This window comes from Desulfosediminicola sp. (assembly GCF_048381775.1).
Taxonomy (GTDB): Bacteria; Desulfobacterota; Desulfobulbia; order Desulfobulbales; family Desulfocapsaceae; genus Desulfopila; species Desulfopila ganghwensis.
Map to the genome: position 1 here is coordinate 115,344 of NZ_JBLXGE010000013.1, position 51,731 is coordinate 167,074.

Here is a 51,731-nt window from a genome sequence, read left to right on the forward strand (position 1 = left end):
TATGGGGGGATCAGGCAGGTACCGGCAGGGACAGCAGGAACTTGGCGCCGCCGTACACATTATCGGCTACTCTGATAGACCCGTTGTGGTCCTGCATTACCTGCATGACGATGGCAAGGCCCAGGCCGGTGCCGTCAGCCCTGGAGGTGAAAAAAGGATCAAAGATCTTCTCAATGTTTTCCCTGGGAACACCGCTGCCGTTATCACTGATTTCCACCAGAATGATTTCTGCTCCCTGCTGATCCTGCGTTTCAAAGGCGCTGACTTCAATGAGTTCCCTGCCCGGCGGGCAGAACGACCTGGCGTTTTGAATCAGGTGATTGAGCACGGTAAACATCTGCTTCCGGTCAGCCCAGATATCCACGGTCTCGTCAAACAGCACTTCAATTCTGGCAGATAGCGGCCAGGTGGGGTCTGCATGGCACACCTGCATCACTTCATCAAGACAACCCTTGAGTGAAAACCATTCCCTGGTCAACTCCTCGGGGCGGGAGAACTTGAGGAAGTCGCCAATTGTATCGATCAGCCGGCTGGACTCGCGAAGAATTATATTAGCCAGCTCATAGTTGGACTGGTTTTCACTCCCCTCCCTGCAGAACTCGTCGGCAAGGATCTGGGCAGAGCCGGAAATGGCAGTAAGTGGATTGCGGAAATCATGGGCGATGCCGGCGCTCATCATACCGATGGCGGCGAGTTTTTCGGCTTGGCGCATCTGCCGTTCGAGTTGTTCGATTTCACTGATATCCCGAAGAGTAATAATCTTGTGATTGTCGGAGCGGGCCACGCCGTTTTCTTTGGTGGTGGTCAACTCGACATAGGAATAGCCAAGGCGTATCCGCTCGTTGTCATTGGTCGTAAAGTCGGTGGATTGTCTGAGGCGCGGAGAAGAGAGCGCAAGAGTGGGGAAGTATCGGGTCAATCTGTTTCCTACCAGTGCAGTAACAGGATAACCTGTGATGTCACTGGTTGCTTTATTGGCGGAAGTTATAAAGTTGGCACCGTCAATGGTTATGATGCCTGTGGCAATGTTATCGAAGATTTGTTTGTAAAGAACAGCAAGCTGTTCGTAGTTTCGCAGTGATGTAGAGAGCGCATCTTCTGTTTTACGGATACGCCTACTAAACAGAGCGCTCAGAATTGCGGCAAGAAAAAAGGTGAGCCCATGAATAGAAAAGTGGTTGAGGTTGACCATGGCATCTGTTTCACCGATAAAACCAAGACGCAACAGATAGCTCGGGTAATAGCCGTAGACTTCAAAGGTAAGAATAAGCCCGTAGAGCAACGTTGATGAAGCAGCGGCGATCATCCCGCCTTTACGCGGGAGAACAAGGCCGCCGGCAATAATCGGGAAGAAGTAGATGGAAGAGAATATGGAGTGTGAGATACCGGTATAGTATATCAGCAGGGTAGCAAACAGGGTATCCAGCAAGTTCTGGACAAAACCGAACCGGGCTAGATGGGTTTGAGCAGCTACCAGGTAATAGGCAGAAAAAATAGTAGTCAGGTAGACAGCTAAAAGTAACAGCAGCAGAAATTCAGACGGCATCAGGATAATGTCGAGATTTGTGCTGCCGAAGTAGATAGATAGACCACTCAACATTGTGTAGAGCACAACTCTGAGCAGTAGCATCCATAAGAGCTGGGAGCGGAGTATCTGGTCTACGGTGTCGCTTTGCCTGGAAAGCTGAAAAATGTCTTTAAACGTCATGCACTGTTATTGTATGTCGTACTTCTTTACTTTATAGCGAAACGAGCGAAAGCTGATTTTTAACAGATCGGCGGCTCGCATCTTGGAGTGATTGGTTTTGTCAAGTGCATGGGAAATAAAGAGTTTCTCCATATTTGCCAAAACCTTTTCAAGACCAAGATGGTAGAGTTCTTCCTCGCTGGTGATTGCGCGTAATGTCCCGTTACCGGTTTCCTCCCCGTTTCCAGAGGGTGGTGCCACCTTTGCTCCGGGCAGGGTGAGGTTCTCTGGCAGGATTATATTTGAGCTTTCGAGAGCTACACCACGTTCGATGATGTTTTCCAGCTCTCTGACATTGCCAGGGAAATCATAATTCATCAGTACCTGCATGGCATAACTGGAAATTTCATGAACTTCCTTGTCTAGGAGATTTGAGTATTTTTCCAGAAAGTGCTGAACAAGCAAAGGTACATCGCTTTTTCTTTCCCTGAGGGGAGGAACCCTGATCGGCACGACTGCCAGTCGATAGAAAAGATCTTCGCGGAATCTGCCTGCGCTGATTTCGTCTTCGAGCACCCTGTTGGTGGCGGCTATGATCCGTACATTGATTTTCTGGAAGATGTTACCGCCAACAGGTTTGATCTCCCTTTCCTGCAGAACGCGAAGTAATTTGGTCTGGATGATCGGGCTGAGTTCACCGATCTCGTCGAGAAAGGCAGTGCCATTATTCGCAACCTCGAAAAGACCGAGCTTATCATTGATGGCACCGGTAAAGGAACCTTTGACGTGGCCGAAAAGTTCGCTTTCCATCAACTCTTCGGGAATAGCGCTGCAGGTGATTGGTATAAAATGATTGTTTGCGACTTTGCTGAGCCGATGAATTGCCTGAGCGACAAGCTCTTTACCCGTTCCGGATTCACCGTAGATGAGCACATTGGCAGGAGTGGGAGCAACTCTCTTTATCATGTCGAAGATTTTCACCATTTCCCGACTTTGGCCAATTATGCCGGGAAAAGAGTCACTCGTGCTTTCGCTCGTTTCTCCACCACTCTGCTTGATAGCCGAGGCGATGACTGATTTTATCTCATCGACGTTGAACGGTTTGCTGATATAATCGAAGGCTCCGTACTTCATGGCCTGGACCGCATCATTGGGTGAGGCAAAGGCGGTGATCATGATTACGGGTAAATCAGGCGTCTCCTCTTTCACAGCCTCCAGGAGTTCCAGCCCGCTCATGCCTGGCATGCGAATGTCGGTAATCACCAGATCGCATCGATTGTCCTGTAAATATTCCAGTCCTTTTTCGCCATTGGCAGTGGTAACTACCTGGTGGCCTTCTTTTGTAAGCAGGATTTTAAGAAAATCCCGCATGCTCCGTTCGTCATCAATGACAAGAATTTGAAACATAGTCCGCGCGAGGTATTGAGAGCTTAGCCTTGAGGGTTCAGCATCCGTAGTAAAATAATTTATCCGAGTGTTTCGTAGAGCTTCGTAACGTATCGCTTAACTCTATAATACCTTTAAGGATTGCACAAGATGTTAAACCCGCTTGTGTGAATTCGGAAGCGGCGGTGGTTGATCAGGGGAGGGATGCAGTTGGGGGCTGGGCAATAAGTAATTGCTTTTGGGCGCGGGTAAGCTGTTTTATGCGGTATTCTCTGCTGCAGGCCATGCTGCGATTATTGCACCTTTCAGAGTATACCAGTTCAACAGGCCTGCGTGATCTGGTATACCGGGCACCGCCTGATGGTGAGTTGTGTTCCTTTGTTCTTCGCTCAAGATCGGTGGTGACTCCTGTGTAGAGACTATCGTCGGAGCATTTGAGGATGTATACAAACCATTCGCACATTGTCTTTATTAATTGCCTGTTCGCTTGATGGATGATTACTCTATGTTTCAACCGGGTGACGGGGATTGCAAATTCCTTCGGCAGATGGTAATCAGGGTGTGCAGTCAGAAATTGTATCAGGATATTGGTTTTTTGCTAAAATACAAGCGATAACCCGAACGTAATTCTATACCGAACCTAATGGATCAAAACAATACAAAAGAAAAATTTGAGGCCCAGGCCCTGACGGAACATCTGCGTGAGCTTCGATCATGCCTGATTTTCGCTTTCGCTGCCGTATTTGCCGGTTTTTGCGCATCGTACGCAGTAATAGAGCCTATTGGACACTGGTTTCTGAAACCCCTTACAGAAGTGCTGCCTGAAGGCTCTTCAGTCATTTTCACCTCATACCAGGAAGGGTTTTTTTTTATCTAAAACTTGCCCTTGTCTGTGGTATTCTCCTGGCCAGTCCGGTCATCTTCTCCCAAATCTGGCGTTTTATCGCGCCCGGTCTTTATAAACACGAAAAGAAAGTCTTAATTCCATTTACCTGCGTCTCCACTGTGTGCTTTCTTGCAGGTGCGGTATTCGGTTATCTGGTAGTATTCCCACCGGCTTTTCGCTTTCTGGTCGGTTACAGCAACGAGTTCCTGACCTCAATGCCGGCCGTGAGCGAGTATTTCTCACTGGCCATACGATTGCTACTTGCCTTTGGTGCAATCTTTGAGATGCCCATTCTCATGGTTTTTCTTGCCAAAGTTGGGGTTATTGATACAGCCTTTCTCAATAGAAATCGAAAATATGCGATTCTGGTTAACTTTATAATTGCCGCAATACTCACTCCGACCCCAGATGTAGTCAATCAGCTGATGATGGCAATTCCCTTGATTATCCTCTACGAGGTCAGTCTGGTGTGTGTCTGGTTCTTTGGCAAAAAGAAGTTCAGCGACTTTAAAGAGGGTTGACGGTATTGTTAGGCAATCTCGGTGAATAATCAATAAAACTGACAACTAATGTCTCTGGTAATCTTGCAGTAGGTGCAGTATAAATAAGATTAGATAAACATTTTATTGTTTTCCATGCGTTGCAGGGTTGGCGCATTCATCTGTGTGCATGGAGCATTTTTGTCGAAGATATATCTCGAGTATGGAGGAGAATATGAGTCTCTCGGAAGAATATAAGAAAGTGTTGAGTATAGGCAGGCCACCGAACATTACCAGGTTATTTCCGAATTCCCAGGCCTTGATCGTCAGTGGTAAAGTAATCGATCGGGCTATGCTCGCCAAGGGTAAGGCCATGACCATTGCGGCCAATGGCAGAAGCCATATTGTCATTCGCGGTGCACTTCAGGCCGCACAGCGTGCTGATGCGGCGATAATCATTGAAATCGCCAAATCCGAAAGTACCTACTGCCCGGTAAATTTTTACAATATCGCCAGACAGGTTGATGCACTCTGCAACGAGCTTGATGTGACGGTGCCGGTAGCGATTCACGCCGATCATTACGGGATCAAGAATGATGCGGATATGGCGTACGCCAAAATGGAGATTCCGTCAATGTTCGATGCCGGAATAACTTCCATTGCCGTAGACGCCTCTCATATGGCCGATGATCTGAATCTGTTGGCCAATATTGAATTGAACAGTCTGATCCCTTCCTGGGCCGGGCTCGAAACCGAGGTCGGAGAGATCAAGGGAGAGCAGGGCCTTTCCACTATTGCTGACGCATCGTTTCTCATCAAGGGTCTGAACGCCTATGGAATAGCAGCCGACTGGATTGCCTTGAACAACGGTACTACCCACGGCCTGGAAGCGAGCGGGCAGGGGATTCAGGTTGGCCTCACTGCGGAGATCCACAAGGCCCTGGAGCCATACGGTGTTTCCGGTGCTCAGCATGGTACCAGTGGTAACAGTTCAGAAAAATTACGGGCCATTGCCGGGCAGACCCACACCACCAAGGCCAATGTCGCGACAGCGCTGCAGATGGTCAGTTGGGGACTTGAAGTGAACGATGATGGTAATGCCATTCTCGACGGTAACGGTAACTTCAAGAAAATTTCAACTGAAGGTGTATCGGATGTGCTTTGGCAGGAAATGGTGGCATATGCCGATTCACAGGGTTGGAAGGGCGGGAATTACAAGAAGTTGAACCTGCCATTTGAAATACGCATTATGGCCCAGGAGAAACCTGTTCGCGATCGTATGGCCAAGCGGGTAGAGGAGTTCGTCTACCAGATGCTGACAGGGGTATTTAATGCTGAAGGTACCGCAACCATCGCAAAAGATCTGCTGCTTGAAGAAGGCAGCTATGATCTTGGCCCGAAAGCGGAAATTATAGAGGAACTTTCCGAGTGGAGCAGGGAAAAGATCATAGAGAGAGCCAGCACTCTCGATGTCGACAAAGGCCCGGAAGGAGATTTTGACGACTAGCCCCAATCCACTGATACATTTTAAGTACCGGTCGAATTGTACCGGCCGGTACAGTCTGCAATCCGACAGCCCAAGCCGGGCGAACAGGTAGAACAGCCCGGCGTATTCCCCCAAAGACACATTCATCATGTACCTTCATCATAGACGCGGGAGATTACCATGCAAAAGGTAATGGTTACCGGTGCAGCCGGTTTTATTGGCGCGCATCTTTGTAAAAAGCTGCAGGACAACGGGGTTGAGGTTTATGGCCTCGATAATGTGAATGATTACTACGATCAGCAGTTAAAGCGCGACCGTATGGCCGCACTGGCTGAGGGTGAGAGTTTCACCCATCTCGATATGGATATATCAGACCGGCCTGCCATGGAGAAACTGTTTCAGGAGCATTCATTTGATGCGGTGGTCAACCTGGCAGCCCAGGTCGGAGTTCGATATTCGCTCATCAATCCCCATTCGTATGTGGATTCAAACCTGGTCGGTTTCGTTAACCTGCTTGAAGGTTGCCGCCACTCGGGTGTAAAGCATTTTGTGTATGCCTCCTCCAGTTCGGTGTATGGAGCGAACACCAAAATGCCGTTTTCGGTCCATGATAATGTCGATCATCCTGTATCCCTCTATGCGGCTTCCAAGAAAGCCAACGAGCTGATGGCACATACCTATAGCCATCTCTTCGGGCTACCAACTACCGGCCTTCGTTTTTTCACAGTGTATGGACCATGGGGACGCCCCGATATGGCCCTCTTCCTTTTTACCAAGGCTATTCTTGCCGGCGAGCCGATCAACGTCTTCAATAACGGCAATATGGAAAGGGATTTTACTTATATAGACGATATCGTAGAAGGTGTCTTCCGGGTAATTTTCAAGACTGCTGAACCGAATTTTGATTGGCGTGGAGACGCACCTGATCCAGGAAGTTCATATTGCCCATGGCGAGTCTACAACATCGGAAACAACAGTAAGGAAAAGTTACTTCGTTATATCGAGGTACTGGAGAATTGTCTGGGCAGAAAAGCGGATAAGAACTTTCTTCCCATGCAGCCGGGGGATGTGCCGGCCACCTATGCCAATGTGGATGATCTGGTGCGGGACATGGACTACACTCCGGGTACCACGCTTGAGTACGGTGTGGCCAAGTTTGTTGACTGGTACAAGGGATATTTCAAGATAGGCTAAGCCCTACAGTGAGTTGTTTCCCCCCCGTGGTCCTTTGACGATCGCCATCCCGGGCAGTAATGTCTGGGTGGCGAGTACGCCTTTCCACTGCCTGATGGTCGAGAGCAGAAACTGGGTAAGCAGTTCCGCATCCGATGAGAGCAGGTCACGGGTCAGCACGACCTTGATGATGATATCGATTGACCCGTGTACAGAGTGGATCTCCCGCACTTCATCCAGCTCCGCCAGCTTGTCGAATATTCGCTGCTCGTATTGACCATCCACGTTCAGCAGGATAAAGGCGATGATTTCCCGTCGCATCTCCGGGTATTCCTGTTCGGTATGTTCTGCCATTTTTCTGCGAAATTCTTCCATGTCCTTGGGGATAAGTTTATCGATACCGATACCGTATTTCCTGTTACTGCCTTTCTCCCATTGATGCAAGGAGATATAGAGATAGAGGTCATCGACAGTTCGACCTGGAAAGGACTTCACCAGACCGCTTTTGGCAATAAGCGTGGCCAGTGGTTGATAAATGGTGCGGTACCAGTCAGCGGCCGCCTGCTTGTAGCTGACTTCCTGATGACTCTGGCTGGCGAGAAATTCTCTGTGTTGTTCTATCTGCCATTTCAGGCGGGAGAATTTGCCGAGTTCAGTAAGGTCAAGTGTATTGGCGAGCCCAGCTTCATCCCTGAATTCAGTACGCTCGATGTAGAGCCTGTTTTCAATAGTATTCGAGGATGGCAGTAGCTCAAGGATACAGGCCTTGATATGGGTATGGCCCAGATTTTTGGCGGCGGTTACCCGGTGGTGACCGTCAAGAATAAAGTAATCATCCTTGATCTGGTAAAGCGAAATTGGCGGCAGGGAACGACCGTTTCGCATTCTTTCGGAGATGGCATTGATGCGCTCCCGGGAGACCTCGGCTCTCTTCGGGTTAAACTGGCTGTCAAAATCACGGTATCGGCCGACGCTGCCGACGATCCTGTCGAGCGGGATCATGGATGTGCCACGGTCTACAGAGTCGTAAGCCTGCTCATTTTCCTGGCGCTCGCCAAAGTTTTGCAGTTGGTCTTTTGGGGCGGCTCCCTTACCTGTGATCAGTTGTTTCAGTCGTGCAAGAGGGCTCGATTTCGAGGATGTAGTAGTCATAGCAATTTATTATCTCAGTTTCCCCAAGAGTGGCAAAACGATCAGATTCGTTGTCGAAAAGCTTGTGGATATGTCCATGTAGATGGTATCGGGGCTGGTGACGGTTAATAAGCTGCCTGAAGCTATGGAATCCCCTGTGGCATCTGTCCTCCGCATCATTGATATAGCGCGGTGAGGCGTGGCTGACAAGGATATCGAAACCTTTTTTTCGCCAGAGTGTAAACCACATCTTACGAATAAAACCAGTCATCTGTCTCTCTGTATATTGATTCTGGTTGCCATTATACCAGCGGCTACCTGAAAAACCTAATATTCGCAGTCCGTTATATTCTATAAATCTCCGGTCAATTTTGCGGCAGCCTACTGGTGGCGAGGTCTGATATCTCAGATCATGATTGCCGAGCACATAAAAGAGCGGCACATCGTATCGGCTTCGCAGGGAGGTGAGGTATTCAGGCGGAAGATCACCACAACTGATTATCAGATCAATGCCGGCCAGAAAAGGCTGACCATCCTTGTATGCCAGTATTGTCTCGTTGACGATGTCAGATACGATAAGGATTTTCATTGACTGATTACGATAGATGACTGACGTCGCTGCTGTGCCGGATAACGGGCAGCAGGAGCCGCCCGGAACGTAATTTAGAGATACTTGAGTGGATCTTTATCCATAATCCTGAGAGCGGCATGAAGGATTGATACGGAATCCAGATGAGAATTTTTCCAGAGGGTGCTTTGGGGGCCGTGCTCTATGAAATTGTCCGGGTAGCCGAGTAATCTGCATTGAACATGGTGCATCCCTTTACTGCTGAGAAGTTCCAGGATACTCGAACCAAAGCCGCCGGCAATAACACTGTCTTCTATAGTAACGATTCTACCTGTTTTTTCAGCCAGGCTGCAGATCAGGTCGTTGTCGAGCGGTTTGATAAAGCGAGGGTTGATAACCGCTACTGAAAATCCGAGTTCTTCAAGTCGTGCCGCGGCAACCATTGCCGGAGCAACCCTGTTGCCCACCGGCAGCAGGAGCACATCATCGCCTTCCAGGAGCAGTTCGCCTCGGCCGATTTCCATCTCCTTGAGATCATCGCTCATCTCAACACCTTCACCGGCACCGCGAGGATATCGCACAGCAGCCGGACCATCGTAATTGACGGCGGTATAGAGCATGTGTTGCAACTCTTCCTCATCTTTCGGCGCCATAAAAACCAGATTAGGGATAAAGCGCAGAAAAGAGACATCGAATACACCGTGATGTGTCGGGCCGTCATCGCCAACTACGCCGGCTCTGTCTATGGCGAAGGTTACTGGCAGATTTGGGATACACACATCGTGGATGATCTGGTCCATGGCCCGTTGCAAAAAGCTTGAGTAGATCGCGACCACAGGGCGTTTACCTTCAGTGGCCATCCCGGCTGCAAATGTCACCGCGTGCTGTTCGGCAATGCCTACGTCGAAGAACCTATCGGGAAATTGTTCGGCAAATCCGGAAAGGCCTGTCCCGGCGACCATGGCAGCAGAGATGGCGGTGATTCGGTCATCCTGTTCGGCCATGTCACAAATGGTCTTGCCGAAGACCTTGGTGTAGTTGACACCACCCTTTGACGCATGGGGTTTACCTGTTTCAATGCTGAAGGGGCCGACACCGTGATAGGCTCCAGGGTTCTTCTCAGCAGGTTCGTACCCTTTGCCCTTGGTGGTAAGGACGTGAATCAGGGTTGGACCGTGATAATTGTCACGTGCGCTGCGCAGGGCCGGAATGAGCTCTTCATAATCGTGGCCGAGGATCGGGCCGATATAATCAAATTTGAAAGCCTCAAAGAGCATACCGGGAGTAAAGAACGACTTAAACGATTCTTCACTCTTTTTCAGAATGCTGAGGATGTTTTCACCTACATTGGGGATAGCGGTGAGGCGTTCTTCAATATGGTTTTTTACCCGGCGCATTGTGCGGCCGGTGAGTTTGCGGCTGAGAAAGCTGGAGAGGGCACCAACATTTGGAGAGATGGACATTTCGTTATCATTGAGGATAACGATCAGGTCCTTATTGAGATGACCGGCATGGTTCAATGCTTCAAATGCCATACCTGCGGTCATGGAGCCGTCACCGATAATAGCGATAGCTTTTTTATTGCTGCCATTGAGACTTTTGGCAACGTTCATGCCGAGTGCGGCTGAAATCGAGGTGGAACTGTGGCCGGTCTCGAAGGCATCGTACTCGCTTTCACTGAATTTAGGAAAGCCGCTCATACCTTTATACTGCCGTAGGGTGGCAAACTGTTGCCGACGTCCGGTGAGTAGCTTGTGCGCATAGGATTGATGGCCAACATCCCAGATGAGCTTGTCGTTTGGACTGTCAAATATGTAGTGCAGGGCAATTGTTAATTCAACAACACCGAGACTAGGTGCAAGATGCCCACCAGTTTTAGAGACTGTCTGGATGATGGTATCCCGAATCTCCTGTGCCAGAGCGGTTAGCTCGTCGAGGGAGAAATCGCGTATGTCTTTCGGGGAATCTACCTTCGGAAGCAGTAGTGTCTCCGGATCTTGTGTGAGTGTGGTAAGCATGTCGTTAAAAGAAGCAGAGCCGGCATCGTTATTGGGGCAATGTCGGCGTATAAAGCAGAAAATCGGTTTCCAATCAGGTCAGTGTACTACAACTTTAGGCATCTGCAAGTCAGAAGCCTTTGTCTACTCGGAAAAAACAGACTATCCGGTCGCCATATGTCAATTTCCACGCGTGTAAATATATCTGGCCAGGGCGCGTAACGGTTCGGCCTGGTTGTCAAACCCGGTCAGTGATTCGAGTGCACGATCAACGGCCTGCCTGGCAAGGGATCTGGTTTTTTCTATGCCAAAGTAGGCAGGGTATGTCGCTTTGCCGCGTTCTTCATCACTGCCGGCGGTTTTGCCGAGTTCTTCAGTGGTGGCAGTGGCATCGAGCAGATCGTCAATAATCTGGAAGGCGAGACCCACATTATCTCCATAAGCTGTGAGCTGCCGCAATTCATCTTCAGAGCAGTGGGAGGCGATCGCGCCAGCCTGGATAGATCCGGTGATAAGCGCGCCAGTCTTATTGCGATGGATGGTTTGCAGTACTTCGAAGGGGTAACTGGTGTTTTCGCTTGCGATATCGAGTGCCTGACCGCCAACCATTCCCTCAGGGCCGGCTGCCCTGGCAATGATATTGATAATTTTTAAGCGCCGTGCGGCATCTAAATTCCCAAGACGTTCATTACTCAATAGATCGAACGCATAGGTAAGCAGCCCGTCACCGGCAAGTATTGCTCCAGCTTCACCGTAAAGAACATGATTTGTCGCCTTGCCGCGTCTCAGGTCGTCATCATCCATGGCGGGCAGATCATCGTGGATCAGCGAGTAGGTATGTATACATTCAAGGGCGCAGGCAATGGGCAACAGGTTTTCGCTGTTGTCGGTTTCAGCGCTTACGGCTTGTCCTGCCGCCAGGCAAAGAATTGGTCGTAACCGTTTCCCTCCGGCAAAAAGGCTGTAGCGCATTGCCTCAAGGTGTGCGGCAAACGGGCCGTCAGCCACAAGCATATATTGCTCGAGGGCTCTCTCAACTACAGCTTTCTGGTTACTCAGGTAGGTCTTGATGTTCACTGTTGCTCTCTGTAAATGGTACAGCTTCTATTTCTCCGTCTTTCTCAAGCAACAGTTCTACCTTGGCCTTGGCCTGGTCGAGTTGTTCATTGCAGAACTTTGCCAGCTGAATACCTTCGTCAAATTTTTTGAGGCTCTTGTCGAGGCTCAATTCACCTTCTTCCAGCTCCTGAGTGATCTGCTCAAGACGCGAGAGTGCGGCTTCAAATGTTTTTTTTGCCATAACGTTAGTCCGAAGGTTCGGGAAAACGGTTGAACCTCGCCTCTATTCTGTATAGAAAGAGACCAGTTATACAGTTTTATCCGGGATTAGTTACTACAGAAATCCCCATACTGATTTCCGCTGTGAATATATCGACCCGTTCTTATCCATGCAAGGGTTGATTCTATGAATCTTACTGCGGCCTGTGTTGTTTTTACCATAAAGAGGAAAATCAGGGGCAGACTTTTACCCCTCAAACCCATTACTGTAGCTCATTAAGACACATTATGCATAAGGCTATCAGACAATTCGTTCGTTGGCTCGAAGTTGAAAAGGGATATTCTGAGCACACTATAAGCGGTTATAGCCGTGACCTCCATGAGTTTATGCGTTTTCTAGGAGAAGATCCTGAAGTCCGTCAGATAGATTCAAACCAGGTGCGTTCATTTGTGGTGAGCATGCATGGTGTCAACAGTGGTGCAACAGTTGGCAGAAAGTTATCAGCTCTCCGTTCTTTTTTCAGGTTCCTGATCCGTAATAAAGTGATCAAGGCGGATCCTCTGATTGGAGTCACCGGGCCGAAGGTCGGCCAGGCTATTCCGGTATTCCTGACAGTGGATGAAACGTTTGCCCTTCTCGAGGCACCGGGAGAGGAGGATACGTTTCGTCTGCGTGATACAGCGATGCTCGAGTTGCTCTACTCGACAGGCATGCGTGTTTCCGAGCTTGTTTCCCGAAATTTAACAGATCTTGATTTCAATGAGGAAGTGCTTAAGGTGAGGGGCAAAGGAAATAAGGAGCGAATTGTTCCTGTTGGAAGGCCTGCCCTGGAAGCTTTGAATGCATGGCTTCCATTGCGTCAGCACCTGCTCTTCGCTTGTGCTGCAAGGGGAAAACAAGCAGCTACTGAGGCCCTGTTTTTGAATAACAGGGGAGGTAGGCTCACTGCTCGCAGTGTAGAACGTTTCGTCCGGGCTTATGGAGAAAGGGCCGGGATAACCCAGATAGTCACCCCTCATGCATTGCGGCATTCATTTGCCACCCATATGCTTGAGATGGGGGCGGATTTGCGTTCAGTTCAGGAGCTTTTGGGCCACGCAAGTTTGTCCACGACCCAGCGTTATACCCACCTCACCCTCGATCATCTGACGGATGTCTACGACAAAGCGCACCCGCTCTCCACTGGAGAATGATCGAAAATATCTTATAAAAACATAATTGTAGTGAAAGGGATCAATTCTCAAACACTAAAGGTTCATAATGAAAATCAGATCAACAACAATTCTGGCGGTACGGCATAAAGGTGAAGTCGTAATCGCAGGTGACGGTCAGGTCTCTTTGGGCAACACCGTCATGAAACACGATGCCCGTAAAGTACGCCGTTTGTATAAAGACCAGGTAATAGTTGGTTTTGCCGGTGCTACTGCAGATGCTTTCACCCTTTTTGAGAAGCTCGAGCAGAAGCTGGAGCAGTATAACGGTAATCTCATGCGCGCATCTGTTGAACTTGCCAAAGACTGGCGAATGGACAAAATGCTCAGGAGGCTGGAGGCAATGATCATTGCCGTGGATAAGGACCATTCGTTGCTGCTCAGCGGCACCGGAGATGTCATCGAGCCGGATAATGGCGTTCTGGCAATTGGTTCAGGCGGTCCATACGCCCAGGCGGCAGCACTTGCCTTGGTGCAGAAAAGTGATCTGGGAGCAGAAGAGATCGCCAGGACCAGTCTTGAGATCGCCGGCTCAATCTGCGTTTACACTAATCAATCAATTGTTGTTGAGAAAATATGAAACCAAACGATTCACTTACCCCTAAAGAGATACTGGCAGAGCTGGATAAATACATAATCGGCCAGGCCGATGCCAAGCGATCTGTGGCAATTGCCCTCAGAAACAGATGGCGTAGACGGCAGGTGCCTTCACCGTTGCGTGAAGAGATTATGCCGAAAAATATCATTATGATAGGGCCCACCGGTGTCGGTAAGACAGAGATTGCCAGGCGCCTGGCGACTCTCGCGCAATCGCCGTTCATCAAGGTGGAGGCATCAAAATTCACCGAGGTTGGCTATGTCGGTCGCGATGTCGAGTCGATGATACGAGACCTGGTGGAGTTGGGCATCAGTATGGTCAAGGATGAAGAGAAAAAACGAATTCAGGGTATCGCTGAGGCAAGCGCCGAAGATAAGATCCTTGATCTGCTCCTGCCCCCGAGTCCGGCATCCGCCTCTTCAACCGGGCCGGATGGCGAGGGTTCCTTCACCATGCCTGATTATCAGCTCCCTGCCACCAGTGCGCCGGCCCAGGATAACTCCACCCGCGAAAAATTCCGTCAGATGTTGCGAGATGGTAAACTCGATGAGCGGGAGGTCGAGCTGGCTTTAGAGGAGTCCAAGTCAACCCCGACAATCGAGATAATGGGAACCACCTCAGGCCTCGAGGATATGCAAAATAACCTCCAGGACGCGTTTTCCAGAATGTTTCCGCGCAAGAAAAAGAATCATAAGATGAAGATTCCCGAGGCGATGGAAGCACTTACCAAGGAAGAAGTGGAGCGAATGGTTGACATGGATAAGGTTACCAAAGAGGCTCTGCGGCGAACCGAGCAGTCAGGTATTGTCTTCCTCGACGAGATCGATAAAATCGCTTCCCGCTCATCAGGGGGCCACGGTCCTGAGGTTTCCCGGGAAGGTGTGCAGCGCGATTTACTGCCGATTGTCGAGGGGGCAACTGTTTCCACCAAGTATGGCATGGTAAAGACCGACCACATTCTATTTATCGCCAGTGGTGCCTTCCATGTGGCCAAGCCTTCTGATCTTATTCCTGAGTTGCAGGGACGCTTCCCGATCAGGGTCGAGATGCAGTCTCTTGGCAGGGACGAATTCATCCGTATCCTTACCGAGCCTGAAAATGCTCTCACCAAACAGTATGTAGCTTTGATGGCGACTGAAGGGATCGAGTTGCTGTTCACTCCGGACGGTATCGAAGAGCTGGCCGATATCGCCGTTCAGGTCAATGAGAAAACCGAGGAGATCGGTGCGCGTCGACTGCATACAGTGCTTGAGCGCGTGCTCGATAAACTCTCTTTTGAGGCATCTGAATTGGGCAACGAAGTATTCACTGTCACCGGTGAGTATGTGCGCGAGCAGCTCGGAGATATTGTTCAGGATCAGGACCTGAGCCGATATATTCTGTAATATATTCATGGGAGAAGGATGTGCTTCTCCCATACGTCCTTAACCGCAACTGGTAAACATGTTTAGAAAACTGTTTGGATTGGAAAAAAAAGAGGCAAAACGGGGGAATCCTGATGCCGTCCGGCTCGGCGTTGATCTGGAAATGAGCTACTGCCCAAAGTGCAATGAGGAGTATCGCCTGGATGTAGAACGGTGTGTTCATTGCCAGGTAGAGCTGATATCAGGTGAAGAGCGGTTGGGTCAGCTCACGAGCAAAGAACAAGGGTTTACTGCCCGCTCGATGGAGATTGCGGATGGCGAGTCTATGGTAGCCATCCGTGAAGGCAAACTCAGGGATTTGAAACCGTATCAGATCCTGCTGGCCAAAGACCGTATCCCGGCACTTTTGAATGGTGACGCCGCTGGATGCGCCAAGGGCTGAGGCGGTCCGGACCTCCAGTTGGTGGTCAGAGCAACCGATGCCAGTGAAGCGGTGGCAATACTCGAAAAAGAGTATCTGCAAACCACTGGCTTAAAAGAGAGTGATCTGCAGGTGGCCGATGCTGTTTTCGATGAGAATGCGGCTTCTACCGTCTGCCCTGCCTGCAATACCAGTTTTGTTCCCAGCCAGAACAGTGAATGTCCTGAGTGTGGGTTACGGTTTGGCTGATCAGAGGCCTGAAATGATAGTGCCGTAAAGGAAAAAAGGGCTGCTCCTCAACGAGGGGCAGCCCTTTTCCTTATTCGGGCAAAATGCTGATGAGAACTTTGGGTTAATTGCCAGCCGGTTTACCGTTTCCCCACTGTTTCTTTTTGCGGGGTGTCAGCATAATTGGTTTACGGGTGAAACTGACCGCATTGAATTCGAGAATTTCTTTCATCCGGTCTGTCAGTTCCCGGCATGGCCTGATAGTGAGGTCCTGGGGGGGATCGATATCCACCTCGCCTCTGCCGGGGAAGTGCAAGGTGAGTCGCAACGGGCAGGAGCCGTGGAACTGGTAGAGGGTCTTTTTGACCTGCTCGATCTGCTTTCTGCTGATCTTGTCCGCATCAAGCTTTACCTTGACCATTTCGGTATATTTTTCCCGGGCATCAGTGAGGGTGTCGATGTTTTCCGCCAGAATCTTGGGCCCGCGCTCATCCTGCTGCACAGTTCCCTGGACCACTACCGGGTCGGACGACTGCAAGAGGTGCTCGCAATGCGGGTAGGCACTTGGGAATACCACTACCTCAACTGTTTCCAGAATATCTTCCATCGTGAGAAAGGCCATGGGGTCACCTTTCTTGGTTTTGTGATACTTGCAGGTCTTGATCAGGCCGCCAACACGAACCGGTTGTTCATCACCCCAGTTCTCAAGTCCCTGAATATCCGCATCGGTAACCGAACGAATTTCCGGCAGGGCATCGTCGAGCGGATGGCCCGTGATGTAAAAACCTACGGTTTCCTTTTCTCGGGCCAGTCTGGTGCGCTCATCCCACTCGGGGATATCCGGTGGCAGGATTTCATTTACTTCTGTCTTCTCGCCAACCTCCTGGGCTACCCCAAAAAGGGACATTTGACCACTTTGCAGATCGCGCTGTACAGCCTTTGCCTGCTCCATGGCCTTGTCGATAATGGCAAAATACTGGGATCTCTTCCACCCCAGGGAGTCCATAGCGCCTGATTTGATCAATGCTTCGATTACCCTTGAATTAACCCTTCGGGAATCAACCCTGTTGCAGAAATTTGAAAGAGAGGAAAACTTGCCGTTTGATTCGCGCTCTTCGATAATCGAGTCGAGGGCGGATTCACCAACATTTTTCACAGCGGCCAGGCCAAAACGAACCCGGTCATCGATAACCGTAAAGTCTTTGAAACTCTCGTTTACATCGGGAGGAAGTACTTCAATGTCATGTTCCTTGCACTCGCTGATATACATGACCACCTTATCGGTGTTGGTCATATCGCAACTGAGCAGAGCGGCCATGAACTGGGCAGGGTAGTGTGCCTTCAGGTAGGCAGTCTGGTAAGAGACCAGAGCATAGGCGGCTGAGTGGGACTTGTTAAAACCGTATCCAGCAAATTTGGCCATTAAATCGAAGATATATTCAGCTTTCTTCTCATCGATCTTATTGGCCAGGGCGCCCTTCATGAACTTTACTTTCTCTTCGTCCATGACTTCGGGGATCTTCTTACCCATGGCCCGCCGGAGAATATCCGCATCGCCCAGGGAGTAACTGGCCAGGATATTGGCAATCTTCATGACCTGTTCCTGGTAGACGATAACACCGTATGTCTCTTCAAGAACGGGTTTAATCTGGGGCAGCGGATAGTTGGCAGTGGCACGGCCATGCTTGGTTTCCACGAAATCGTCAACCATACCGGAGTCGAGCGGGCCGGGACGGTAGAGGGCGACCAGTGCGACCAGGTCGCTGAACTGTTCGGGCGCCATCTTCACCAGCAGTTCACGCATGCCGGAACTCTCCAGCTGGAACACGCCCTGGGCGTCGCCGTCGCAGAGAAGTTTAAAGGTTTTCGAATCGTCCAGCGGGATGGTGTCGATGTCAAGATCGATACCTATGTCCGATTTGATATGTTTGACAGCCTTATCGATTACCGTGAGGGTCTTGAGACCAAGAAAATCAAATTTAATCAGGCCGGTCATCTCGGTATGTTTCATGTCATACTGAGTGACTGTTTCTTCATTACTGCCACGGCAGGTGGGCAGGAACCTGGTCATGGGACCTGGCGAAACAACGACACCTGCGGCGTGGGTGCCTGTGTGACGTGCCAAACCTTCAAGTGTTCTGGAGACAGTGATCAGCTCGTTAACCCGTGGGTCCTGATTGGCTGCCTCCTGCAGTCGCGGCTCTTCAATAAGTGCCTTTTCGAGCGTCATCTTGAGTTGGTCCGGTACCAGTTTGGCAATCTTGTCAACGTCACTAAAGGGGATGTCCAATGCTCGGCCTACGTCGCGGATTACTCCGCGCGCCTTCATTGTTCCGTACGTGACGATTTGGGCCACATATTTGGCACCACCATATTTCTTTCGCACATAGTCAATGACCTCGCCGCGTCGATCCATGCAGAAGTCGATGTCGAAGTCAGGCATCGATTTGCGTTCGATGTTGAGGAAACGCTCAAAAATAAGTCCGTGGGGCATGGGGTCAAGATTGGTGATACCCATACAGTAAGCGGCAAGGCTTCCAGCGCCTGAGCCACGTCCGGGACCTACTGGGATATCATTATCGAGTGCCCAGTTGATGAAGTCGGCGACGATGAGGAAGTAGCCGGGAAAACCCATGGTATTGATAACGCCTATCTCTATATCGAGACGTTTTCGATATTCCTGTTCCTTCTCGGGCGTGAGGCCCTCTTCTGATTCACGCATCTTGGCGAATCGTTTTTTCAGCCCATCCTCACAGGCCTGAATGAACATGGAATCCAGGGTCTCTCCCTCAGGTACAGGGAAATCGGGGAAATAGTAATTGCCGAAATCTATCTCAAGGTTACAACGCTCAGCTACCTCCTGGGTGTTGGCTATTGCCTCCGGGCAGTAGGAGAAGGCCTTGCGCATAGTATCCGGCGATTTGAAGTAAAACTCGTCGGTGGAGAAACGAAAACGCTTCGGGTCGTTGATGGTCTTACCGGTCTGGATGCAGAGCAGCACCTCATGGGCATGTGCCTCTTCGCGGTTAAGGTAGTGGCAATCATTGGTAGCCACCAGCTTGACATTAAACTCTTTGCTGAGCTGCATGAGCCCCCTGTTGACAGGGTCCTGCTCGGGAATACCGTTCTCCTGCAGTTCAAAATAGAGCCGGTCACCGAAGATATCCAGTAGCTCACGGGTCTTGGCCCGCGCTCCTGCCATGTCCTTTTTGCCGATGAGATACGGAATCTGGCCATGAAGGCAGGCGGTGAGTGCGATAACCCCTTCGTTATGCTCTCGTAGGGTTTCCATATCGATTCTTGGCTTATAGTAAAAACCTTCATGCTGGGCCACACTGGCCATTTTCATGAGGTTCTGGTAACCGGTGATGTTCATGGCCAGCAGTACAATATGGTAGGCGATCTGGCCATCAACCGGTTTCTTGAAGGTCTTGTCTTCCGGGGCGATATATAACTCGCAACCAACTATCGGTTTGATGCCTGCCTTTTTGGCCTTAGTATAGAATTCAAGCGCGCCGAACATGGCACCGTGATCGGTGATAGCCACGCTTTCCATACCGTACTCTTTACATTTTTTCAAAAGATCAGGAAGGCGGATGGCACCGTCAAGAAGACTGTACTGGGTATGGACATGTAGATGGGTAAAACCTGCAGACATAGGTCAGTGTATTCCTGTAGTTCTGTCCAGGTGGGTGGCCTGGAGTATGGTTCCGGTTACGTCTGAACCGGTGAAATCGGCCATGGTAAGATTGGCTCCGCTGAGATCGGCATTACGAAGATTGCAGTTTCTGAGCGTCGCTTTACTTAGGTTGGCTGCTGTAAGATTTGCACCGGAGAGGTCAGCGCCTGAAAGGTCAGCCCGGCGAAGATCCGATGAATGGAGATTTGTACCTGATAGAATGGCTTTTGACAATATCGCGTCTGAAAGATCTGACTCGCTCAAGTCGAGTCCCGACAGATCACATCCCGGGCAATCCCGGGCAGTGGAAGCAACTAAAAATTTGAATTCCGACCTGTTTGGGTGAGAGGGCGACATGGACCGGTTGGTATCTGAATCGTATTGTATATTGGGGCTATTAAGAGGTGTGTTACGATTTGTAACATGTGTTTTCGTCATGTCTTTTGGCCCCAACCTTCCGACTTTGCTTGCGTTGAGGCGTTTTACAGTGTAATATCTGGCTCCGTTTTTGGTGAAGAGGATGTAACGCTGCTGGTCTTCTTCCAAGTAGAGAGTGTAACAGTTCGTATCGCCGAAGTACCATGTTTTGAATGTTAAACAGAGCATGTTTTCGGTGGTTATATCCCAGGTGCCGGTATCTGTAGCATTTGCATTGTTACGGGCGCTCAGCATGCCTCCATTATGAAAAGAAAGGTTTGCATTAAAATCACGAGCTTCGAAATGTAACGTCTGGTCAATGATCAATGTCTCTACAGAATTCGCATTAAGCGGGGATATGCCTGCCTTTTTCATCTGCGAGACAGTGTTAGGACCGCAGCCGGAGATAAGCATCATCGCTGCTAACAGATACAATATTGAGGCTTTGCAAACCATATTTTCATCCGTGGCATCTGTGGATAGCACTATATATGTTTCAGGAACTCTGTCGGTAATTATTATCATATGCCTTAGCATATTGCACTTGAAAGAGAAGAACGCGGGGAGGCGGATCTTCTTTTGTCAATGGAATGGCAGGTTATATGGTCACATGCAGGTTATCAGGTGTTTTTGAGGCAGATGGAGTGAGAATCCGGTTCAGGCCGTGATTGAAGATTGAGAGTACAGGCATTGATAGAGTAAGTTTTTGAAAAAATTCAGGGACAAATTCGCCGGCTGGCATGGATAGTCAGGCTTATCGATGCTAGTATATTGGGGAGTTGATTTGCAATTCACGTAAATTTAAAAACTTACCCACATAAGAGTTGATATTGGAATAAGGAATTAAGCTATTCTCAAAGTATCTTGATTTTTACCAGAGAATTAGGCTCATGAAAAAATGAATTGGAGAACCAAATGATAAACGAGAAGGATTCGTTCATATCGAAGTTTTTTAAGCTGGAGTCAGCGGGAGGTCTCACGCTGATGTTCGCAGCGGCATTGGCTGTAATTCTAGCGAACTCACCGTTGAAGATCTATTACGACATGTTGTTGGGCACCCCCGTGCAGGTGCGGATTGGTGCATTGGATATTGCCAAACCACTGCTGCTGTGGATTAACGATGGTCTGATGGCTGTCTTTTTCTTTCTGGTCGGGCTGGAGCTGAAGCGGGAGGTGCTTGAAGGCGAACTGGCCGATAAGCGTAATATCATTCTGCCGGGTATTGGCGCAATTGGCGGTATGGCCATCCCTGCCCTTGTTTACATCTTTTTTAACTCCGGCGACCCGGTGGCAATGAAAGGTTGGGCAATTCCGGCCGCTACCGATATTGCTTTTGCGCTCGGTGTGCTCTCTTTACTTGGTTCCAGAGTACCGATTGCGCTCAAGGTGTTCCTTACTTCACTGGCAATTTTTGATGACGTTGGGGCGATTCTCATTATTGCTTTGTTCTATACCTCAGAGCTCTCTATAGCGGCACTGGTTGCGGTTGCTCTTTGTCTGCCTATTCTCTACGTGCTCAATAAGCGTGGGGTGGCATCTAAGAGTCCGTATCTCATTATCGGCATCATACTCTGGACCTGTATGCTGAAATCCGGTGTTCATGCGACGCTGGCCGGTGTTTTGATGGCGATGTTCATTCCGCTTAGAGATAAGACAAACCCTGAGAGTTCTCCGCTGAAGGAACTCGAGCATGATCTGCACACAACTGTCGCATTCCTGGTTCTGCCGGTCTTTGCATTCGCTAACGCAGGTATCAGCGTCTCCGGCATGACCGCCGAGCACCTCCTGCATGGAGTTCCGGTGGGTGTTGCTCTGGGACTTTTCTTTGGTAAGCAGATTGGTGTTTTCGGATTCTGCTGGGCCGCTATTAAAATGGGCTGGGCCGATATGCCGAAAGGCATGAATTTCAAGTCACTCTACGCTACAGCGGCGCTTTGTGGTATCGGTTTTACCATGAGTCTCTTTATCGGTTCGCTGGCTTTTGAGGGGGCTGCGGATATGGCACTGGTATTTGATGAACGCCTTGGAATCATAATCGGTTCCCTTGCCTCGGGTATTTTCGGGTATTTACTCTTGAAATCCACCTTGAAAGATAACGAAGTACAGCAGTGACAGTAGTAACAAAAGCGAGCTTCAGGCCCGGAGCAAGTGGCTCGCTTTCAGATCATCTCTTCAGATGACTGCAGCTCCGTGATGAGTTGATGCTCTACGGAGCGTAGTAATATATCAGCTTTAAACGACAAAAGGCCGACACGTGATGAACGTGCCGGCCTTTTGTCGTTTGCGCGAGTTCCAGATGTGGCGGATAGCTTCGGAATTCTGGTAAGTGCAGACGGTGCCAGCCTCGCGGATCCTGGTATTACCTCATAGTGAAACTGCGTATTACTCCTACAGGCTATTGGAGAACCGCCTTTTTAAGCTCTTCAACACCAATTCGGGCGACGAAGGTGCTGGCACGTTCTTTCTTTTTTGCATTCGCCTTATAGAAGTCAATGCATTTACGTGACAGTTCGATAGCTTCGTCTTCAGACAGATCTTCAGCCAGCACGTCGGCTTCACGTACTTTTCGACCGGAGTTTCCGCCGAATACCAGAGTCCAGCCTTTTTTCTTGCCAATCAGGCCGAGGTCACGGACCAGGCTCTCTGCGCAAAGAAATGGGCAGCCTGATACACCCACTTTAAATTTGGCAGGCATCTCGATACCGGAGAATATTTCCTCAAGCTTCATACCAAAGCCAAGGGAATCCTGGATACCGAATTTACACACTTCGGTTCCCGGGCAGGCCTGTACATAGTGGAGACAAAGCTCCATTGCCTTGCCTTCAATCATACCGAGATCTTCATAAATCGGCATAATCTGTTCTTCAGGCATACCAACAAGAGCCAAACGATGTCCGGAGGTGATTTTTACAATTGGGATATCGTACTTATCAACCACATCTGTGATGGCTTTGAGGTTTTCCCGGGTGATCACACCTGCAGGTATACGTGGGACGATGGCGTAGGTTTTTTTATCTCGTTGTAAGATAGCGCCCTTGGGACCGTCTGCTTTGGACATGACTGTTCTCCTTAGCTAAGAGTTCTATTAGGTTAATTAGATAGCGATACGTGTGGGTATAATTTTATGCACTATAATACCCGGTGAGATTATCTCTGCAAGAGTTCCGGAACTGAAGGAAAGTTCAAAGGATGTATTAATCGGTCTCGAGGAGCATGACTTTGCGGTGGCTGAGTTGTCGGTAGAGAGTGGTTTCGAGCTGGGCGAAGTCTATGGGTTTACTCAGGTAATCATCCATGCCTGCCTGAAGACATTTTTGCCTGTCTTCTGCACGTGCATGCGCGGTGAGAGCAACTATGGGAGTAATAGCTGCAGGGCCGTCGAGTTCCCGTATAGCTCTGGTGGTATCAAAACCATTCAGCTTCGGCATCTGGAGATCCATAAGTACCAGATCATAGCTGTTTGCAGAAATCTCGCGTAACACTGCCAGGCCATCAGAGACTGCTGTTACAGAAGTGCCCATTTTGGTGAGCAGAGCGACAGCGAGGGTCTGATTGATAGGTTCATCTTCAGCGAGCAAGACTCGTATTCCGGGTGGCAGTCGTACTGCATTGTCGGGGGGGCTAATCAGTGAAGTGGCAGAGGCGATCTCGTTATTTTTTTCCGGTACCAATTCAACGATTGAGACAAACCAGAATATTGATCCTTCACCAGGGGTGGATTCCAGATAAATCCTGCTGCCCATCAACTCTGAAAGTTTAGAAGATATTGCCAGGCCGAGTCCTGTACCACCATATTTTCTGGTCATGGATGAGTCTGCCTGGCTAAATGATTCGAATATGAGATTCTGTTTGTGGGGCTCTATGCCTATACCTGTATCTATCACGCTGAATTTTATATAGGCTTCGTTGTCAGCTTTATGGTTCAGGCAGGAAACTTCAAGGGTTACAGTGCCTCTGTCGGTGAATTTAACCCCGTTCGAGATCAGGTTGATCAGAATCTGCATGAGTCGTATGGAGTCGGTGCGGATATATCTGGGCAGATCAGGGCTTTGTTTGCACTTGAGTGAGATACCTTTTTCTTTCGCCGAAAGGGCAAACATCGCCATACAGTTGTCCAGTAAATCCTTGAGGTCGAAATCCACCGGATCCAGACGCATTTTGCCGGATTCAATTTTGGAAAAGTCGAGGATGTCGTTGATTACCTGCAGGAGACGGTTGGCTGAACGTTTAACAAGGTTCAGGGACTGCCGCTGATTTTCATCGAGCAGGGTGCCAAGCACCAGGTCTGTCATGCCGATAATTCCATTCATCGGTGTCCTGATCTCGTGACTCATGTTGGCCAGAAAATCACTTTTGGCCACGTTGGCCGCTTCAGCCTCACGTCGTGCCAGGCTCATCTCCTCTCGTAGGTTTTTTTCATTTCGCGCACGGGTGTCGAGGTCTTTTACCACGACATCAAGATTGGCAAACTGTTCAGCGACGAGGTCAGCCGTTATGTCGGCGGCTTTCCTGGCAACAAGCAGTTCCTGCAAGAGTATCTGGTTTTCCACGAGAAGTTTTTGATACTTGTCTTTGAGTTCCTTGTCCATATTCTATTTATGTGTAAAGCGATGGGGCAGTTACTCATCTCAACATGAAATATCGAGGTGAGGTCTCGGTCACTACACCCTGCCTTGAGTTTATGCCTTTATTGCTGTGGATTTGAGGAGAGTCAGGGCAAGTATCCGGCATTTTCGGGCAGCTTCTTCGCAGAGCCTTGAACTTGGAAAACCCTCCACCCCTATCAGATAGATTCCCGGCATGGCAGATTCGACTACGAGTGGAGCAGTGCGTAACAAGTACGCCAGGCCTGAGTTGTGGTCGTGATTTTCCTGGTATTCCAGGTCAAATACCGGATCTTCAACAATGACCACTCCTTCATTCACTTCTTCCGGCAGAAAGCCTTTAACAGAATCTACAAAGATGACGTGGTCTACGTCCTCAAGCAATAGCAGTAGGTTGAGCCCATGTAACCCACCATCAATACATTCCACCGCAGCAGGGAACTCCATCCCAAGCAGTATATCGTGAACACGGGGACCACCGCTATCCGGTTGGAAGAATCTGTTTCCTATACAGATTATGCGGATACGCATAGGCGAATGTCCTACCTTTTGGCCTTTTGAGCGGTATGGACCGAGCAGGACTGGCAAGGGTCAAAAGAGCGGATAATATGTTCTACCTCGATAGGGTTGTCTCTATTTTCTATAGAGGTTCCGATAACCGCACTTTCCCAGGGGCCAGGAATGCTGTTTTGGTCCCGTGGTGAACCATTCCAGCTGGTCGGGGTGATTATCTGATATCGTTTTATGCGCGAGTTCTCTATTTCAACCCAGTGACCAAGTGCGCCCCGACTGGCACCGATGAGCCCGTGACCTTTACCATCTGGTATGGAACCGACGGTAGTGTAATAGGGGGCTTTGGCGTCAATCTGCTCAAGCCATGTGTGCATTTTGGGCAGCAGTATGGCGGGCCTGACAATGCGGGCCATCTCGCGCAGGTAGACATTTGGGCCCCGTGATCTGGCAATATCGGTAAAGAGCGGATTCCTGCTCACCAGCATCTGAGCCAGCGGCCCTGTTTCGACGGGCAACTCATCGTAGCGTGGCGCTTTGGCATACGAATATTTTACTTTTTCATAGCGCGCAGTGACAGGATCAGTAATCCCTTCGGAAGGATGTCTGCCACCGTTATAGTCCTTGAAATGGGAATAGGCCACGTGTTCGCTGATCTTGCTCTGGTCAAAAGGGTGAAAAATGTTGTCGATTATGACTCCAGCTCCAAAATGAGTGTCAATGCCGAGGGTATTGGAGGAGTCGGTGTGTATACCGGAGTCATGTTCATTGCCTGGTTGAACATGAGTTCCGGGGGCCTGGTTTGGTAAATGGGGATGACCGAAGCTCATGAAATTACCATCGCCAGCGCCGAGTTCGTGAAGCCTGATCATATGAGAGAAACGGATGAAAAAGCCAAGGTCGCTGTTGAAGTGAGCTTCCTGTTCGTTCATCCAGCGCTGCAGGTCGATTTCACTGCGTACTTCGGACCAGCGTTCGATGGTGCATCCGAGGATACGCTGCTCATACCAGCTGCGGAACAGGTTGACGATATATTGGCAGCTGACCAGATCGTTAAAAGAGGGAATACCGGCAATGCCTCCGGGTACCATGAACGATGAGTTAGGCCATTGACCACCGAAAATTGCGACAACCTCGAGGATCTTCTTGGTCATACGTATTGTTTCGATGACGGATTCACCACGAAGGGATGCGTATCTCCTGCACGCCTCCTCATAAAGTGGCAGCCCGGCATAGGCGGGATTCATGAAGTCTTTGAAAAAGGAGAGTACTCCATGCCGGATATCACTCTGCACATGCTCAGCCAACAGGCAAATATTACGAACCAGGATTGCGTTGTTGGGTGGAGTGACATCGCAGATCTGTTCAAGTGCGGTGACTGCTGCGAAAAGATGGGCGGTGGAGCAGAGAGCGCACACTCTTGGGGTGATGACCAGTCCATCACGAGCACCACGGCCTTTGAGCATATTTTCAAAGCCACGATAAAGCGTAGAGGAAGACCAGGCGTTGGTAACCTTGTTGGCTTGAACCTCAAGAGCAAGTTCGAGATCCCCCTGAACACGATTGATTGGCATATTGATAACGCTGGATGCGGTTCTGTTCATCTCAGACCCTCGACTTTCTTTGTTTCAATCTTTCGGGTGCAGCGGCGGCTGCCATACCTTTGTAGGCAAGGTAGTGTGGCCTGTCTACGCCATCTGGAAGATTTATAGGCAAGCCTGCAATGTTAGGTGTCTGGAAAAATGGCTCAGGTTTTGGAAAAGTAGGCTGAGTGCAGCCAAAACATGGTACACCGTTTCTGGTTTTGCAGTTACGGTTGTTCCAGAGCAGTTTATTGCAGGGGCCGTGGGCGAGTGGGCCATGACAGCCGAGATGATAAAACAGGCAGCCCGTTTGACCAAAGTCGGTCTCTTCAACTCGAAATTCATGGTACTCGTTTCTGGTGCATCCCTGATGGACCAGCATGGAATAGTACTCGAGAGGAGCCTGGAATTCGTTTAAAGGCAAGTCGTTGGCATGGAGATAACCGCTGACTGCTCCTATCAGTACTGTGGGGTGCACGGGGCAGCCAGGCAGGTTGATAACAGGGAATCCGTCTAAGCTCCTGAAATCTCTGCCGAGAAATCCTCCTGCCTGGTCACCTGTAAACTGCAGGCCGATGGCGTCGGGATCACAGGCGTGGCTGATTCCTCCATAAGATGCACAGGTGCCGATGGCAAAGACAAGTCGTGCATTGGAGGCGAGGATGCGAATGATCTCGTGCTTCGGCCGACCCTGGACCGTCTGAAACATGCCGGTTCCTTCAGGCCCGAGTGTGATTGCACCTTCCAGGCAAAAAACGTCTAACTTGATTTGCCCTGACGATATTTTGTCAATAATTACAGATGAATCTGCATTTCTGTCGGAGAAGAAAGGATGGTGGAGTATTTCGAAGCGCAGGGCATCCTGAGTTTCGATAATGTCAGGCGATTCGGCGTTGAGCAGGGCCACAGTGTCCCCGCCACAGCCTGCACCTTGTAACCAGAATAGAGTGGGCTTCACACAAGTCTCCTCATCCATGCAATATGCACATGGCTCAGCAAGGTAGTGGGTACAGCTTTGCTTCCTGGTTCAGGAGATGCAAACGGCGAATGGACCTGAAGCTGAAACAAATGCCCAGGCGAGCTTGGCCTCTCCCTTTTCCCTGGCCGTGATGCTACACGGGTACTATCGGAACGAACGTGTCAAATTGATAATAAAGAGATATTCAGTACAAAACAACATGAAACAAGCGCGATAGAACAAAATGCAGAGCGTTTATTCTCTTCTACTCTGCATTTTGCATTCTATTTTCTACAATAATCAAGCTAAAAAACTGGTTTGTAGTCGAAGAAGTGCCGTGATTCAAGCTTACGGTTGGTATGGGTCTCGCCTCGGGCAATGAAGGAATAGGTTACTGCGCCATTGGACGTGAATTGTACGCCTTCAAGGAATTCTCCGTCAGTAACGCCAGTTGCGGCAATAGCGACCTCTTTACTGCCTATCAGATCCTGGGCCCTGAAGGTCTTGTCGAAGTCCTTGATACCGTGTTCTGCGGCCAGGGCTCTGTCGCGGTCATTTTCATAAAAAATCTTACCTTCAAAGTATCCCCCGAGGCAACTGATGGCTGCGGCGACCATGGCACCCTCGGGTGCATAGCCATATCCCATGTAAATATCAGCTTTCTGGCCGGTGATGGCAGCAAGACAGCCTGAGATTTCTCCCTCGTCAATCAGCTTGATGCGTGCACCGCAGCTGCGAACTTCCCGGATGAGTTGGTGGTGCCGTGCCTGGTTCAGAATGCAGACCGTTACATTTTCTGTATATTTACGTAATGCCCGGGCTGTGCGTTTGACGTTGACTATCGGCGGCTGGTTGATGTCAATAACGTTGCCGACTCCTGGCCCGACCACAATCTTGTACATCGCCAGATTGGGGACCGATTGGATCGATCCTGCTGTGGTAATGGCGGCAAAAGATGTGACGTTGTTTCTACCGTCTGAGGCGTTGTGATAACCCTCCAGAGCGATCGCCATTACATCAGATTTTTCGCCTCCCCGGCCGATTTTTCTGGGCAGGGGGATGATATCTTCACGATCGTTAAAACGGTCGTTGATGATAGTGCCGTCCACATTTATGCGATTCAAGGTCTTGATGATTGCGGCACGGGTGGTGTTGAGAATATCATCGTGGTCGCCCAGGCCCTGCATTCGGGCGGCGGTAAGAGCTGCGATTTCCGTTGCCCGAACAATTTCCATTCCGTAGTTGGTATTCATGATTGTAATTTAGTCCCGTACTGCGGTTTCTGTGGTAGAGGTTTGGCCATGTCCATTGATTGTGGCGAATTCTCGAATTTTCTGCATGATTTTATCCCGTTGTTCCATCAGAGCTTTGCCCTCAATGGTATCCCTGATCTTCATGGGGTGGCTGAATTCATCAATCAGCTCAATATCAAGTGGGGCCGATTCGAGCTTTTGCATTGCCTCCTTGATCTCGGTTGGTGTGGGGAGGATTATGCCGTAAAGCTGGTGGGGCGTGTGCACCAGTGAGTGGCCACGATTATAGTAGGCTTCTGCAAAACCACCGTCCACGTTGATGGCAACACCGTCTTCGCTGGCCATTCTGGCACCTTTCATATAATTAACCGGTGTGTGACCAAAGACCACACGCTGTACACCGAATTCTTCCAGGAGTTTTTTCTTGAAGGCTTTGGTCTGCATATTGTCTTTCCAGTAAAGCGTGTTTTCAACATGCGATTCCGGGTCGAGCAGGAAATAGCGCTCGAAGGTTTTCATGGCGTGTTTGCCGAAGAAGGGTGATTTAGGTCCGCACCAGAGATAGAAAAACAGATCCTGATCACGCTTTACCTGCTGTTTGCCCTCCAGATAATTTTTGCCAACCCTGCCAATCATATCTTGAATGTTGTCGAGCAGGTTCTTTCCCCGGCGGCCCATAAACTCGTCGAATTGTCCGTCGGCAGTGGATGGCACCAAAGCGTGGATATTCAGGGTGTTGCTGTGGATATGGTAGGTTTTTCCATCGGTGAAAAAATAGCCGAGCAAACGTTTGAGTTTGGTGTTGGTGGCAAACTGTTGAGCCAGATCATCTATAATTTCCTGCTCCTCGTCAGTCAGAGCCAGTGGATCTTCTCTATTAATAGTGGGGAAATGGTTGTCGTTCAACCCTTTGGTATCGCCAGCCGCCAGCATGGAGGCAAGCTTCTCGAGCCAGAGCCTGGAAGACATATCATATTCGGGATTATCACGAATTGTACGTTCTTCCAGTTTGAACTGAATAATTGCCAGCGCTTTTTCCATGGAGCGGCCAAGATCAGTCCTGGCTTTGAATTTGCCGGTTACTTTTTCAGCAGGGTAGGTGGCCGAGGCAAACTCTGCCAGGCGGCGGGTGTCGAACTTTAAACGGTTCATCAGTTCAAAATGATCGTAGCGACAGGTTATGCGGAGTGTCTCTGCTATGAGAGAAAGATTGCCTGAGGCTGCACCCATCCAGAGGATGTCATGATTGCCGTATACATAGTCGACAATCCCACGGTAATAGGGGGATGAGAGGATACGGATAATTTTATCCGGCTGGGAGCCCCGGTCGAAAATATCACCGACTACCTCTATTCTGTCGAGCAGGATATCCCGTATAGCCACAGAGAGATGAGCGATGAGCCTGCGGGAGATGATCTCTTCTTCAAATATAGGGTCAGGTACGGGCAGGCCGGCAAGCAGGCGGGTAATGGCGTCACGGAATTCAGGTTTGATGATCTCGTGAACCTGGTACATCCTGTTGGAAATTTTGTATTTCAGCACCTCCACCAGACAGAGGATGGTATCCTGAATATCCATGGTGATGGCTTCATCCTTGAAATACTCATTTCTGCGGATTATGCGGACCAGGTACTGGATTTTTTCCGAGCTGAAGGTATTTGGCAAGGCTTCCCGGCAGGTCTGATAAAGCATGCCGAATCGGCCGCGCAAAATGGATTTAAACCTGTCTCCTTCGCCATGAAGGTCGCTGATCCATAGGGTGGTAGGGATATTGGCGTTCAAGGCACTTTCCAGCTGCAGCAGCTTATTGACAAGCTGGTCAATCTCGCCAACCTTGATGTGGCCCTGGGGCTGTTGACGGAGGGCTGTCGTATTTGTATCTGTATTATCTGAAATATCCGTATTGGGCGTGACCATTAAGAGGCCTCCAAAAAAACCTGATTGGACTAAAAAATAGGAGATAGGGTTAGCACGCAGCACATTGGCCAATAGCGAAATCGTTGCTGCTGAAATTAACTTTAACTGTTGCCTATTCTAGCATTTGCACCATATTGTCGCAAATTGAATTGGTGGAAATCGACGCAATATTCCTTAGTATACTGGTCTGTTAAGAAGATAGCGTGTTGTGGGCAAAGAACGTAGATGTATGTACGTTATCTGGGCTTATCGTTGTATAATGACGTACATTTCTTCGTTGACCAGCCGGTGGGGTTCGTCGGGGATAGTGTTGTCCAGCCAGAAAAAGGCAGTGAAAAGCGGCCCTCTAGCCTGCACTGCCTTTACCTGATGATGTTCTTTTGCATACAAAGAATGTTGTATTTCTCATCGGTGAAATATTCAATTTTATCAATTGCCTGGTTGAGGATAAACAACCCCATACCGCCATCAGGTAAAGGTTCCGGATCTTCAGGATCAAACTTCAGTTCAGATATGGAAAAATCGGCCATGACAAGCCACGTGTCGTGTATCTCGATGGAGAGATAATCTATATTCTTTATACTAGAAATGGTTACCTCGGAGCCGGGTTTGTTTGAGTAGGCACGCTCTATGGTGTTGTTCACGCCTTGAACTACGGCTATCTCAACTTCGTCTGCAACTGGTATTGGCAGACCGAAGTGGAGTGCTATTGATCTTGAGGTTACGTCGACTCATTGCACCTCGGCCAGATTACTTTCGATGGTGATATGAAGAGTTGGCGGTTTCATGGGTTACATGTGAATTGCCGATAGGCAGATTACGCCCAGGTAGTGCCTGAAGCCAGCCTGTTCTCTGTATTCCAGAGCGAAAAGTGATATGATGTCGAATGGTTCGGAATTATTTGTAAATTCTTTGAGATTAGGCAAAATGTTGTCACAAGAGGTTCTGAGACTGGCTGACTTTGATTTAAAGAGCGTTGCGTTTAAGCGTTCCCTGCCGAATTATTCCCCCGCCTCATTTACAGACTCGATAACGCCATCGGTATAGAGAACGAGGCGGTCACCGATGAAAAATTGTCCTTCACCCTGCTCAAAAGGTAAAATATTACTAAGATTTATTATAGGACCACCCTTTTCAAGAAATTCGAATTTTCCGCTTTGACGTAAAACAATAGGCTGCGGATGGCCGCCATTACAGTACCGGTAGTTGCCTGCTTACGTATCAGGAATCAGGTAGACTATAGTGAAGTACCGATAAAGCGTTCAAGGGGATGATGCTGATCGAGACTGCGTAGAACTTCTGAGGGTTCTGAGAATATAGAGTGTGGTCCGCCTGGATGCCAGGATTTGAGCGTGTGGTTGCAACGCCAGGGCAACTGAAACCGTCTTTAACAGGCATGACTATATCGACCAGGATCAGATCGATATAGTCGTTGCCGGCAATTACCAGGGCTTCTTCACCGTTTTGCTTCAAACAGCGTGTATCCCTGCCGGGTGCGTGTTACCCGAAGTAGTTCCCTGTTTTCCCTGCTGTCATCGACGATACGTATCTGTTCGGCCTTAAGTGACATGAGATTTACTCTTCGTAGATGATCTCGATATTGGCCAAAGATTCTTCCATGGTCTTGACAAGCTTGCTGATAACCTGGCTGTTCTCATCTTTGGCGGCGCTTTCAATCTCTCTGCCAATGTCGGTAATGAAGTCAAAACCGTACCCTCCGCCGACGCCCTTGAGGGTGTGACCGATCCTTGCAACTTTATCGAAGTCACACTCGGTAATCGCTCTCCTCATCTTGACGATATCTTCCTGACGGCTTTCAAGGAAAAGGGGGATGATTTCCTTGAGGTCTATGTCTACATAAACTGTTACGGCTGCCATTTTCTCCTCTCAGGTGGTTCAGGTTAAAGACGTGATGGTATCGATGAATACTTTTTTTGAAACGGGTTTTACCAGATGCACATTAAAGCCGGCCTCGAGACTGACCTTTTTATCATATTCCTGGGCATGGGCGGTGTGCGGATTTCGTGGCTGATACGGGCGAGAAAATCGCTTTTGGCCCGGTTCGCTTCCTCAGCCTCAATCCTGGCCAGTTCCTGTGCTCTGGCTTCAGGGTTTTCATTAATTACCTCGGTAAAAGATTGGCCGAGCACCGCAATGTGATTGCGACAGACGAGCAAATCGAATGGACTGTTACACCAGAGTATGCTGCCTTCCTGGTTGGTCCAGACAATGGCCTCGTTGATGGTACCGAGTGCGACCTCCGTCTTCCCCAGTGTTTTCTGGAGGTTCATTATGATTTGCTGGGATCCGTCCATTTTTTGTGGCTGCGCTATAAACCAACTACCTGAGAATTTGTGTTGAGTACATGATAATAAGTCTAGGATTTATTCTCTCGATTGTGGTCTTTAACAGAATTTTCGGCACATTTCCTGTCGGGCAAATAGTGCGGGTTCTTTTTACATTATCACAAGGTGCAGAGAGAGGGGAAGGGGGGCAGAATGGTCTGAATATATATATGGGTGCAGGCGGTGGAGCGAAATGGAGTCAAGGTGAGGCTGGTTTATTTTAGCCATGGGCGCAGATTGGTAATCTGTAAAACGATTATGTCACATGCTGTGCAGTCAGCCGGGTGTCTGTGGAGGAAAACTCATATCCGCATCTCGAGGCTCAGCTGTCTCCCATTCCCGCTCACCATACTTATGGGAAAACAAAAAGAGCGATCATATTCTATTCATTAATCCGGGTATCTGAGGATTCGGTGGCGGTAAGTCCTATATCGAAAATATCGTGGCAGGCGGGGCAGATGAAAAGCCATTTGATTAGTTCTGCCTCACGTTGAAACATGGAATGAAAACCATCTCTGTAACCGCAAGTCGGGCAGGTCCTGAACTGGTCTTCAAATTCTATCTTTATGACTTTGTTACGCATCAGGAAAATCCTCCAATAAGGTTCGAGCCAGGAAAAACGGGTGTCGAGACTAGTCATCCAGCAATGGTGCAAGCATGTATATCAGATCACTCTCCCTGGAAGGATACGGTGCCAATATGTTGCATTCATGGAGATGGGAGACTGAGATATCGTCTATCATCGCCTGTTTGATGGTATTGATCAGTCCTGTAGCGTTATCGGATAGGATATGTGCTCCCAGGAATTTACCCGAGTTGTCCACCAGGATTTTAAATGCGGCATTGCGCATGCCGATTCTGCGGTAGGTGGGCCAGGCAAGGTTGGAGGAGTAACTCTTCCAGTATCGTGTCTGCTCCTGTTTGAGCTGGTCTTCAGTTTTACCGACCATGGCAAGTTGTGGATAGGTAAAAAGAACTATTGGCGTACTGCCATAGTCCATCTGGGATTTTTTTGTACTTCCTTCGCGGCTGGCGATAATGTTTCTGGCGGCAATATGGGCTTCCTGATCGGCAACCCTGGCTAACTGCGGAGAATTGACACAATCTCCGATGGCATAAATATTTGGTACAGAGGAGCGCATGTGCGAATTGACAGTGATGCCCTGGGGTGATGCCTCAACTCCGGCGTTGGCCAGATTGAGTTGGGAGATATTGGCAACCCTGCCTGCCCCGTGCACGACACGATCAACTTCAATACTTTCACCGGAAGTCAGTAGGATACGATATCCGCTCTTGTTTTGGGTTACAGACTCAACCTGAGCCTCGGTGTGGATTTGAATCCCTTCTTGTTCTGATGCGATAGTGAGGAGGTCAACCATTTCAGAATCGAATGACCTGAGGGCATTAGAACTCCGTAATATGATATGAATTTGCCCTTTAGAGCTGCCAAGGCGTGCGGCAAAGTGGGCAAACTCAAATGAGATAAAGCCACCGCCGATGAAAGCGATCCGGGGCGGGAGTTGGGGGAAATCGAGAAAGTCGTTGCTGGTGCAGATATGCTCGTGGCCCTTCAGGGACAATGGACGAGGCGTTGCGCCGGTGGCGAGGATAATAAAATCGGCCTGGATAGTGTCAGCTCCGACTTGTACACGATTTGTATCGATGAGAGAGCCTTGCGCGTTGAAGTAGGTTATTTCGCTCCCGGCGAGACTCTTAACAGTATTTTCAGGAACCTTTGAAGTAAACCTGTTTTTTGCGGCAATGATCTCCTGCCAGTTTACCTGTGGTGGAGCTGTAATCCCCAATCCCCTGAGGTGGTTGCAGCGTGCTACTGTTTCGGTGACTTCATAGAGCCATTTCTTTGCCTGGCAGCCAAAAAGGGCGCATGTGCCGCCCGGAGTCGAACTGGACTCTACAATGGCAACGTTTAGCCCCTCCCCGGCGAGATGGTGGGCAGCTGTCTGTCCAGCGGTTCCTGTACCGAGTATTACCACCTCAAAATGACCCATTGCTACCCCTCATAAAGTGTTAAGGAATTGCGTAACTGGACAGGCTGCAAAGTGACGGTTCGTGAGAACTACATATTCCGTACTGAGTATTTTCTACTTTTTTGAGTATAACATGCCCGGTTAATAGCCAGAAAGAGAGAAAAAGTATGAGACACCGAAAGCGGCCGGGAATTTGGGGAAGCGATTACACAACGGTCAATGGCAGCTGTGTCTGGCCAAAGGGCATGAATGCAATTTCACAGGAAAATTATTTAATTTGCAACAGGAAAAGATCTCCGACGATCCATTTGCCGTTTTCTTTACGAATTGTGTGGTCTCTATGGGCAACGCAGGTGAAACCAAATTTTTCGGCCTGCGTAGTGAGATAGTCTCGTGAGTGGGCGTATCTGCCGGAAGTGCAGAGCTTATACTCACCGTCACCTTCAAGACGTTCGATTGAGCAGGCAATTATACTGCAATTTTCAGAACGGGCTTGGATCGCGGCAAAAAATGGTTCGAGATTGCCAATATAAATCAGTACATCCGTGGCTATAAAGAGGTCATAACAATTCCTGTCCCCCTGCAGGAATTCGATAACTTCCTGACATTCGAGTTGCTGGTAGAGGTTTTTCTCCCGAGCTTGCTCAAGCATCAGCGGTGACAGATCTACCCCGGTGAGACTGGCAGTAAGCGGCGAAAAGGCAGCACCCGAAAGACCGGTCCCACAGCCCAGGTCTATTCCCCGCGTAAAGCTGCTGTGCTCATTGGTGGCCAGAAACTCACGGGTCATTGTTGCAAGTGTTTCAGGAGCATCGTAACCCAGTGACTCTGTTAGATGATGGTCAAATTTATGGGCATATTTATCAAACGTCTCGACAATATATTGCTTGGGAGCGGCATTGGTTACTTTACCGCGGGCCGCAGCAAGCATGTGTCGTGCTGATTCATGATCAGATTGCAACTCGAGAAGCCGCTCAAGGAGTTGCGCAGCCTCCGGGTAGCGTTCTTCACAGTTGTAGAGACCGGCGAGATTGTAGAGCGTTTCAGGGTGGCGCGGGGCGAGTGACAGACTTCTTTCTGTATATTTTATGGCTGTTTTGATTTGCCCAAGAGAGCTCAATATCACCCCTAAATTGTTGAGGGCGAGTGGGGAATTCGGTTCTATGGCAACAGATTCCCGGATGAGCTTGAGCCCTTGCTCAGTATTTCCCTGCATATGAAGCAGTTTTCCCAGGTTGTTGAGGGCTTTGGGATTACCAGGTGTCAAAGTCAGCGCTTTTTGATAGCAATTGCGGGCATCATCCGGCTGGTCCATGGATTCATATACTGCCCCAAGATTGAGTTGTTGGGATGAATCATCAGGAGCAGCATCGGCAGCGCGCCTGCAATACCTGAGAGCGGCTGAAAGATCGCCAAGATCCCGACAGGCAAGACCTAAGTTTCCAAGAACATTCACATTGACCGGAAGTGACTGAAGAATGGCCTGATACTTGGCTATCGCTTCTTCGAGCAGGCCTTGTTGATGTAAGTGTATGGCTTCGGAAAAAAGAGTTTGAAGATTGCTCATAATGCGGCAGTCGAGGATGTGGGGTCGTTTGTTGATAATGGCAAAAGGCTCGAACATCGTCGGCTTTAGAGTGCGACAAAGTAGGAGTTTTAGCTCGTTTACAACATATTAGCAACAAATTTTCCGGCTAGGCCACGACTGGAAACAACGAAGAGCATGGATTTTAAATTTTTATGGGATTTATTGTTAAATATCAATTTGATGCGAATAATACGTGGAAAAATAGGTTGTTAGGGGTGAGATCTTTGTGGAAAAGTCGCCACAGTATGGTATTGCTATCAGGGTTTTCTATTAGAATCTGAAGAGCCTACCGACTGTTAACAGTAATACGGGAGCACGGGCGTTATCAATTGAAAAGTGTGTCGAGTGGAGGCAGGTTGTTGAAGTTTCGTTGCGCGATTGTGGCTGGGATTGTGAATATTGCCTTGATGGGTTGTGGTGGAGTGAGTGACAGAGGCTCCGAGAATGTTCTGTCTAAGGGCAGCAAATATGCGGTACGCGATAACAGTTTTGCCTATCGTCAATTAAAAATCGAGGACTTTAAGGCTGAAGCACTGGATCGAGGACCAGGTAATGTTGTGCACCATGTCCAGGCACGTTCCTGTATTTCAATTCAAACAGCCGCTGATACGCGCATACGATCGAAAGCAACAGAAAAGCAAGGCAAGGCGTATGTGGGAACCCTGAGTAATGTAAGGTATCAGGCTATATTTGAGCCATATTGTTCCTGGTGGAATACGGGTGTTGCCGAAAACAGGGTGGAATATATCCTGGAGCATGAACAGATTCATTTTGCCCTGACTGAATTGTCGGCGCGGAAGCTCAATGAGAGGGTTCAGCAATCATTCAATGCTAAAACTATATATGGCAGTACTGTCCAGGAGGTGGAGGATAAACTCAGGGATAAAGTGCGCCTTGCCTCGAAAAAGGCCATTGCGATGTCAAGCAATGACCACAGCGACTTTGATAATCAGACTTCCTTTGTATATGAACCGGAAAAACAGCAAAACTGGCTGGAGCATGTTACCAGGCGTCTTGCTGAAACGGAACAATATCGGTAGAACTCTCTTTTTGTATAGTCCCTTCGGTCGATATGACATCTCTTATGGATATTAATATTGACCGTAAATGGAATGTCTTCAAGAAGTTTGATTTGTCGGTAGCTTTTTGTCTTGAAGAGAACGACCAGCTTATTAGTAAAGCCTGAGTCATCCGCAGAATCTCTTAATCCTGTGTTGATCCGGATGAGGCAAGGGCTTTCTGAACTGCTTTGCCAATATCAGCCAGGGAATATGGCTTTTTAATATAAAGTGCAGCACCGAGTTTTTCTGCCTCTTTTACACGCTCCGTTTCCGAGTAACCGCTGGCGATGATCGCCGTCTGGTCAGGCTTGATTTTGAGAATTTTTGTATATGTTTCGAGTCCGTCCATGCCAGGCGGCATCAGCATGTCGAGGAGTATCAGTTCGATCGTATTGTGTTTGATAAATTCGATAGCCTCTTCTCCACTTGGCACCGAAGTAGTCTGGTAGCCAAGTTTTTTCAGCATGGAGGTGGCGATGGTTCGTTGAGTCTCAATGTCGTCTACAATAAGAATACGCTCTCCTTTGCCCATGAGTGTCTTGATTGAAGGGGTGATTTCCTCTTCTGCAATTTCTTCGCGGGACACAGGGAAATAGAGCGAAAATGTCGTTCCCTTGCCGGGTTCTGACTCAACATCAATATAGCCATTGTGATCCTTGACGGTTCCCCAAACCACAGCCAGCCCAAGGCCGGTGCCGCTTATGCCCATAACTTTTTTGGTGAAAAACGGCTCGAAAATACGTTCCAGGTCTTTGGGGGCTATACCGCTACCGCTGTCACTTACAGAAAGAACGACATAATCACCCTGTTTTACATTATCGTAGCCAACAATGGGGGTGGAAATATATCTATTTTCAGTATGAATGGATATCCTTCCCATGCCACTGATAGCCTCGGCACCGTTTGAGATCAGGTTCATAACTGTTTTAGAAAGGTGTATGGGGGAACCTGTAATGTTAAAGAGGTCGGGGGCCAGATCAGTTTCGAAAACTATTTCATTGTACTGCATGACAAGTTTATGATGGTGAGGGCTTCTGAGATATTCTTCTATAATCTCATTGAGATTGACGACCTTTGTTACAGCAACTCCACGCCGTGCCAGGGTAAGCAGATCCTGAACTATCGCGGCTGCCTTTTGGCCTGAGTCGTGGATTATCTCAATAGAGTCACGATATGGGCTGTCCTTGGGCATATCAAGTAGAAGTAATTCAGGATAACTGACTACTCCGCTTAAGATGTTGTTCAAATCGTGCGCTACTCCCCCAGCCAGGGTTCCTATCGCTTCCATTTTTTCAGCGCGTTGGAGTTGTCTGGTAAGGCGCTGCTGCTCTTTTTCGCGGGCGGAGAGCTCCTGAATTTTGTTTTCGAGCTCCCTCTGATAACCTATGAGGCGGCGATTGTTATTTTCCAGAGTATCGAGCATCTCATTAAAAGAATAACCAAAGCGATTAAGCTCATCCTTTCTATTGCCTCCGCCTGTAAATCTTTCACTGATTTTTCCACGTTTCACATTATGCATGACAGTTGCAATGGAACGTATGGGGATGATGATATTTCTGAATATTATGAGCAGGGTAAATATCACCAGGAAAGTACCAAGTATTGAAGATATAACGAAAAATCTTTGAAATTCCTGGCGGAGAGTGTCAGATTTCTCGAGACTTTCCTGCAGCAGGTTGTTCGATATCTCCGATATTTCAAGAAAGTGGTCCTGCAGGTAACGATTGTTTTCTTCCAGTAAAGAGTTGATGGCCTTAATTTCCAACTCCATTGCATAGCTTTCATTGAGTAATTGCTCAAACGTCTGTAGATAGTCCTCCATGCGAATGTCTGACGGGCCATTTGTGCGAACTTTCTTTTCGAGCGATTTTGCGACTAGTATCAGGGCTTGATAAGTTTGCAGGTCCCTGGTTGCCCTGTAGGTTATGAAAAAATGGGTGAGGTTAAATAATGGCTTCAAAAAATCTGTTCTGCTGCTGTTGAGGATGATGGAGGCCAACGATCTGTAATTGGATTCCATGCGTGTTTCATGGAGGCTCTTGTTCGTGCTGAGTTGCATGAGCTTACTGATATCCGATTTGTAGGTGTCAATGTTCAGGATGATCTGCCTGATGGTAATTTGAGTTGATTCGGGGAGTTCCTTTTTGCCAAGCCGGTCGAGCAGTTCCCTGATCTCCTCGATATGTGATCCAAAATTGGCATGTGCCTGATGCCCCTGTTGTCTGAATATGTTTTTTTCCCAGAGCCGGGCTTCAAGAAAAAGTGTGTTCAGCTCGGTCATATCGTGCTCGAGCAGAATGGCCTCCCGAATAATTTCAGCACTTTTCAACTGCTGATGCCGTGAATATGCGAGGATCATATAGCCGAGGCTAAAAGATAGTATCAGCAGTACGACCACCGCATAAAATTTACTGTTTATAGAACGAAACACTGTGATTCCTTATCAGTTCGTTATCCAACCGCATATTAAATCTTGCAGTAACATTATGAAACATACATACAATGCCTGAACCTGTTATGGTGTCGTTGCTGACTGTTGAGTGAAGAGGTTGAGTTCTATAGAGATTGTGTTGGGTATTGGCTGCTGGCGAAAAAATCCAGCAGCGGTCTGCAGGGCAAGTCTGCCCATTTTACCGGGCTGCTGTATTATGGTGGCGCTCAAACGTTTGGTGAGTACTTTAGCTTTTGCTTCGGGAATGCCATCAAAGCCAATAAGAACCGCAGGTGGCACAATGCCCTTTTCGTCGTATGCATCGAGTACTCCCAGTATCATGTCGTCATTATGAGCAAAGATCCCGTCGATTGTAGTCTTGCTGTCAATCAGGCGCAGAGTAATATCTTTTGCCTTTTCACGATCGAAATCAGCAACTTCTCTGGTCTGCACAGTGAGGTTAGGATGTTTGGCAAGTTCTTCATTAAACCCGGTGCCACGCTCCAATGCTGCAGAGGTACCTGGTATTCCTTCGACTTCAGCAATGTAACCCGGGCCTTCCAGGTGGTTGGCAAGATAGCTGGCAGCCAATCTCCCGCCGGCGGTATTATCCGATTCGATGTGACAAAGCACATTCGCTTCGGTAACTTTTCTATCAACAGTAATAATTGGGATATTTTTGTTTTCTGCTGTTTCAAGGCCCGAGCGAATATATTCGCTGTTGGTGGGATTGAGGATAAGAAGATCTATCTGCTGGAGCAGGGCGGTGTTGATATCGACTAATTGCTGGGCGTCCAGGTTATGAGCATCAAGAATTGTAAGGTGTATACCGTGGAGGGTTGCTGCATTTTTGGCTGAGGCTACAAGGGATTCAAAAAATGCATTTTCAGTCGTTGAAACACTGAAGGCAATTTTTTTGCCAAAAGATTCGTGAGATACCAGCTCAACAGTGATCTCGGTGGTGGGGGGAGACTGTTTATTCTGCAGGATACTGACCGCCTTCTCCACACCGCATGCGCCCATCAGGTCCGGGCGATGATCAATGGTTGCGTGTATCCGGCCATTTCGAAGTTCTGTTCTGACAATTTCGGTATTATCATAGCCGGTGATAAGTGTTTCGGGCGGAAGACCAAGCAAATCTACAGCCTGCATGGCACCAATCGCCATGGCGTCGTTCAGGCAGATAATGGCGTCGATATTCTGGTGTACTACAAGCAACTCGGTGATTTTAGACAGTGCTACATCGGTGTGCCAGTTGCCGTGGGCCGCTGCCGCTATCTCTATAGAGCTGTTATCGGTCAGGGCTTGAACAATACCGGCTTTCCGTTTTTCAGAATTTTCAACACCGAAAATGCCTTCCAGGATAATAACCCTGCCTGTACTATTGAGTTTATCTTTGACATAGTTGCCAATGAGTAGTCCTCCCCTGTAGTTATCGGGGCCGATAAACGGAAGTTCCACTCCATGATCTTTCATAGTCGGCGCATGGAGTGGATTATCAATTATGATTACCGGAATATTTCTGCTGGCTGCTTTTTTGCAAACAGGTATCAACCGCTTGGAATCAGCAGGAGCGAGCAGGATGGCACCGTAATTAAGAGCGATAAGGTGCTCCATGATGCTGATCTGCTGTTCAACATCGGTTTCTCGTTCAAGGCCGAATGTATCTAACTTTACGCCGAGCTCATTGGCTTTGCTGCCAGCTCCTTCAGCCATCTGTGAAAAAAAAGGATTGGCTAGAGATTTCATTACCAAGGCCACAGTGCCTCTTTTGCTGCCGTTTGCATAGCCGCAGAGCATTAGGCTGAAAATACAGATGAGAACTGAGTGTACAATTATTTTTGGCGCAGGAAAGCCGGTCATAATTATCCCTTCAACAGAATAAAGGTTCAGGTACCAGGCTCTGAGTGGTTGTTGTGTCCTGGCTATGTGGGGACCCTGAACTGTAGCATATCCTCGAAGTCTCATTCCAGATTAGCGGTTTCGTCAGAAGAAATCTATATGTTTCGATAAGGTATCGACTATTTGAAATATTTGCTCATGCTAGGCAATAAAACGCTGGTCTGCTTTTGAAGTGGTTGAAATGACGGGTTACACTCTTGTCAGGAGCGAAGAAGGATATAACAAAAGATCTAGTCTGTTTTTCTAATGTTGGCGCCGTCACCAATTCAGCAGCTTCATGGGGGTGTTATGAGCATCGGAGCAAAACATTCAAAGACGATTTTTCAATTAGTGGGCGGTGTTGAGGGAGTGAGAGTTCTATGTAACCGCTTCTATGATATCATGGAGAAGGCGCCGGAGGCTCAGCTCATTCGGGATATGCATCCAGCAGACCTGAGTGAAACAAGGGAAAACCTGACTCTTTTTCTTTGCGGGTGGTTTGGAGGGCCGTCTTTGTATGCAGAAAAATTCGGTAGAGCCAATCTAGCAGAAATTCATCTCTTTTTTGATATTGGTTACAGAGAACGAGATTTGTGGCTGGCTTGTATGCAGAAAGCACTTCAGCAACATCCAATTGAAAATAATTTGAAAAAAAAATTACTGGAAAGATTCGGGACACCTGCTGAAAAAATTCGAATTACCTGTCAGCAGCAGGTTAAGGGGTTGCCTGTATTGGTGACAAGTACGTTCAAGTAAAAAATAGAGGGCCTGTGTTGTGCTCTTTCCTGCCGTTTAATCTGCCACAAACAGTCCTGCATGGAGATGGAATAATTATTTTCCGTCTTGCATCTCTTTCTAAATACAATTGTAAAAATTCAATTAGTAATAATTATTAACAGTAAGAAGGTGATGTTCTACCAGGCAGTGAATTGAAAAATGGAGGAAACGTGTTGAAAGGATCGATCTATTCCCTCATGGTACTGGTTGTTGCAGTAATAGCAGTGATTGTATTAACCGGGCTGGGACAGGGTGAAAAGGCATCTGACAAAATAGTACCAACCGGCAGTGCTAAGGCGATGTTTGCCGGTGGTTGTTTCTGGTGTATGGAAAAACCTTTTGAAGAGCTGGACGGAGTGCATTCTGTAGTATCTGGCTATGCAGGTGGTTCGACACCTAATCCGACATATAAGAATTATGGGGCTGGAGGGCATATCGAAGTTGTTCAGGTACGATATGATCCGGCAAAAGTTGATTATGCCACTTTGATTGATGTTTTCTGGAGACAGATCGACCCCACGGATGCCGGTGGGCAATTTGTTGACCGGGGCAGGGAATATACAACCGGCATTTTTTATTACGATGAGACGCAAAGAAGGCTGGCGGTACGTTCAAAAGAAGAATTGGACGCAGCTGGTCGGTTTGATAAGCCGATTGTCACGCCAATTTTGCCTGCCGCTGAATTCTGGCCAGCTGAAGAGTATCATCAGGACTACTATAAAAATAATCCGATTCGCTACAAGTTTTACAGATCCCGGTCAGGGCGGGATGAGTTTCTCAATAATCACTGGAAGGATGATGACATGACGAGCGCGACTCGACCCAGTAAGGAAGTATTGAAAGAACGCCTGACTCCGATGCAGTACAAGGTCACCCAGGAAGACGGTACGGAACCCGCATTTAAAAACGAGTATTGGGATAACAAAAAACCTGGTATTTATGTGGATGTAGTATCCGGAGAGCCTCTTTTCAGTTCTTTGGACAAGTACGACTCCAAGACTGGTTGGCCCAGTTTTACCCGTCCCCTGGTGCCAGGTAATGTGGTGGAACACGAGGACAGGTCCTTTTTCATGACTCGCATTGAAGTGCGCAGTAAAAAAGCGGATTCGCATTTGGGCCATGTATTTGATGATGGTCCGCCGCCAACGGGTTTGCGCTATTGCATAAATTCGGCGTCACTGCGTTTCGTGCCAGCAGAATCCCTGGTGAGTGAAGGATACCCAGAGTTCGCCGAGCTGTTCAGGTAAACATTGTGAATAAAGGGCAATGGAAAAGTTGGTTAATTGGCCTCCTGTCACAAAGGGAAGGAGGCCAATTAAGTTGAGTAAGAAAATATTTTATATTGCCAAAATCCTAACACATAAGTAGATTCAATGTTGTCGATAATCTATCGACGAATTCTCATCTGCAATTTTTACTGTAAAGCTATCCCAGTTATCTGAAATTCTTGTGTAATTCCGAAGTTTTGAAAGGAATATGCCGCAGCAGGGCTTTGTTGAAGTGGTGTATTGACGGCTTCTGAGTTGAACCGCAATATTGAACTTCAACACCTGCTTTTATCGGCAACAATTCATTGAAAAAAGGGGGAGTCGTGTTGAAAAAAACACTGATTGTAGCAGTGGTTGGGGGGGCGTTGATCGGCACGGATGTTTATGCCGATTTACTCATTGCTGATATTGATACCACGGATTTGACTATGTACTCATCCTGTTCACCTATCGGTTGGGATGGGAATGATATCAATCCAATGGATCTCAATAACAACAGCTTAGCGGCAGAGGAGAACTGGGTAGAGGCACTTCTCGGGTTGGAGTACGATGATCCAGATTTAGACTTTGTTGCTAAAATCGCAAATATATATCCTGAGACGAATGTTCTCACGGGTTATGATCCAGGGTTGACTGACAATTGGGATTATTACATCGTTAAGACAGGTAAAATAAGCTATGCGATGCAGGATGATGGTGACGGCCTGGTGACTTGGAATGGAGCGGACTTTGATATGCAAAATGCGGTAAGTCACCTGAGCTTTTTAAGCCTGGAAAAAACAGAACCAATACCTGAGCCCGCAACGATACTCCTCATGGGTGCCGGTATGGCCGCTCTGGTTACGAGACGCAGGAAAAAGCGATAAAAACAAGATTAATAATTGAATATTAGCGTGACATTGCAGAGGCGAGGATATTCGATCATATCTTCGCCTCATTGTTTTATGAAGAGTGTCAAAACTGCATCCGAAAAAGTGGAGTGAGAGATATGGTTACCGCAATAATCCTCATAAAGGCCAAAAGAACAAGCATATCTGATGTTGCACAAAAGATGGTCAATATCAGTGGAGTGTCAGAAGTTTATTCTGTAAGTGGGAGTTATGATCTTGTTGCAATTATCAGGGTAAAGACAAACGATGATCTAGCAGTACTTGTCACTGATCAGATGCGGTCTATTGAAGGCATAGAAAATACCGAAACTATGCTGGCATTCAAAGCGTTTTCGCAACATGACCTTGATGCGATGTTTTCAGTAGGCATGTAACGCGCCATCTTTTTTCTTCACCAACAGGAATCATCCGCGAATACATACAATTCTTTTGCTTGCCTGTCCTTATGAAACTTCCTCTGTGTTGTCTCGCGATTGGTTTGTACACTTCCTGAGTGAACAAAACGTGTGTTCTTTGGTGCGTCGTTTTTTCCTTAAAGTAACGTTTGTTCGGCTAAGGTGTTGGAAAGGCAGGAAAGAAGACACAGAGATTAGAGCCTAACTATTTAAAGCATCAATATTGTACTTAAAGGTTTCACCGAGTTCGATATAATAGTGGCACTGATCTTTTTTATTACAGCCGATAATCGACCGGAGAAGGCATGAAAGAAGCGACAATAGAGTTCTTGAGTCCTGGCGGTTCAGAACTGATATTGAAACTGACTGGAAACTGGCACATGGTAGATAAAACGCCAGCTGTTGCTGACGTTGTCGGCGAGATGCGTCAAGGTTCCATAGTTAAGGTCTCTTTTGATTCTGCCGAACTCTTGAGCTGGGATACCTGCTTACTGACCTTTATCATAGATCTGGAAGAACAACTGCATGCAGTGGGTGTAGAATTGAATCTCAGCGGATTGCCGGAAGGGGTTCAACAACTGTACACGCTCTCGAAGGAAGTACCAAAAAAGGAGGGGGCAGAGCGAGGGCAGACCACCCGGTCATTTTTCGAAAGAATTGGCGAAGACGCCATTCATTTCCTCAAATCTATACAAAAGATACTCTCGTTTATTGGTGAGGTCACGTTTCCGGTTTGGCGATTTTTCAGTGGGCGGATTCAGTTTCGTTGGAGTGATTTTGGCATATTCTTGCAGGAAACGGGTGTATATGCAGTCCCGATAGTGTCTTTGATAAGTTTCCTTTTTGGAGTCATCCTGGCTTTTGTAGGCGTTATGCAGCTCAAACTTTTCGGAGCGCAGGTATATGTCGCTGATTTGGTCGGCATAGCAACAGTGAGAATCATGGGTGCGGTCATGACGGGTATTATCATGGCCGGCAGGACCGGAGCTGCTTTTGCCGCCCAGCTGGGGACCATGGTGGTGAACGAGGAGATTGACGCCTTGAAAACACTTGGTATTTCTCCCGTTGAATTTTTGGTGCTACCAAGGATGATTGCATTGACGCTGATGATGCCGTTGCTGACTCTCTTTGCAAATCTGATGGGTATCATCGGTGGCGGAGCAGTTGCTGTTGGAGTGTATGATATCAACTCAGTGGTCTATTTCAGCCGGGTAAGTGAAGCAGTGACGTTAAACGACCTCTTCATTGGGTTATTTTCAGGTACAACTTTCGGGGTGCTGATATCTTTGGCTGGATGTTTGCGTGGCCTTGAATGCGGTAGTGATGCATCCGCGGTGGGCGATGCAACCACATCGGCGGTGGTTACTTCAATAGTCGCGATAATCGTTGACACGGCGATCATCATTATAGCCTGCTCGATATTGGGCATCTGACAGGCGGGGAGTAGAAAACAGTTGGTATGACAGAGAGCAAGTCTGAAATAATCGTCTCAAATCTCACCATGGCCTATGGGGACTTCGTGGTTATGCGTGATTTGAATTTCACTATCAGGCAGGGCGATATTTTCATCATTATGGGAGGATCTGGCTGTGGCAAGAGCACTCTCCTTAAGCATATGATAGGGCTCAAAAGGCCGGCTAAGGGCGATATATACTATGGGGATAAGAGCCTGTGGCAGAGTGATGAGTCTGAGATGAGTGAGATGATGAGAAGGTTCGGTATACTCTACCAGAGTGGCGCACTCTGGAGTTCAATGACGCTGGAGGAAAATGTCGCTTTGCCGCTGCAACAGTATACGCCTCTTTCACCAGGGGATATTCGCAGGCAGGCATCGTTAAAACTCGCCCTGGTGGGGTTGGCCGGGTTTGAAGACTTCTATCCGGCCGAGATCAGTGGTGGAATGAGAAAAAGGGCCGGCCTAGCCAGAGCACTGGCGCTGGATCCCCAACTGCTCTTTTTTGATGAACCTTCAGCAGGTCTTGATCCGGAAAGTGCCAGAAGGCTCGACGACCTGATTTTGCAACTCCGCGACAGCCTGAATACCACAGTGGTGGTCGTGACCCACGAGCTTGCTTCAATATTCGCGATTGGCAGTAACAGTGTTTTCCTGGATGCGGAAAGCCGTACAATGATTGCGACTGGTGATCCTCGTAAACTGCTTGAAGAAAGTGAAGATATCAGAGTGCAGAGATTTCTCAGGCGAGGGGAAGTTAATGAGTCTGATTATCCTGCGGGTGATGAAAAACAGTTGTGATAATAGATTGCAGCATATGGAGTGAATAGCTGATGGCTAAGCGTGTAAACAGTGCGGTAATAGGTGGTTTTGTTGTTGCGGCGATCGCATTGCTGCTCAGTTCTATTCTGATATTCAGTAGCGGCAATTTCTTTAAGAAAAGATATCAGTTTATTATGTTTTTTGATGATAATGTCGCAGGATTGAATGTGGGAGCACCAGTAAAATTTCGCGGCGTTGAAATCGGCTCGGTGAAATCTATTACCCTGCAGGCCTCAACTGAGACGCTTCAGGTGGATATTCCGATAATAGTAGAAGTTGATCCGCAAAAGTTCCATACCCAGGGAGGACGAAGGGCAGAGCTGCATGGCAATATCAAGAGATTGATCGAAAAAGGTTTGAGAGCCAGACTTGATATTCAATCATTTGTGACCGGTCAATATTATATCCAAATTGATTTTCTGCCGGATACTGAAGTTCGATTACGTGGGATTGACTCGGAATATACAGAGATTCCGACTGTCAAATCGTCGTTAACCAAATTGAGCGAGACCTTCAGAGATTTACCCATCAAAGATATTGTTGAAAATGTTGAAGAAATTACCAGAATGTTACGAACGGTGATGGAAAAAGAGAATTTTGAGCAACTGGTAAATGGCTTGAGTGAACTACTTGAAAATGTCAACTCTTTGGTAACAGATACAAATCAGTTCGTTGGTGATCTCCAGAAACAGACCGGTACTGTTGGTGGTAAATTGACTGAGGTGCTGAACGCAGTTGCAAAGGACATAAATAGTATAACAGCAAGCACAAACATGTTGCTTGATAGTCTCAATAGTGAGGTCGGCCCTGTAACAAGCGAGATTCATGCAGCCTTATCTTCAGCCCAGCAGGCTTTCGATGATGCAAGTACAACCTTTGCTACAGCAGAGAAACTGCTTGGAGACTCGGAGGTTCGTTTCAAGCTTGGCAGAGTACTTGACGAAATGGCAGCCGGGGCGAAGTCCATACGCGAACTTGGTGAATATCTGGAAAGACATCCCGAGTCCCTCTTGCAGGGGAAACAAAAATCACGGCGAGGTGGATCATGATGTACTGGCCCAAAAACATCAGTCTGGCCTGCATTCTATCTGTGACGATGCTAACTGGCTGTACCGGTAAAAGTGAACCAACATCCTTTTTTATGCTTAGGTCGATAGATGAAATATCAGATACGATAGCGGGTGAAGTTATAGTTGGCAGCGATATCTCCGTCATGGTGGGCCCGGTAACCATTTCCAACTACCTGGACCGCAGCCAGATAATCGGCAGGCAGGAGGGAGTGGAGGTGCTTGTTCACGATTTTGACCATTGGGCGGAACCGTTGGATAAAAATGTAGCACGTGTGCTCATGGCAAACCTGTCAACACTATTGGGTACAGCGAAGGTGTATGATTTTGAGAATTCAATCTCAGCTCATCCGAAGTTTCAGGTGCAGGTGGAGATAGGCAGGTTCGACTTTTCCGAAAATGGAACAGCAGTGTTTGTGGCATATTGGACAATCTATGATGCTAACGGCACACCATTAAGTCGCAATAAAACGGTTATGACAGAAGATGTAACAGGCAGGGGAATGGCAAGCAGGGTGGCTGCGCAAAACAGAGTGGTAACTGACTTCAGCAGGGTAGTTGCCAGGAAATTGGCTGAGTTGAATATTGTTACACCGGCGCAGATTCTGGGCTAAAAGCCTGTTTGCTAATTGTAGACTCCGCAAGCCATTATGGTTCATTCGCAAAAACTACAAAACCTGTGCTGCCTGAAGGGATGAGAAATGCGGGTAAAAACGTTTTTACGGTTTTGAAGGTGACAATTATGACTTGAATTCATCGATAACATGTCTGTACCATTCGGAATGGCATCGAAAAATGTAGTAGCCAATTCTATATAGTAACAATTCTTGCCGGGATGTCCCTGGCGGCATTTTGAGGGTAAACAGGCCTTGGAGCAATAGGCGTCGACCGGGGAATTCATTGTACGGTTTCATACGCAACGAATGTGCCAGAGAGGTTCATGGGGCGTCTTGTCCTCGTCGAAGAACATTTCATGGTTTTAATTAATCGACATAAAGTGGAAAGCGTAAACAGGTAGCTGGCAAGCAGTTGTCCTGAAGGGAATATCCAAACACCAAGGGGAGAGGGCTGTGGAGAGGTCTTCAGCGTTTGGATTGAAATCACTGGGAGAGGTGCTTTTATTTGTTGGAATTGCATGTGTTTTTTTTCTGATTCCGGCGAATAGATCATGGGGCATTAATGTGGCAGACTTCTTGGAAGTGGCACATCCGGTTACCGAAAAGCAATGTGATTTCTGCCATATTGACCCGGACAATGGGGACTTTGATTTCTATCATGAGAGGATCAGTCGAAAAAATTGCTCCGAATGTCACAATGGGGAAATTGCGGAAGCAAAACACGAACACCATATTCAGTCCATACCCGACTGTTATCTCTGCCATACGTTTACAGACTGGCACCCGATAAAAGTCGACCACACTGCGATACTTGGTGAATGCTACAGTTGCCATGATGGGGAGATCGCATTCGGGAAAGCTGAGAACCACATACGTACTTCAGATGATTGTGATGCTTGTCATGCGATCAATGACTGGCACCCGATAAAGGTCGACCACAATGGATTGGTGGGCGCATGTAGCAGTTGTCACGATAGGAAGATAGCGATCGGCAAGGGGAAAAACCATATTCCTGCTTCTGATCGGTGTGAAGGTTGTCATGCAGTCAATGACTGGCACCCGATTAAGGTTGACCACTCTTCGGTACGAGGTGCATGCGACGATTGTCATAACGGCAAGACAGCACCCGGAAAGACTGAGAATCATATACGTGTTTCAGGACAGTGCGATGATTGTCATTGGTTCAGAAACTGGAGGTGGACCAAGGTTGACCACTCGTTGGTGGAAGGTGCATGCGGGGATTGCCATAACGGCAAGATAGCGCCTGGAAAGAACTTGAACCATATGATCGCTTCAGAACAGTGCGGGGATTGTCATACTACCGCCAGGTGGAGTATGACGGCAGTAGATCATAATGCTGTTTCAGGTCCATGTGTTGATTGTCATCTTGAAAGGGTCGCCCAACGAAATTCAGTAGTACACCTTCTCGTTTCGAGCCGCTGTGAAAGTTGCCACAACACAATCTCCTGGGATCTGTTTAAAATGGATCATTGGGAGGTGCGCGGGCCGTGCCGTGAGTGTCATGATGATCGTTTAGCTAAAGGAAAACCGGTCAGACATCTCGTCACCGCGGTATCGTGCGACGATTGTCACACAACCAAACGGTGGACTGATATACGAGTAAATCATGCTGCTTTAACTGGTGCATGCATACGTTGCCATGATGGTTACCTGGCAACGGGCAAGCCCGTGACGCACTCCAACGACATGAATAATTGTGGCGACTGCCACTTGACGAGTCCTTGGCGGCGGGTTCGTATGGATCACTCAAGGGTGTCCGGCAATTGTGAGAGTTGTCACAATGGCAGACTGGTTCAAGGGCTACCTGTTTCACATATCACGACAAATAATAATTGTGATGACTGTCATGGTACAAAACGATGGACGCCAGCCAATGTTGATCATTCTGCAGTAACAGGTAGCTGTGGAGGTTGCCATAACGGTAGTAGTGCTCCAGGCAAACCCCTGACACATACAAAGATCAGTAACGATTGTGAAGGTTGCCACAATACAAACCGCTGGTCACCAGCGCATATGGATCACTCTGCTGTAAAGGGAAGTTGTGCAGGATGTCATAATGGTAGCCAGGCCCCAGGCAAACCCCCTTCGCACCCCCCGAGCAGCAATAACTGCGGTGCCTGTCACAGCACCAGCCGCTGGGTTCCAGCCAATGTTGATCATTCGGCCGTAACGGGTGGTTGCGCCGGTTGCCATAACGGTAGCCAGGCCCCGGGCAAACCAGCTTCGCATATCCCAAGCAGCAATAACTGCGGTGCCTGTCACAGCACCAGCCGCTGGGTTCCAGCCAATGTTGATCATTCGGCCGTAACGGG

44 protein-coding genes and 2 pseudogenes are annotated in these 51,731 nt (G+C 48.3%); 18 read left to right on the top strand and 28 right to left on the bottom strand.

What is annotated here, in order from left to right:
- Positions 1–10: 10 nt before the first annotated feature.
- The 3 genes from ACN5NT_RS19320 to ACN5NT_RS19330 form a co-directional block, all read right to left on the bottom strand.
- Entirely contained in the window at positions 11–1,708 is a 1,698-nt protein-coding gene (locus ACN5NT_RS19320; RefSeq protein ID WP_136797757.1) for a two-component system sensor histidine kinase NtrB, read from the bottom strand.
- Positions 1,709–1,714: 6 nt separating this feature from the next.
- Complete coding sequence (locus tag ACN5NT_RS19325; RefSeq protein WP_419176543.1) at positions 1,715–3,094, bottom strand: sigma-54-dependent transcriptional regulator; 1,380 nt, start codon at positions 3,092–3,094, stop codon at positions 1,715–1,717.
- A gap of 172 nt (positions 3,095–3,266) precedes the next feature.
- Positions 3,267–3,536 (bottom strand): GIY-YIG nuclease family protein, encoded by a 270-nt coding sequence (locus ACN5NT_RS19330; RefSeq protein WP_419176544.1) that lies wholly within the window; start codon positions 3,534–3,536, stop codon positions 3,267–3,269.
- 180 nt (positions 3,537–3,716) lie between these two features.
- Here ACN5NT_RS19330 and tatC point away from each other — a divergent pair.
- From tatC to ACN5NT_RS19345, 3 genes and pseudogenes are all read left to right on the top strand, one after another.
- Positions 3,717–4,480: pseudogene (tatC, locus tag ACN5NT_RS19335) on the top strand (twin-arginine translocase subunit TatC).
- A 193-nt stretch (positions 4,481–4,673) separates the two neighbouring features.
- Positions 4,674–5,945 carry a class II fructose-bisphosphate aldolase gene (locus tag ACN5NT_RS19340; protein ID WP_136797766.1) on the top strand — a complete coding sequence of 424 codons (1,272 nt, stop codon included), beginning with the start codon at positions 4,674–4,676 and terminating at the stop codon, positions 5,943–5,945.
- A 159-nt stretch (positions 5,946–6,104) separates the two neighbouring features.
- Positions 6,105–7,118, top strand: coding sequence for an NAD-dependent epimerase (locus tag ACN5NT_RS19345; protein ID WP_419176545.1), 1,014 nt, complete (start codon positions 6,105–6,107; stop codon positions 7,116–7,118).
- Between the two features lie 3 nt (positions 7,119–7,121).
- Here the strand turns inward: ACN5NT_RS19345 and ACN5NT_RS19350 are convergent, their stop codons facing one another.
- From ACN5NT_RS19350 to ACN5NT_RS19370, 5 genes are all read right to left on the bottom strand, one after another.
- Positions 7,122–8,249, bottom strand: coding sequence for an Lrp/AsnC ligand binding domain-containing protein (locus ACN5NT_RS19350; RefSeq protein ID WP_419176546.1), 1,128 nt, complete (start codon positions 8,247–8,249; stop codon positions 7,122–7,124).
- Positions 8,188–8,817 (bottom strand): metallophosphoesterase family protein, encoded by a 630-nt coding sequence (locus ACN5NT_RS19355; RefSeq protein WP_419176547.1) that lies wholly within the window; start codon positions 8,815–8,817, stop codon positions 8,188–8,190. Before ACN5NT_RS19355 ends, ACN5NT_RS19350 begins: the two co-directional genes overlap by 62 nt.
- 74 nt (positions 8,818–8,891) lie before the next feature.
- On the bottom strand, positions 8,892–10,814 hold the full coding sequence (gene dxs / locus ACN5NT_RS19360) for a 1-deoxy-D-xylulose-5-phosphate synthase (protein ID WP_136797774.1): 1,923 nt from the start codon (positions 10,812–10,814) through the stop codon (positions 8,892–8,894).
- A gap of 159 nt (positions 10,815–10,973) precedes the next feature.
- Positions 10,974–11,870, bottom strand: coding sequence for a polyprenyl synthetase family protein (locus ACN5NT_RS19365; RefSeq protein ID WP_419176548.1), 897 nt, complete (start codon positions 11,868–11,870; stop codon positions 10,974–10,976).
- Complete coding sequence (locus tag ACN5NT_RS19370) at positions 11,845–12,093, bottom strand: exodeoxyribonuclease VII small subunit (protein WP_136797778.1); 249 nt, start codon at positions 12,091–12,093, stop codon at positions 11,845–11,847. Before ACN5NT_RS19370 ends, ACN5NT_RS19365 begins: the two co-directional genes overlap by 26 nt.
- A 266-nt stretch (positions 12,094–12,359) precedes the next feature.
- Here ACN5NT_RS19370 and xerC point away from each other — a divergent pair, with 266 nt between their 5' ends.
- From xerC to ACN5NT_RS19395, 5 genes are all read left to right on the top strand, one after another.
- Positions 12,360–13,265: a tyrosine recombinase XerC gene (gene xerC, locus ACN5NT_RS19375; RefSeq protein WP_136797779.1), complete on the top strand. Its 906-nt coding sequence runs from the start codon at positions 12,360–12,362 to the stop codon at positions 13,263–13,265.
- A 67-nt stretch (positions 13,266–13,332) separates the two neighbouring features.
- Positions 13,333–13,863, top strand: a complete 531-nt coding sequence (hslV, locus tag ACN5NT_RS19380; protein ID WP_136797780.1) for an ATP-dependent protease subunit HslV — start codon at positions 13,333–13,335, stop codon at positions 13,861–13,863.
- Complete coding sequence (gene hslU / locus ACN5NT_RS19385; RefSeq protein WP_136797782.1) at positions 13,860–15,266, top strand: ATP-dependent protease ATPase subunit HslU; 1,407 nt, start codon at positions 13,860–13,862, stop codon at positions 15,264–15,266. The genes hslV and hslU overlap by 4 nt, the downstream gene beginning before the upstream one ends.
- Positions 15,267–15,324: 58 nt before the next feature.
- Complete coding sequence (locus ACN5NT_RS19390; RefSeq protein WP_419176549.1) at positions 15,325–15,687, top strand: hypothetical protein; 363 nt, start codon at positions 15,325–15,327, stop codon at positions 15,685–15,687.
- Between the two features lie 21 nt (positions 15,688–15,708).
- Complete coding sequence (locus ACN5NT_RS19395; RefSeq protein WP_419176550.1) at positions 15,709–15,915, top strand: hypothetical protein; 207 nt, start codon at positions 15,709–15,711, stop codon at positions 15,913–15,915.
- 103 nt (positions 15,916–16,018) lie between these two features.
- Here ACN5NT_RS19395 and dnaE read toward each other — a convergent pair whose 3' ends face one another.
- Together dnaE and ACN5NT_RS19405 are read right to left on the bottom strand one after the other, a co-directional pair.
- Positions 16,019–19,552 (bottom strand): DNA polymerase III subunit alpha, encoded by a 3,534-nt coding sequence (dnaE, locus tag ACN5NT_RS19400; RefSeq protein ID WP_419176551.1) that lies wholly within the window; start codon positions 19,550–19,552, stop codon positions 16,019–16,021.
- Between the two features lie 3 nt (positions 19,553–19,555).
- Entirely contained in the window at positions 19,556–20,446 is an 891-nt protein-coding gene (locus ACN5NT_RS19405) for a pentapeptide repeat-containing protein (protein WP_419176552.1), read from the bottom strand.
- Positions 20,447–20,905: 459 nt separating this feature from the next.
- Here ACN5NT_RS19405 and nhaA point away from each other — a divergent pair, with 459 nt between their 5' ends.
- On the top strand, positions 20,906–22,102 hold the full coding sequence (gene nhaA / locus ACN5NT_RS19410; RefSeq protein WP_136797787.1) for a Na+/H+ antiporter NhaA: 1,197 nt from the start codon (positions 20,906–20,908) through the stop codon (positions 22,100–22,102).
- Positions 22,103–22,385: 283 nt separating this feature from the next.
- Here the strand turns inward: nhaA and ACN5NT_RS19415 are convergent, their stop codons facing one another.
- The 15 genes and pseudogenes from ACN5NT_RS19415 to ACN5NT_RS19485 all read right to left on the bottom strand — a co-directional run bounded on the left by ACN5NT_RS19415 (position 22,386) and on the right by ACN5NT_RS19485 (position 36,715).
- Positions 22,386–23,048, bottom strand: coding sequence for an NAD(P)/FAD-dependent oxidoreductase (locus ACN5NT_RS19415; RefSeq protein WP_136797788.1), 663 nt, complete (start codon positions 23,046–23,048; stop codon positions 22,386–22,388).
- Positions 23,049–23,184: 136 nt separating this feature from the next.
- Positions 23,185–24,579, bottom strand: coding sequence for a response regulator (locus ACN5NT_RS19420; protein ID WP_419176553.1), 1,395 nt, complete (start codon positions 24,577–24,579; stop codon positions 23,185–23,187).
- A gap of 90 nt (positions 24,580–24,669) precedes the next feature.
- Entirely contained in the window at positions 24,670–25,125 is a 456-nt protein-coding gene (locus tag ACN5NT_RS19425; RefSeq protein ID WP_419176554.1) for a hypothetical protein, read from the bottom strand.
- A gap of 11 nt (positions 25,126–25,136) precedes the next feature.
- Entirely contained in the window at positions 25,137–26,708 is a 1,572-nt protein-coding gene (locus tag ACN5NT_RS19430) for a nickel-dependent hydrogenase large subunit (RefSeq protein ID WP_419176555.1), read from the bottom strand.
- 1 nt (position 26,709) lies between these two features.
- Positions 26,710–27,645, bottom strand: a complete 936-nt coding sequence (locus ACN5NT_RS19435; protein WP_419176556.1) for an NADH:ubiquinone oxidoreductase — start codon at positions 27,643–27,645, stop codon at positions 26,710–26,712.
- Positions 27,646–27,950: 305 nt separating this feature from the next.
- A complete protein-coding gene (locus ACN5NT_RS19440; RefSeq protein WP_136797793.1) occupies positions 27,951–28,898 on the bottom strand; it encodes a fructose-bisphosphatase class II family protein in 948 nt (315 codons plus the stop codon).
- Positions 28,899–28,907: 9 nt separating this feature from the next.
- Positions 28,908–30,815 carry a fructose-bisphosphatase class III gene (locus tag ACN5NT_RS19445; RefSeq protein ID WP_419176557.1) on the bottom strand — a complete coding sequence of 636 codons (1,908 nt, stop codon included), beginning with the start codon at positions 30,813–30,815 and terminating at the stop codon, positions 28,908–28,910.
- 362 nt (positions 30,816–31,177) lie between these two features.
- Positions 31,178–31,525, bottom strand: coding sequence for an ATP-binding protein (locus tag ACN5NT_RS19450; RefSeq protein ID WP_419176575.1), 348 nt, complete (start codon positions 31,523–31,525; stop codon positions 31,178–31,180).
- Positions 31,526–31,816: 291 nt separating this feature from the next.
- A pseudogene (locus ACN5NT_RS19455) lies at positions 31,817–32,014 on the bottom strand (PP2C family protein-serine/threonine phosphatase); the annotation flags it as partial.
- A gap of 22 nt (positions 32,015–32,036) precedes the next feature.
- Positions 32,037–32,288 carry a hypothetical protein gene (locus ACN5NT_RS19460; protein WP_419176558.1) on the bottom strand — a complete coding sequence of 84 codons (252 nt, stop codon included), beginning with the start codon at positions 32,286–32,288 and terminating at the stop codon, positions 32,037–32,039.
- Positions 32,289–32,390: 102 nt separating this feature from the next.
- Positions 32,391–32,693 carry an Hpt domain-containing protein gene (locus ACN5NT_RS19465; protein ID WP_419176559.1) on the bottom strand — a complete coding sequence of 101 codons (303 nt, stop codon included), beginning with the start codon at positions 32,691–32,693 and terminating at the stop codon, positions 32,391–32,393.
- A gap of 68 nt (positions 32,694–32,761) precedes the next feature.
- A complete protein-coding gene (locus ACN5NT_RS19470; RefSeq protein ID WP_419176560.1) occupies positions 32,762–33,106 on the bottom strand; it encodes a hypothetical protein in 345 nt (114 codons plus the stop codon).
- Positions 33,107–33,542: 436 nt separating this feature from the next.
- Entirely contained in the window at positions 33,543–33,743 is a 201-nt protein-coding gene (locus tag ACN5NT_RS19475; protein WP_419176561.1) for a hypothetical protein, read from the bottom strand.
- Positions 33,744–33,792: 49 nt separating this feature from the next.
- On the bottom strand, positions 33,793–35,169 hold the full coding sequence (locus ACN5NT_RS19480; protein WP_419176562.1) for a dihydrolipoyl dehydrogenase family protein: 1,377 nt from the start codon (positions 35,167–35,169) through the stop codon (positions 33,793–33,795).
- Positions 35,170–35,416: 247 nt separating this feature from the next.
- A complete protein-coding gene (locus ACN5NT_RS19485) occupies positions 35,417–36,715 on the bottom strand; it encodes a tetratricopeptide repeat protein (RefSeq protein ID WP_419176563.1) in 1,299 nt (432 codons plus the stop codon).
- A gap of 380 nt (positions 36,716–37,095) precedes the next feature.
- Here ACN5NT_RS19485 and ACN5NT_RS19490 point away from each other — a divergent pair, with 380 nt between their 5' ends.
- Positions 37,096–37,776 (top strand): hypothetical protein, encoded by a 681-nt coding sequence (locus ACN5NT_RS19490; protein WP_419176564.1) that lies wholly within the window; start codon positions 37,096–37,098, stop codon positions 37,774–37,776.
- 163 nt (positions 37,777–37,939) lie between these two features.
- Here ACN5NT_RS19490 and ACN5NT_RS19495 read toward each other — a convergent pair whose 3' ends face one another.
- Together ACN5NT_RS19495 and ACN5NT_RS19500 are read right to left on the bottom strand one after the other, a co-directional pair.
- Positions 37,940–40,228, bottom strand: coding sequence for an ATP-binding protein (locus ACN5NT_RS19495; protein WP_419176565.1), 2,289 nt, complete (start codon positions 40,226–40,228; stop codon positions 37,940–37,942).
- 84 nt (positions 40,229–40,312) lie between these two features.
- A complete protein-coding gene (locus ACN5NT_RS19500) occupies positions 40,313–42,196 on the bottom strand; it encodes a substrate-binding domain-containing protein (protein ID WP_419176566.1) in 1,884 nt (627 codons plus the stop codon).
- 222 nt (positions 42,197–42,418) lie between these two features.
- Between ACN5NT_RS19500 and ACN5NT_RS19505 the strand changes: the two genes are divergently transcribed.
- From ACN5NT_RS19505 to ACN5NT_RS19540, 8 genes are all read left to right on the top strand, one after another.
- Entirely contained in the window at positions 42,419–42,865 is a 447-nt protein-coding gene (locus tag ACN5NT_RS19505; RefSeq protein ID WP_419176567.1) for a group II truncated hemoglobin, read from the top strand.
- Between the two features lie 218 nt (positions 42,866–43,083).
- Positions 43,084–44,133: a peptide-methionine (R)-S-oxide reductase MsrB gene (msrB, locus tag ACN5NT_RS19510; RefSeq protein ID WP_419176576.1), complete on the top strand. Its 1,050-nt coding sequence runs from the start codon at positions 43,084–43,086 to the stop codon at positions 44,131–44,133.
- Between the two features lie 347 nt (positions 44,134–44,480).
- Positions 44,481–45,020 (top strand): PEP-CTERM sorting domain-containing protein, encoded by a 540-nt coding sequence (locus tag ACN5NT_RS19515; RefSeq protein WP_419176568.1) that lies wholly within the window; start codon positions 44,481–44,483, stop codon positions 45,018–45,020.
- 122 nt (positions 45,021–45,142) lie between these two features.
- Complete coding sequence (locus ACN5NT_RS19520) at positions 45,143–45,418, top strand: Lrp/AsnC family transcriptional regulator (RefSeq protein WP_419176569.1); 276 nt, start codon at positions 45,143–45,145, stop codon at positions 45,416–45,418.
- 326 nt (positions 45,419–45,744) lie between these two features.
- Complete coding sequence (locus ACN5NT_RS19525) at positions 45,745–46,872, top strand: MlaE family ABC transporter permease (RefSeq protein WP_419176570.1); 1,128 nt, start codon at positions 45,745–45,747, stop codon at positions 46,870–46,872.
- A gap of 26 nt (positions 46,873–46,898) precedes the next feature.
- Entirely contained in the window at positions 46,899–47,693 is a 795-nt protein-coding gene (locus ACN5NT_RS19530; RefSeq protein WP_136797809.1) for an ABC transporter ATP-binding protein, read from the top strand.
- 32 nt (positions 47,694–47,725) lie between these two features.
- Entirely contained in the window at positions 47,726–48,763 is a 1,038-nt protein-coding gene (locus ACN5NT_RS19535; RefSeq protein ID WP_419176571.1) for an MlaD family protein, read from the top strand.
- Positions 48,760–49,395 carry a PqiC family protein gene (locus ACN5NT_RS19540; RefSeq protein ID WP_419176572.1) on the top strand — a complete coding sequence of 212 codons (636 nt, stop codon included), beginning with the start codon at positions 48,760–48,762 and terminating at the stop codon, positions 49,393–49,395. The genes ACN5NT_RS19535 and ACN5NT_RS19540 overlap by 4 nt, the downstream gene beginning before the upstream one ends.
- 2,025 nt (positions 49,396–51,420) lie before the next feature.
- Here ACN5NT_RS19540 and ACN5NT_RS19545 read toward each other — a convergent pair.
- Positions 51,421–51,731, bottom strand: a 311-nt coding sequence (locus tag ACN5NT_RS19545) for a hypothetical protein (protein ID WP_419176573.1), incomplete at its 5' end; no start/stop codon positions are given.

Excerpts from the sequence above, each read along its gene's own strand:
- ACN5NT_RS19430 (WP_419176555.1), bottom strand. The coding sequence starts at position 26,708 with ATGAACAGAACCGCATCCAGCGTTATCAATATGCCAATCAATCGTGTT.
- ACN5NT_RS19345 (WP_419176545.1), top strand. The coding sequence starts at position 6,105 with ATGCAAAAGGTAATGGTTACCGGTGCAGCCGGTTTTATTGGCGCGCAT.
- ACN5NT_RS19525 (WP_419176570.1), top strand. The coding sequence starts at position 45,745 with ATGAAAGAAGCGACAATAGAGTTCTTGAGTCCTGGCGGTTCAGAACTG.
- ACN5NT_RS19470 (WP_419176560.1), bottom strand. The coding sequence starts at position 33,106 with ATGAACCTCCAGAAAACACTGGGGAAGACGGAGGTCGCACTCGGTACC.
- ACN5NT_RS19475 (WP_419176561.1), bottom strand. The coding sequence starts at position 33,743 with ATGCGTAACAAAGTCATAAAGATAGAATTTGAAGACCAGTTCAGGACC.
- ACN5NT_RS19530 (WP_136797809.1), top strand. The coding sequence starts at position 46,899 with ATGACAGAGAGCAAGTCTGAAATAATCGTCTCAAATCTCACCATGGCC.
- ACN5NT_RS19540 (WP_419176572.1), top strand. The coding sequence starts at position 48,760 with ATGATGTACTGGCCCAAAAACATCAGTCTGGCCTGCATTCTATCTGTG.
- ACN5NT_RS19330 (WP_419176544.1), bottom strand. The coding sequence starts at position 3,536 with ATGTGCGAATGGTTTGTATACATCCTCAAATGCTCCGACGATAGTCTC.
- ACN5NT_RS19465 (WP_419176559.1), bottom strand. The coding sequence starts at position 32,693 with ATGGCAGCCGTAACAGTTTATGTAGACATAGACCTCAAGGAAATCATC.
- ACN5NT_RS19425 (WP_419176554.1), bottom strand. The coding sequence starts at position 25,125 with ATGCGTATCCGCATAATCTGTATAGGAAACAGATTCTTCCAACCGGAT.
- msrB (WP_419176576.1), top strand. The coding sequence starts at position 43,084 with ATGGTACTGGTTGTTGCAGTAATAGCAGTGATTGTATTAACCGGGCTG.
- dnaE (WP_419176551.1), bottom strand. The coding sequence starts at position 19,552 with ATGTCTGCAGGTTTTACCCATCTACATGTCCATACCCAGTACAGTCTT.
- xerC (WP_136797779.1), top strand. The coding sequence starts at position 12,360 with ATGCATAAGGCTATCAGACAATTCGTTCGTTGGCTCGAAGTTGAAAAG.
- ACN5NT_RS19320 (WP_136797757.1), bottom strand. The coding sequence starts at position 1,708 with ATGACGTTTAAAGACATTTTTCAGCTTTCCAGGCAAAGCGACACCGTA.
- ACN5NT_RS19415 (WP_136797788.1), bottom strand. The coding sequence starts at position 23,048 with ATGTCCAAAGCAGACGGTCCCAAGGGCGCTATCTTACAACGAGATAAA.
- nhaA (WP_136797787.1), top strand. The coding sequence starts at position 20,906 with ATGATAAACGAGAAGGATTCGTTCATATCGAAGTTTTTTAAGCTGGAG.
- ACN5NT_RS19535 (WP_419176571.1), top strand. The coding sequence starts at position 47,726 with ATGGCTAAGCGTGTAAACAGTGCGGTAATAGGTGGTTTTGTTGTTGCG.
- hslV (WP_136797780.1), top strand. The coding sequence starts at position 13,333 with ATGAAAATCAGATCAACAACAATTCTGGCGGTACGGCATAAAGGTGAA.
- ACN5NT_RS19350 (WP_419176546.1), bottom strand. The coding sequence starts at position 8,249 with ATGACTACTACATCCTCGAAATCGAGCCCTCTTGCACGACTGAAACAA.
- ACN5NT_RS19485 (WP_419176563.1), bottom strand. The coding sequence starts at position 36,715 with ATGAGCAATCTTCAAACTCTTTTTTCCGAAGCCATACACTTACATCAA.
- ACN5NT_RS19420 (WP_419176553.1), bottom strand. The coding sequence starts at position 24,579 with ATGGACAAGGAACTCAAAGACAAGTATCAAAAACTTCTCGTGGAAAAC.
- dxs (WP_136797774.1), bottom strand. The coding sequence starts at position 10,814 with ATGCTTACCACACTCACACAAGATCCGGAGACACTACTGCTTCCGAAG.
- ACN5NT_RS19405 (WP_419176552.1), bottom strand. The coding sequence starts at position 20,446 with ATGGTTTGCAAAGCCTCAATATTGTATCTGTTAGCAGCGATGATGCTT.
- ACN5NT_RS19445 (WP_419176557.1), bottom strand. The coding sequence starts at position 30,815 with ATGGTCACGCCCAATACGGATATTTCAGATAATACAGATACAAATACG.
- ACN5NT_RS19440 (WP_136797793.1), bottom strand. The coding sequence starts at position 28,898 with ATGAATACCAACTACGGAATGGAAATTGTTCGGGCAACGGAAATCGCA.
- ACN5NT_RS19325 (WP_419176543.1), bottom strand. The coding sequence starts at position 3,094 with ATGTTTCAAATTCTTGTCATTGATGACGAACGGAGCATGCGGGATTTT.
- ACN5NT_RS19500 (WP_419176566.1), bottom strand. The coding sequence starts at position 42,196 with ATGAGACTTCGAGGATATGCTACAGTTCAGGGTCCCCACATAGCCAGG.
- ACN5NT_RS19355 (WP_419176547.1), bottom strand. The coding sequence starts at position 8,817 with ATGAAAATCCTTATCGTATCTGACATCGTCAACGAGACAATACTGGCA.
- ACN5NT_RS19390 (WP_419176549.1), top strand. The coding sequence starts at position 15,325 with ATGTTTAGAAAACTGTTTGGATTGGAAAAAAAAGAGGCAAAACGGGGG.
- hslU (WP_136797782.1), top strand. The coding sequence starts at position 13,860 with ATGAAACCAAACGATTCACTTACCCCTAAAGAGATACTGGCAGAGCTG.
- ACN5NT_RS19520 (WP_419176569.1), top strand. The coding sequence starts at position 45,143 with ATGGTTACCGCAATAATCCTCATAAAGGCCAAAAGAACAAGCATATCT.
- ACN5NT_RS19480 (WP_419176562.1), bottom strand. The coding sequence starts at position 35,169 with ATGGGTCATTTTGAGGTGGTAATACTCGGTACAGGAACCGCTGGACAG.
- ACN5NT_RS19370 (WP_136797778.1), bottom strand. The coding sequence starts at position 12,093 with ATGGCAAAAAAAACATTTGAAGCCGCACTCTCGCGTCTTGAGCAGATC.
- ACN5NT_RS19505 (WP_419176567.1), top strand. The coding sequence starts at position 42,419 with ATGAGCATCGGAGCAAAACATTCAAAGACGATTTTTCAATTAGTGGGC.
- ACN5NT_RS19340 (WP_136797766.1), top strand. The coding sequence starts at position 4,674 with ATGAGTCTCTCGGAAGAATATAAGAAAGTGTTGAGTATAGGCAGGCCA.